The 57,671-nt window shown below is 58.0% G+C and carries 48 protein-coding genes and 4 pseudogenes (1 of these 52 running past the window's edge); 31 read left to right on the top strand and 21 right to left on the bottom strand.

Translation table 11 applies throughout. The features are described from left to right. The 3 genes from asnB (ACMZ6R_RS04090) to ACMZ6R_RS04080 all read left to right on the top strand — a co-directional run. Positions 1-1,517, top strand: partial view of an asparagine synthase (glutamine-hydrolyzing) gene (asnB, locus tag ACMZ6R_RS04090; protein ID WP_416109609.1) — the 3' portion only. Its footprint begins 190 nt before the window's first position; only the last 1,517 of its 1,707 coding nucleotides appear in the window; its start codon lies off the left edge, out of view; its stop codon occupies positions 1,515-1,517. Positions 1,518-1,521: 4 nt separating this feature from the next. Beyond that, on the top strand, positions 1,522-2,982 hold the full coding sequence (locus tag ACMZ6R_RS04085; RefSeq protein WP_416109608.1) for a glycosyltransferase family protein: 1,461 nt from the start codon (positions 1,522-1,524) through the stop codon (positions 2,980-2,982). 1,291 nt (positions 2,983-4,273) lie between these two features. Then, positions 4,274-4,549, top strand: a complete 276-nt coding sequence (locus tag ACMZ6R_RS04080) for a hypothetical protein (RefSeq protein ID WP_416109607.1) — start codon at positions 4,274-4,276, stop codon at positions 4,547-4,549. 264 nt (positions 4,550-4,813) lie between these two features. Here the strand turns inward: ACMZ6R_RS04080 and ACMZ6R_RS04075 are convergent, their stop codons facing one another. Both ACMZ6R_RS04075 and ACMZ6R_RS04070 read right to left on the bottom strand, forming a co-directional pair. Beyond that, positions 4,814-5,329, bottom strand: coding sequence for a hypothetical protein (locus tag ACMZ6R_RS04075; protein WP_416109606.1), 516 nt, complete (start codon positions 5,327-5,329; stop codon positions 4,814-4,816). Positions 5,330-5,331: 2 nt separating this feature from the next. Next, the gene (locus ACMZ6R_RS04070; protein WP_416109605.1) at positions 5,332-5,853 is read right to left on the bottom strand and encodes a DUF5710 domain-containing protein; all 522 of its coding nucleotides are present in this window, start codon (positions 5,851-5,853) and stop codon (positions 5,332-5,334) included. A gap of 277 nt (positions 5,854-6,130) precedes the next feature. Here ACMZ6R_RS04070 and ACMZ6R_RS04065 point away from each other — a divergent pair, with 277 nt between their 5' ends. Continuing rightward, the gene (locus tag ACMZ6R_RS04065) at positions 6,131-8,827 is read left to right on the top strand and encodes an AAA family ATPase (protein ID WP_416109604.1); all 2,697 of its coding nucleotides are present in this window, start codon (positions 6,131-6,133) and stop codon (positions 8,825-8,827) included. 57 nt (positions 8,828-8,884) lie between these two features. Here the strand turns inward: ACMZ6R_RS04065 and ACMZ6R_RS04060 are convergent, their stop codons facing one another. Further along, the gene (locus ACMZ6R_RS04060) at positions 8,885-9,148 is read right to left on the bottom strand and encodes an IS3 family transposase (RefSeq protein WP_416109603.1); all 264 of its coding nucleotides are present in this window, start codon (positions 9,146-9,148) and stop codon (positions 8,885-8,887) included. A gap of 68 nt (positions 9,149-9,216) precedes the next feature. Next, positions 9,217-9,531 carry a transposase gene (locus ACMZ6R_RS04055; RefSeq protein ID WP_416109644.1) on the bottom strand — a complete coding sequence of 105 codons (315 nt, stop codon included), beginning with the start codon at positions 9,529-9,531 and terminating at the stop codon, positions 9,217-9,219. 386 nt (positions 9,532-9,917) lie between these two features. On the opposite strand from ACMZ6R_RS04055, the gene ACMZ6R_RS04050 reads away from it, so the two are divergent. The 6 genes and pseudogenes from ACMZ6R_RS04050 to ACMZ6R_RS04025 all read left to right on the top strand — a co-directional run bounded on the left by ACMZ6R_RS04050 (position 9,918) and on the right by ACMZ6R_RS04025 (position 19,619). Continuing rightward, positions 9,918-14,672, top strand: a complete 4,755-nt coding sequence (locus ACMZ6R_RS04050) for a TIR domain-containing protein (protein WP_416109602.1) — start codon at positions 9,918-9,920, stop codon at positions 14,670-14,672. Beyond that, positions 14,669-14,785 (top strand): annotated as a pseudogene (locus tag ACMZ6R_RS04045) (Tn3 family transposase); the annotation flags it as partial. The gene ACMZ6R_RS04050 and the pseudogene ACMZ6R_RS04045, both read left to right, overlap by 4 nt. 112 nt (positions 14,786-14,897) lie before the next feature. Continuing rightward, positions 14,898-16,736 (top strand): hypothetical protein, encoded by a 1,839-nt coding sequence (locus ACMZ6R_RS04040; RefSeq protein WP_416109601.1) that lies wholly within the window; start codon positions 14,898-14,900, stop codon positions 16,734-16,736. Positions 16,737-17,106: 370 nt separating this feature from the next. Continuing rightward, positions 17,107-18,411 (top strand): annotated as a pseudogene (locus tag ACMZ6R_RS04035) (IS4 family transposase); the annotation flags it as partial. 618 nt (positions 18,412-19,029) lie between these two features. Beyond that, positions 19,030-19,287 carry an AbrB/MazE/SpoVT family DNA-binding domain-containing protein gene (locus ACMZ6R_RS04030; RefSeq protein ID WP_416109599.1) on the top strand — a complete coding sequence of 86 codons (258 nt, stop codon included), beginning with the start codon at positions 19,030-19,032 and terminating at the stop codon, positions 19,285-19,287. Continuing rightward, a complete protein-coding gene (locus tag ACMZ6R_RS04025; protein WP_416109598.1) occupies positions 19,287-19,619 on the top strand; it encodes a type II toxin-antitoxin system PemK/MazF family toxin in 333 nt (110 codons plus the stop codon). Before ACMZ6R_RS04030 ends, ACMZ6R_RS04025 begins: the two co-directional genes overlap by 1 nt. Positions 19,620-19,652: 33 nt before the next feature. On the opposite strand, the gene ureG is transcribed toward ACMZ6R_RS04025, so the two are convergent. The 14 genes from ureG to ACMZ6R_RS03955 all read right to left on the bottom strand — a co-directional run bounded on the left by ureG (position 19,653) and on the right by ACMZ6R_RS03955 (position 32,116). Then, positions 19,653-20,276: an urease accessory protein UreG gene (gene ureG, locus ACMZ6R_RS04020; protein WP_416109597.1), complete on the bottom strand. Its 624-nt coding sequence runs from the start codon at positions 20,274-20,276 to the stop codon at positions 19,653-19,655. Positions 20,277-20,290: 14 nt separating this feature from the next. Continuing rightward, entirely contained in the window at positions 20,291-20,977 is a 687-nt protein-coding gene (locus tag ACMZ6R_RS04015) for an urease accessory protein UreF (RefSeq protein WP_416109596.1), read from the bottom strand. Continuing rightward, positions 20,965-21,444, bottom strand: coding sequence for an urease accessory protein UreE (locus ACMZ6R_RS04010; RefSeq protein ID WP_416109595.1), 480 nt, complete (start codon positions 21,442-21,444; stop codon positions 20,965-20,967). Before ACMZ6R_RS04010 ends, ACMZ6R_RS04015 begins: the two co-directional genes overlap by 13 nt. Positions 21,445-21,553: 109 nt before the next feature. Continuing rightward, on the bottom strand, positions 21,554-23,257 hold the full coding sequence (gene ureC / locus ACMZ6R_RS04005) for an urease subunit alpha (RefSeq protein ID WP_416109594.1): 1,704 nt from the start codon (positions 23,255-23,257) through the stop codon (positions 21,554-21,556). Continuing rightward, positions 23,250-23,573 carry an urease subunit beta gene (locus tag ACMZ6R_RS04000; protein ID WP_416109593.1) on the bottom strand — a complete coding sequence of 108 codons (324 nt, stop codon included), beginning with the start codon at positions 23,571-23,573 and terminating at the stop codon, positions 23,250-23,252. The genes ureC and ACMZ6R_RS04000 overlap by 8 nt, the downstream gene beginning before the upstream one ends. Before the next feature lie 23 nt (positions 23,574-23,596). Then, positions 23,597-23,899, bottom strand: a complete 303-nt coding sequence (locus ACMZ6R_RS03995) for an urease subunit gamma (protein WP_416109592.1) — start codon at positions 23,897-23,899, stop codon at positions 23,597-23,599. A gap of 22 nt (positions 23,900-23,921) precedes the next feature. Further along, positions 23,922-24,773 (bottom strand): urease accessory protein UreD, encoded by an 852-nt coding sequence (locus tag ACMZ6R_RS03990; RefSeq protein ID WP_416109591.1) that lies wholly within the window; start codon positions 24,771-24,773, stop codon positions 23,922-23,924. Positions 24,774-24,780: 7 nt separating this feature from the next. Then, the gene (urtE, locus tag ACMZ6R_RS03985) at positions 24,781-25,476 is read right to left on the bottom strand and encodes an urea ABC transporter ATP-binding subunit UrtE (protein WP_416109590.1); all 696 of its coding nucleotides are present in this window, start codon (positions 25,474-25,476) and stop codon (positions 24,781-24,783) included. 1 nt (position 25,477) lies between these two features. Beyond that, positions 25,478-26,269: an urea ABC transporter ATP-binding protein UrtD gene (urtD, locus tag ACMZ6R_RS03980; protein WP_416109589.1), complete on the bottom strand. Its 792-nt coding sequence runs from the start codon at positions 26,267-26,269 to the stop codon at positions 25,478-25,480. Further along, positions 26,266-27,402 carry an urea ABC transporter permease subunit UrtC gene (urtC, locus tag ACMZ6R_RS03975; RefSeq protein ID WP_416109588.1) on the bottom strand — a complete coding sequence of 379 codons (1,137 nt, stop codon included), beginning with the start codon at positions 27,400-27,402 and terminating at the stop codon, positions 26,266-26,268. The genes urtD and urtC overlap by 4 nt, the downstream gene beginning before the upstream one ends. A 16-nt stretch (positions 27,403-27,418) precedes the next feature. Further along, on the bottom strand, positions 27,419-29,035 hold the full coding sequence (urtB, locus tag ACMZ6R_RS03970; RefSeq protein ID WP_416109587.1) for an urea ABC transporter permease subunit UrtB: 1,617 nt from the start codon (positions 29,033-29,035) through the stop codon (positions 27,419-27,421). A 61-nt stretch (positions 29,036-29,096) separates the two neighbouring features. Next, positions 29,097-30,398, bottom strand: coding sequence for an urea ABC transporter substrate-binding protein (gene urtA, locus ACMZ6R_RS03965; protein WP_416109586.1), 1,302 nt, complete (start codon positions 30,396-30,398; stop codon positions 29,097-29,099). 137 nt (positions 30,399-30,535) lie between these two features. Next, positions 30,536-31,273 (bottom strand): FadR/GntR family transcriptional regulator, encoded by a 738-nt coding sequence (locus tag ACMZ6R_RS03960; protein WP_416109585.1) that lies wholly within the window; start codon positions 31,271-31,273, stop codon positions 30,536-30,538. A gap of 714 nt (positions 31,274-31,987) precedes the next feature. Then, complete coding sequence (locus tag ACMZ6R_RS03955; RefSeq protein ID WP_416109584.1) at positions 31,988-32,116, bottom strand: hypothetical protein; 129 nt, start codon at positions 32,114-32,116, stop codon at positions 31,988-31,990. A 90-nt stretch (positions 32,117-32,206) separates the two neighbouring features. On the opposite strand from ACMZ6R_RS03955, the gene ACMZ6R_RS03950 reads away from it, so the two are divergent. The 4 genes from ACMZ6R_RS03950 (at position 32,207) to ACMZ6R_RS03935 (ending at position 33,963) form a co-directional block, all read left to right on the top strand. Beyond that, positions 32,207-32,500 carry a CopG family ribbon-helix-helix protein gene (locus ACMZ6R_RS03950; protein ID WP_416109583.1) on the top strand — a complete coding sequence of 98 codons (294 nt, stop codon included), beginning with the start codon at positions 32,207-32,209 and terminating at the stop codon, positions 32,498-32,500. Continuing rightward, on the top strand, positions 32,488-32,784 hold the full coding sequence (locus tag ACMZ6R_RS03945; RefSeq protein ID WP_416109582.1) for a type II toxin-antitoxin system RelE/ParE family toxin: 297 nt from the start codon (positions 32,488-32,490) through the stop codon (positions 32,782-32,784). Before ACMZ6R_RS03950 ends, ACMZ6R_RS03945 begins: the two co-directional genes overlap by 13 nt. 538 nt (positions 32,785-33,322) lie before the next feature. Beyond that, entirely contained in the window at positions 33,323-33,640 is a 318-nt protein-coding gene (locus tag ACMZ6R_RS03940; RefSeq protein WP_416109581.1) for a hypothetical protein, read from the top strand. A gap of 32 nt (positions 33,641-33,672) precedes the next feature. Continuing rightward, positions 33,673-33,963 (top strand): hypothetical protein, encoded by a 291-nt coding sequence (locus ACMZ6R_RS03935; protein WP_416109580.1) that lies wholly within the window; start codon positions 33,673-33,675, stop codon positions 33,961-33,963. A 168-nt stretch (positions 33,964-34,131) separates the two neighbouring features. Here the strand turns inward: ACMZ6R_RS03935 and ACMZ6R_RS03930 are convergent, their stop codons facing one another. From ACMZ6R_RS03930 to ACMZ6R_RS03920, 3 genes are read right to left on the bottom strand one after another with little or no spacing between them, the layout of a single operon-like run. Beyond that, positions 34,132-35,790, bottom strand: coding sequence for a hypothetical protein (locus tag ACMZ6R_RS03930; protein WP_416109579.1), 1,659 nt, complete (start codon positions 35,788-35,790; stop codon positions 34,132-34,134). Next, the gene (locus tag ACMZ6R_RS03925; RefSeq protein WP_416109578.1) at positions 35,760-36,326 is read right to left on the bottom strand and encodes a hypothetical protein; all 567 of its coding nucleotides are present in this window, start codon (positions 36,324-36,326) and stop codon (positions 35,760-35,762) included. The genes ACMZ6R_RS03930 and ACMZ6R_RS03925 overlap by 31 nt, the downstream gene beginning before the upstream one ends. A 26-nt stretch (positions 36,327-36,352) precedes the next feature. Then, positions 36,353-37,093 carry an acyltransferase gene (locus ACMZ6R_RS03920; RefSeq protein WP_416109577.1) on the bottom strand — a complete coding sequence of 247 codons (741 nt, stop codon included), beginning with the start codon at positions 37,091-37,093 and terminating at the stop codon, positions 36,353-36,355. A 272-nt stretch (positions 37,094-37,365) separates the two neighbouring features. On the opposite strand from ACMZ6R_RS03920, the gene ACMZ6R_RS03915 reads away from it, so the two are divergent. From ACMZ6R_RS03915 to ACMZ6R_RS03835, 17 genes and pseudogenes are all read left to right on the top strand, one after another. Next, complete coding sequence (locus tag ACMZ6R_RS03915) at positions 37,366-38,370, top strand: NAD-dependent epimerase/dehydratase family protein (protein WP_416109576.1); 1,005 nt, start codon at positions 37,366-37,368, stop codon at positions 38,368-38,370. Continuing rightward, the gene (locus tag ACMZ6R_RS03910; protein ID WP_416109575.1) at positions 38,367-38,951 is read left to right on the top strand and encodes an acyltransferase; all 585 of its coding nucleotides are present in this window, start codon (positions 38,367-38,369) and stop codon (positions 38,949-38,951) included. The genes ACMZ6R_RS03915 and ACMZ6R_RS03910 overlap by 4 nt, the downstream gene beginning before the upstream one ends. After that, positions 38,948-39,958: a glycosyltransferase gene (locus ACMZ6R_RS03905; RefSeq protein WP_416109574.1), complete on the top strand. Its 1,011-nt coding sequence runs from the start codon at positions 38,948-38,950 to the stop codon at positions 39,956-39,958. Before ACMZ6R_RS03910 ends, ACMZ6R_RS03905 begins: the two co-directional genes overlap by 4 nt. A gap of 348 nt (positions 39,959-40,306) precedes the next feature. After that, positions 40,307-41,002 carry a class I SAM-dependent methyltransferase gene (locus ACMZ6R_RS03900; RefSeq protein ID WP_416109573.1) on the top strand — a complete coding sequence of 232 codons (696 nt, stop codon included), beginning with the start codon at positions 40,307-40,309 and terminating at the stop codon, positions 41,000-41,002. A gap of 25 nt (positions 41,003-41,027) precedes the next feature. After that, positions 41,028-41,957, top strand: a complete 930-nt coding sequence (locus ACMZ6R_RS03895; RefSeq protein WP_416109572.1) for a glycosyltransferase family 2 protein — start codon at positions 41,028-41,030, stop codon at positions 41,955-41,957. An 81-nt stretch (positions 41,958-42,038) separates the two neighbouring features. Continuing rightward, entirely contained in the window at positions 42,039-43,919 is a 1,881-nt protein-coding gene (locus ACMZ6R_RS03890; RefSeq protein WP_416109571.1) for a hypothetical protein, read from the top strand. A 13-nt stretch (positions 43,920-43,932) separates the two neighbouring features. Then, positions 43,933-44,499, top strand: a complete 567-nt coding sequence (locus ACMZ6R_RS03885; protein WP_416109570.1) for a hypothetical protein — start codon at positions 43,933-43,935, stop codon at positions 44,497-44,499. Positions 44,500-44,526: 27 nt separating this feature from the next. Beyond that, positions 44,527-46,536, top strand: coding sequence for a hypothetical protein (locus ACMZ6R_RS03880; protein ID WP_416109569.1), 2,010 nt, complete (start codon positions 44,527-44,529; stop codon positions 46,534-46,536). Positions 46,537-46,673: 137 nt separating this feature from the next. Then, positions 46,674-48,572, top strand: a complete 1,899-nt coding sequence (gene asnB / locus ACMZ6R_RS03875; RefSeq protein WP_416109568.1) for an asparagine synthase (glutamine-hydrolyzing) — start codon at positions 46,674-46,676, stop codon at positions 48,570-48,572. A 38-nt stretch (positions 48,573-48,610) separates the two neighbouring features. Then, positions 48,611-50,065 carry a B12-binding domain-containing radical SAM protein gene (locus tag ACMZ6R_RS03870; protein WP_416109567.1) on the top strand — a complete coding sequence of 485 codons (1,455 nt, stop codon included), beginning with the start codon at positions 48,611-48,613 and terminating at the stop codon, positions 50,063-50,065. 1 nt (position 50,066) lies between these two features. After that, on the top strand, positions 50,067-50,969 hold the full coding sequence (locus tag ACMZ6R_RS03865; RefSeq protein WP_416109566.1) for a glycosyltransferase family 2 protein: 903 nt from the start codon (positions 50,067-50,069) through the stop codon (positions 50,967-50,969). Beyond that, positions 50,962-51,915 carry a hypothetical protein gene (locus tag ACMZ6R_RS03860; RefSeq protein WP_416109565.1) on the top strand — a complete coding sequence of 318 codons (954 nt, stop codon included), beginning with the start codon at positions 50,962-50,964 and terminating at the stop codon, positions 51,913-51,915. Before ACMZ6R_RS03865 ends, ACMZ6R_RS03860 begins: the two co-directional genes overlap by 8 nt. Continuing rightward, positions 51,896-52,102 (top strand): hypothetical protein, encoded by a 207-nt coding sequence (locus ACMZ6R_RS03855; protein WP_416109564.1) that lies wholly within the window; start codon positions 51,896-51,898, stop codon positions 52,100-52,102. The genes ACMZ6R_RS03860 and ACMZ6R_RS03855 overlap by 20 nt, the downstream gene beginning before the upstream one ends. Further along, a complete protein-coding gene (locus tag ACMZ6R_RS03850) occupies positions 52,102-53,871 on the top strand; it encodes a hypothetical protein (RefSeq protein WP_416109563.1) in 1,770 nt (589 codons plus the stop codon). Before ACMZ6R_RS03855 ends, ACMZ6R_RS03850 begins: the two co-directional genes overlap by 1 nt. A gap of 873 nt (positions 53,872-54,744) precedes the next feature. Beyond that, entirely contained in the window at positions 54,745-55,734 is a 990-nt protein-coding gene (locus tag ACMZ6R_RS03845; protein ID WP_416109562.1) for a lysylphosphatidylglycerol synthase transmembrane domain-containing protein, read from the top strand. An 89-nt stretch (positions 55,735-55,823) separates the two neighbouring features. Next, positions 55,824-56,230 (top strand): annotated as a pseudogene (locus tag ACMZ6R_RS03840) (integrase core domain-containing protein); the annotation flags it as partial. A gap of 190 nt (positions 56,231-56,420) precedes the next feature. Then, positions 56,421-57,629 (top strand): annotated as a pseudogene (locus ACMZ6R_RS03835) (IS3 family transposase). Positions 57,630-57,671: the final 42 nt, after the last annotated feature.

The raw sequence follows: 57,671 nt of genomic DNA, 5'->3' as shown, positions 1-57,671 counted from the left end.
ATGAAGCCCCGGATGGTCGCATCCTTTGGACCGTGTTCAATGGCGAGATTTACAATTTTCTTGAGCTGAAAAGCGAATTGGAAGCCCTGGGGCATCGGTTTCATACCAAGACGGACACGGAAATAATTCCTGCCGCCTATAGCCAATGGGGCGCGGACTGCCTGCTTCGTTTCAATGGCATGTGGGCGTTTGCCCTTTACGACCCGCGCGACCGCAGCCTTTTTCTCTCCCGGGACCGGTTCGGCATAAAGCCCCTGTATTACCTGATCCAGGACGGCATGCTGGCTTTTGCGTCGGAGATAAAGGCGTTTACCTGCCTCGAAGGGTATTCGCCCGCCCTCGATGACGCGGTCGTACCCATTGTGCTCAAAAATCCGGCAGCCTACGAAGGGCGCACCGTCGATACACTTATGCGCGGTGTGCGTCGTTTGCCACCGGGACATCTGTTGCAACTGGGTCCGGACGGACGTTGTGTCGTCCGTCGCTGGTGGGAAACCGCGGATCACATTCCCAAAATGCCAGCGACATACGCGGAACAGGTGGAAGGGTTTCGGGAGCTTTTTCTCGACGCCGTCAGGATACGACTGCGAAGCGACGTTCCTGTCGGCACCTGCTTAAGCGGCGGCGTTGATTCGAGCGCCGTGGCTTCGGCCACGGCCTGGCTCAACCGGCATGTGGATCGGGACGGACTGAACCGTTGCGCCAAGGATTGGCAACGGGCGTTCATCGCAGCCTTTCCAGGCACAGTCCTCGATGAGCGCGAGTATGCGGATGAGGTTGTCCGCCACGTGGGGGCGAAACCCCACTATTGGAATTTTGACAGTAATGAGGCGATCGAACACATCATCGACACCGTCTGGTCCATGGAAGAAATTTATAACGGTGTGGCGGTCCCTCCATGGCGTCTGTATCTGGAGATGCGGCGTCAAAATGTAGTTGTATCCCTTGACGGTCACGGAGGAGACGAATTGCTCGCTGGATATCCATGGTACCTGGATTGTACCATGGGCAACCTCAACAATGTTTTGTACAACGAGTTTCACACCCTCCTTCTTCCCGCTATTTTGCGAAACTATGACAGATGCTCCATGGCCCATGGCGTGGAAGTGCGTATGCCCATTATGGATTGGCGCTTGGTGACCTATAGTTTCGGCTTGCCAGCCTCGGCCAAAATTGGTGGCGGCTTTACCAAACGCGTGTTCCGGGACGCCATGGCCGGCATCATGCCCGAAAAGAACCGTCTGCGCCGTTCAAAAATCGGGTTCAACTCACCCATGATCGAATGGCTTAATGGCGGCTTGGTCCCATTTGTCAAAAAAATTACCGCTTCAAAACAGTTTCTCGATAGCCCGCACTGGGATGGACCCGCCCTGCGGCAACGCGCGGTGGGGCTGTCCGAAGCCAAAGCCTGGACCATGGGACATTGGGGGGAATCACTCTATCTTTGGACCGTGATAAATATTGTCCTCTGGCAAATGCTTTTTATTACAAGAGAGATTGATTTGGCCAAAGGATAGGAAGATGCGTATTTTTCAATTGATGACATTTTATGAACCGTGCCTTAAGCGGTTCCATCGTGAAAATCCGCAAGTATTGTCGGCAACATATGATGAACATATTCGCGCGTTGCTTTCTGATGGTTTTTCATGTGGGCATATTATTGGACCAGCTTTGAAGCAATATGGGTATGACACAGAGGTCGTCATTGCAAATTGTCGCGAGCTGCAAGAGCACTGGTGCAAAGAGGCCGGTATCCCATTCCCAAATTGGCCTGAAGAAGCGCCCAGCATCGTCGCGCGGCAAATGGAGACGTTTGAGCCTGATATTTTTTACTGTTGCGACCCCGTTAATTACGATAGTTCTTTTGTTCGACGACTTCATTCCCGCCCATCCCTGGTCATCGGCTGGCGCGCTGCGTATATTCCTCTGCAGACGGATTGGTCGCTATTCGATCTCATACTCAGCTCGTCCCCCCTATGCCGGAAGATCGCTCTTGAACGCGGGGCCAGAGAAACGGAATATTTTTACCCTGGATTTGATAAGCGGTTCTACAACTGCGAAGTAAACAGTGAAAAACAATATGACGTCGTTTTCTGTGGTACGTTTTCCGAACATTTTGTGCAGCGAACATCCTTGTTTACAAGTCTAGCCAAGGCTTCATTACGAGACGATGCCAGCTTCATCCCAGCATTCTTTATGCATATTTCCAGCAATGCGGACAATATGCCAGCTGGAATAAGCATGTACAATCATGGGGATCGCTTCGGCCGGGCCATGTATCAGATGTTGGCTTCCGGACGCATCGCGCTTAACGCCGCTATTGATTTTGCCGAAAATATCGCCCCCAATATGCGTCTGTTTGAGAGCTCCGGGGTGGGAACCTTCCTGCTTACGGAGCGGCAGCGCAATATCCAGGCGTTCTTCCATCCGGGGAAGGAACTCGAAACCTTCGCTGACGAAAAAGAGCTTCTGGAGAAAATAGATTATTATTTAGCCCATCCCGAGAAGCGGCAAGCCATTGCCGAAAAAGGCAGGGAGCGCTGCCATCGCGATTATTCCCTGGAGATAAGGGCTCGTGCTTTTGACCGCCTCGTCCGGCGCCGCATGAATCCCGTTCCGCCGCTGTCCCTCGGCGGCATCGAGGCCATGACCCGCGCTGTGAAGCAATTCGTGCGCATGGCGCAAAAAATGCGCGAAGTTGATGTGACCTGGACCCCTCCCGCCGACGTGGTCGCGTTTGTCGATGCCGCGCTTCAAGGCGTCGCGTCCTCTCTGGCGACAGGTAAAAAAGAAATGGTCACGGAGCTGTTCGCAGCCATTCAATCCCTCGATCTCTCCATTATCGGCGTAAACTACTGCGCCGCGTTGGATCTGCTAGCACAAAATGATCAGGCAGGCGCCGCCGCCGCCCTTTTCGCGGAACTCGCGGCGTTTCCTGAAAACGACAAGGCGAGGGAACGGCTTTCCCTGCTTTTGGCGTAAGGGTCACTTTTCGGTGCTGTTTGACACAAAGAAGTGCATACTTTGCAAAAGAATCCACTAACCCTTGAGGCCGAATAGTTTCTTCCACCAAGAAGGCCGAGAAAGCCTGTTTTCGGCGTGTTCCTGGTCCGCCATGTTCCCTCTTTCGACTCTTCCTGGACCTCCTGACGCGAATTTGAGGGAGATTCTCCTGGCAGCGCCCCCTGACCTGCCGGTCTTCTTCGGACCAGTTAATTTTTGAGGGTGGCTCCTGGGTTTGCGGCTCATGCCGGCCTTGAGGCCGGCTATTCCGGTCAGCCCTGTTTTGGTCTTCTCTCGCATCAGCTTTCTCACCTGCGCATCCTTTATCATTTCAGCTGGCTACCATCTTTCCCTGAGGGAGACAGCCGCCGGCCTCCAAGGGGAGGTGGATGCACAATTCTAATTGTCGCTGATGCTCAGGAGTAATTGTCGCCGATCAGGGAGGGGGCTTGGAGCCGGTCTTTTCAGGGTGCAGGGTCAGTCCGAACTGGTTCAGCCGGGCCTTGAGTTCGGCGAGGAACCGAATCGCTTCGTTTCTGTGCTGAAAGGGGTCTGCTCACGAAACGGAAAAAATTGTACGCTAAGCCTGTTGCAGCGGCCTGAACTTGTCCGCCCGGGAATGTATCCTACGAATCCAAACCTATACGCCTCCTTTGGGGGGCTTGGTCTAGCCGACGTACACTCATAATGACTAGATCAATTCAGTGTTGTGGGGCACTTCAAATATTTTCTTCCGATCAATTGATTGTATTTCTATTGATTTTGAATCTTTTGTCTGCAACAGCTTGCGAAGATGGGCATTAAACGTTGAGTATGCCAATGTCAACTTCCCCTGTGCTGCCAATTTATCGTAGATGTGCTTATTGGCGTACCCTTTTTTTGTGCATATCGAGAATCTCTATCTGGCAAGATATAAATTCTACACGGCCCATGCATCGGGCAATGCGATCTGATTTAGTCATGGTTCTCTCCTTGTTGTTTTTTATCATATTTTACGATCTGTTAGTAGTCAATGTCAACTGATAGCAGTTTATCCGATTAGAAGTGAGCGTAACCGCTTTCATTCAAGCCTATACTAGCCGATAGTGTCGCTGACAAAAAAGGTCGAAACAACGACAGCGTGCGCGAAGGCAGGACAGGTAAGGTACAAGTACCTTCCGTCCAGCCCTGTGGGACCCTGCTTACCGCGACCGATCGCATTGTTCAGGGACTCGACCACCTCGAGTACGAGCTCGCCAATGACCAACTTTGTGATAAGGCTGGCCAGCCCGTGTCCGATCCATGCTCATGGGTGTTCACTGCGCTGGCTCGAACCGGCTATTACCGCCGGCCGAAAGGCTACGTCAGCCCCGAGGAGCAGGCCGCCAAGGATGCCGAGGCCGAAGCCAAGGCGGTGATCGCCGCCCGGCAGGCCGCCGAGCAAGCCCAATTCGAAGCCTGGAGAGATGGGCTCTCGCCCGACGAGCTTGCCGATGCCCTGCGTGGTCACCCAGGCGGCCCGAAGGATGCGTGGCTGAAGAAAATTTGGCGTGATCTCCGGAATTAATTTCGGCTTATCTTCTCCCGAAATCTCCGCCCTGGTCATTGCGCCTTCGTCGTCTTCCTCCGGTCATCCCCTCTCCGAGAAGTCCTGGGACATCTCCAATCTGCACCAGAAAGCCGCCTAGGGGGCCTCTGTTGCATTTTTTTGGCTTTTCCTGGCCTGATGTAGCCGAGTGCGCTACGGCCCCGGAAACGGCCTCCTCGGGCGTTCTGGTGGGCACCCCCGGTCAGGGGAGCGAAAATTACCTTTTCTTCCCTCGCTCCCGTTCTAGGGCATTCTCCAGCCCTGGATTTCGTTTTTGGCATTGGAGAAGGGAAAACAAACGCCATTTTTGACCTTCCAGCCGTCGCCCTGGCAGCGCATGAGCCGTTGCAAATCGCCTTGGGTGGCGAACTGATAGACTGCCTTGCCCTCTTTGCTTGCGGCCCATTTGGCCAGTTCCGGCAACTGCGCGATTTCGGCCGTGACGCCATCCTGGGCGTAGCGCCAGCCGGCATACCCGCCGGCGGCGAAGAAGAGGAGGGCGGCGACCAGGGACAGGCCGACCCACATTTTCGCCCGGTCCCGGGTTACCCTGGGTTCCTCGGTCAACTGCTGGGTGATCCGTTGGCCGGCGGCCTCGGCTTTTCTCGACGCTTCTTCCAAGGCCCTGATGGACAGGCCCACGGTCTGAAGCTCGGATTTCATTTGCGCGACGTGCTTGCCCATGGCGGCCACGTCATCCTGGTGGACGGCCACCACGTCGCGGATATTTTCGAAGATTTCCTCGACGTCTTTGTTCACGGCTACACCCCTGCCGGCCACCACTTGGTGAATTTTTCCTTGTCGGCCGGATGGCACCACCATTTTTTGTGCTCGGCGTCCCATCTCGCGCCAAGAGCCTTGGCAGCGTCTTTTTCCTCAATCGGTACGTTGAGATAAAACCTCTCAGCCGCAGATGCGGCCGAATGGGGTGTGGCACCGCCAGCCCCATGACCAGGATTTCTTGGTTTTGTTTCCTGGGACTTCATCTTGCTTTCCGCCTTGGCCTTGGCGTCATTCTCGAATTTTTTCCGGCCAATGGCTTCAAATGCTCCACTCTCGGTTCCGAGCTTTTCAAACCCGGCAACCAGGATGCCGAGAATCACGTTATCAGGCTGATCCTGCAAGCCGGCTTTCCAGACGAGTCCGCCAAGTTTCATCTTGGCGCTGGCCTCTTTTTTCCTGGCTTCTTTTCTGATCTTAGCGGCTTCCTCCGCCAGCTTGGCGCGCTTCTGCTCGATTTTTTTAAGCCGTTCCTCGGCCGTCAGCTTCGCTTTTTCAGCCATGTCGAGAGCCTCCTCAAAAATATTGGAAATGAATCCTAGACCTTAAAGATAATGTCAAGGCAGAGATGAAAAAAACTTCCAAACGGCAAACGTATGCCTTAAAGCTGGAGCCGAAGAATGAGGCTACACGCAATATATGTTTTGGCAGAGCCAAAACATTGCGCCCCACTTCTGTGGGGATAAAGCCAAAAACAAAAAGGCGTTATAGCGGAAAATGGCTTGCTGCTTCGCTGGCTGCTCGATCGTCGGGAAGTCCACAGGGACATCCGGCGTCGCCGTGGCCGCCTATATCGATCGCGATAGGTACACGCGCGACCTGACTGGTGAAACCTTTGACTTCCGAGATTACAAAACGGACGAGCCTGTGCTTGCCCGTGGTTTCGAGCTTCCCCCTGGTTCACCATCATGGGACAGGCAGCGTCTTTGGGATGCAGTGGACAAGGCGGAAATAGCCACAAAGCACTTGGCCAGAACCGGCGAAGTTCGCCTTCGCTCGGGTGCCCAGCTGGCCAAGCACTACGTCTTCGCCCTGCCAAAAGACGAGCAGATCACCGACGCTCAACGTATTGAGATGGCACGGCAGCACATCCAAGAACAATTCACGGATAACGGCTTGGCCTGCCAGTGGGCGATCCACATGCAAGCGGGCAACCCGCACCTTCATGTCCTGGTGACAACCCGCCGCCTTGGGCGCGAAGGGTTCGACAAGCACAAGGCCACGGATTTGAATCCGGACTTTGCCCGAAAAAACGGCAAAAGGTTCGTCTCGGCCCAGGACCGGATCAGCGAAAAATGGGAGGCGTTCCAAAATCGTTATTTCGAGGAACGGGAGCTGGACCTTCGCGTTGATCCTCGCGGCGTCGTGTTTCAGCTTCACGAGGGCAAGGCCCGGCACATCGAGGCGTCGTGGAAGACGGCCGAGAACGAAGCCCGACTCGAAGACGCTCGACAGACCGCGCTCGTAGAGCCTGAAACGGTCCTTGAAAAGCTGACCGCCCGGCAATGCCTGTTCACAGAGCGGGAGCTCAACGCGGTGCTCAAAAAGGCCGGCCTGGAGGACATGGCTGAGCGCGAGGCCGCGAAGCAGCGTGTTTTATCCTGCCCGGAGTGCGTGAAGCTCTATGACGGGCAGGGCCAGGAAACGGGCCTGTACACGTCCAGGCTCGTCCGGGCCGAGGAACAGGCGATCCTGGAACTGACGGACCGAAAGATGCGGGAGGCCGGTGGGCAAGCTTCAGAACATGCCAGGAGGCAGGCACTTTCCCGCAAGACTCTGGACCCGGAGCAGCGGGAAGCCTTTGACGTGATGACGGCCGCAAACCGCCTTTGCGTCATCCAGGGGCGGGCTGGGGCTGGCAAGAGCTACACCATGGGTGCGGCCCGGGACGCTTTTGAGGTCGACGGCTGGCGGGTGGTGGGCTTGGCCCCGACCAACACGGTCAGCCGGGACATGCACACGGACGGTTTCCAGGAGGCGGCCACGGTTCATGCGGAGCTTTTGCGCCAGGAAAAGGCGCGTACCAACCCGCGCAGCCGAGTCAAGGCCTGGGACCGTAAGACGGTTGTTTTCGTCGATGAGGCGGCCATGCTGGATAATAGGACCATGCATCGCCTGCTGGAGCAGGCGAACATGTCCGGCGCGAAGGTTGTCATGATTGGCGACGACGCGCAGCTGGCCAGCATCCAGCGCGGAGGTATGTACACCGAGATTCGGCAAAAGACGGACCATGCCTTGATTTCACTGGTCAGGCGGCAGAAGCAAGATTGGATGCGGCAAGCCAGCATGGATCTTGCTGACGGTAAGATCAAGGAGGCCATGGCGGCGTATCGGGAGCACGATTGCATTAAGGCATCGAAGGAGCCGATTGAGGCATTGTTACAGGATTGGAAACGGGACGTCGGGCGAAATCCAGACGTGAACCGATTCATTTATGCTGGGATAAATACAGAAGTAAACAGAATAAACGACGCATGCAGCAAGATCATGCGGGATATGGGGAAGGTGCGTGGCGGGATAACATATGATTGTGAGAAGGGGGAAAAGAAGTTTCAGCAGACCATAGGAATTGGTGACAGGTTTCAATTTAACGCCACGGCGAAGAGTATAGATAAGAATTTGATCAATGGAAATTTTGGCACTGTGCAGGAACAGAGCCAGGAGCAGATCGAGGTGAGGCTTGATAGTGGCGCGACGGTTTCTTTCAATCCGCAGGAGTACAAAGGGTTTGCTCTTGGGTATGCCGGGACGGTCTATAAGGGGCAGGGCAAAACGCAGACGGACGTCTATGCTTTACATGGAGTGACCTGGAACAGCCGGACGACCTATGTCGGCGCAACCCGGCACAAGGGCGATTTCACGCTCTATGTGGACTTCGAGAAGGTCAAGAGCTTCGAGCAGTTGACCCGGAGCATGAGTCGGAGCCAGGAACGCGCCTCGACGCTTGGCTATCTGGACGAGCGCCAGGCCGACCAGGTCAAAGAACGGAGGATGGACAGGGATGGTCCGGCCTTGATGTCGTCGGGACGGTCACGGGCAGAGGAACCTTCCCTGGACGCCCTCAAGCCGGAGGTTGATCCGGAGCGCCTCAGTGCGGCCCGCGAGGTCAGGGAACGGCAGGAACGTCTTAGCAATCCGGAGAAGGCCCGGGAGCACATCCAGGCCGAGGCCAGGGAGTTGCGGGAAAAGATCACGGCCAGAGACAAGCACAAGGCCTCCATGGATAGGATGCAGCCAGGAAGCCTGGATCATCGGGCGGCCGTGAAGAAGCTGGGTAGGCTGGAAGGAAAGGAGCAGGAAGCGGACATGGCCTTGAGGAAGTCTTGCAAGGAGCTTGTGGCGACGCTTGGAAAGCAGGTCGTTAAGGCTGAAGTCGCCAAGGTTTTCGGTTTTGAAAAGGCTGGGAACGTCATGCAGCGGTGCGGTCTGGAAAAGGCGGTCAAGCACCATATCAAAGGCATGGACTACAGCCGCTAAGCTTCATGTGGCATCACGCTCGAAGCGTTTTGCGGACCTGGCCGAGTTCCTTGCAGCCTACGGGTAGATCTTGTGCTCGGGATGCGGGCCGCTGGTCTTGGGCTTCTGATAGATAGCCATCAGCCCCATTTTGCGCATCAGCCGCCGCACACGACCACGTCCGACCAAAATGCCCTGGTACTGCAAATGCAGGCGCATCTGACGTGATCCATAAAAAGGTGTCTCCAGAAACTGCGTGTCAATGAGCCGCATCAGCTCAAGGTTCGTGGACTTCTCGCCTTTGCGCTGTCGGTACCAAGTCGATCTGGCCAGTGCGAGCATATGGCACTGTCGACAAATACTGAGTCGGGGATGCTCGCATTCGACCATCCCACGCCTTCGCCCGCGACTCACCGTTTGGCGAGGGCTCGCTCTAAAAAATCCTTTTCCACGGTCAATTGACTGATCTTGGCGTGGAGTTCACGGATTTCGGCCGCGGCATCCTTCTGTACGTTAACGGCCTTCCCGGAAAAGGACGCCACCATGCCTTCCTTGGCCTGACGCTTCCAACCGGCAATCATCGTCGGATGCACATCGTACTTGCTGGCCAGCTCGGCCAAGGTCAACTCGCCGGTCAGGGCCTCCAGAGCCACCTTCGCCTTGAACTCCGCTGAAAACTTCCGTCGCTTGGACTTCGAAAACCGTCCTCCTCGCTTGAGGACTATAGCTTAACCGACTGTCCAGTTTTCCGCGACCACCTCAAAGTTTTTTATATTCTGTTGCCTTTATGTCTTGATCTGTTAATTGTTGCCGGGAGGCTTTTACAAAAACAATCCGTTCTGGATGCCAGAGGCCAAAAACTTTCGCCCTCGAAATTCCGTAATAGTCCTGGAGTCTTAAAAAAGAAGTCCTGACGATTTTCTCATAATTTTGCCTTTATGATTGCCCTAGATGTCCTCAGAAGTAACCTTTTTTTGCGGAGTTACTGTATTTATTGGTCAATAACTATGCATTAACGGCATAGTTTTGTTAAGCATTCTCGACGTTATGGACAAACTTCAGGGCCTACGAGTTTTTCAGGAACGAAGCACGCCCCAGTAAGGAACATAACATGGCCGAAGAAATTTTAAAAACCTCCCCATACGCAAATTTTGCATTTATCAGCTACTCCAGAGAAGACACTCGCAACGCCCGGTTCTTGCAACAAAAACTGGAGGGGTATCGTTTTCCCGCCGATCTTGTCGCACCCGACCACCGCCCTCCGGACAAAAAATACCTGCGCCCGGTCATTCGCGATAAAAGCGATCTTGAGGTTAATAGCGAGTCATTTTGGGAAGATATCAAGAGCAAGCTGGACCGGTCGCGCTATCTTGTCGTGTTATGCTCTCCGAGCGCCGCACTAAGCGAATTCGTGGCCAAGGAGATATGCCACTTCCTGGATAATCCGGAGAGGCGCGAGCCCATCCTGCAAGTCGTTCCCGTGATCATCGCGGGGAATCCCGGGGCCGGCGATGAGACCGAGTGCCTGCCTCCTCCCCTGTTTGAATGCAAGGAGCAGATTCTCAGCCGAAATCTGCCGAGCATGCTCCGGGATGGCGATGAAAAAGAGTCCCAGGCCTGGGAACGAGGTCTGATCCAGACCATCGCTTTTTTGCTCCATATGGACCTGCCCAAACTGACCAACCGCTACCAGCAGCAAAAACGCCAGCAATTTCAGCGAATCATCGGTGCGGCGGCCGTCTTGCTGCTTGTGTTCGCAGGCATCGCGATATTGGCCGTCTCGGCCGAACATAAGGCTACGCAGACCCTGGCCCAGGCGGATTTCCAGGAGGCGAGCCGACTGCTCGACGACGACCAACGCGAAGCCAGCATGGCCTTGGCCTATCTGGGCAGCAGCCTCAGCGTTTTTTCCAACGCGCCGGCCCGGGAACGACTGTACGGGCTGCTCTTGAACCGGTCCTGGCTTCTGCATCGTGAAACCAGTTCCCTGCGCGCTGCTGACGGCAAATCCATAGGGCAGGTTTCGCCGCGGCTCGATCTCGTCGCATCAGAATTGGGCAATGCGAAGGCGAATGAATCAGCATTACAACTTTGCACCATATCGTCCAACAACTGCACCGTATTGCAACAGAGTGAAACACCAAAGATCAAGAGCCGCATGTTCACCGCTAGCGGGGACGCCTACGCGGTGATCAGCGACACACCCCCTCAACGGTGCACGGTCTGGTCCGCATCGGACGGCCGGCGCATTGGCGGATTCGATCTGCCCGAGGGCTCAAGACTCCTGAAGCTCTCCAAAATGGGAACAACGGCTGCCGTCATGCTGCCGGATGCGTTGCTCAGGATCGTCGCCGTGTCGGATGGGCGGACCCTGCTGGAGCTTCGGCCAGGCGCCGGCAACACGTGGCTCCAATCGTTGGATATATTAAAAGAGCCGCAGCTCGACTTTGACGCACTCGGGACGCTGTTCGTGGTGGCGGAGTTCTCCCAAGAGCATGAGGATGAAAGCCAACCCGACGAGGATTTGCATTCGCGCAGCTCCGCCAGGAAGTCAACGTACCGCATTCGCGCCTTCAGATTGCACGACGGCAAGGAACTGTTCGCTACGGAAGCGGCCGGGAAGCTGGACGAAATCACCTGCTCCCCGGCCGGCGGACATGTGGCGTATGCAGCCTCGACGAATACGGCCAACGGGTGGGAGTTGACCGTCGAGCCGCTGCAGGATGGGCTCACGGGATGGCGCCAACATCTCGATCACGGTCTGTCTCGCCTGGAGTTCAGCCCCGACGGGATGCGAGTGGTCGCGGAAGTACATGGCCAAGACATCGGCGCTGGTCACACGCTGCAGGTCCATGACGCATTCTTCGGCGGCCCGGCGCAGACGACCATGCCCTTGCAAAGCCGATTGATGGGCTGGGCTTTCAGCCATGATGCGCGTCGCTTGGCCATCCTCACCATGGAGCCAGAACTGCGCATCCTGAATATTGAAGACGGCCGTGAGGTTGTCGAGCGGCTTCGCCCGCAGCGATCCGCCAAGAGACTTGCGTTCACACGGGACGACGGCTCTTTGCTGGTTTCGTCCGCGGATGAAGTCAACACCTACTTGCTGCAAATAAGCCCCGTCGCACCCCGCAGGATTGAGACGAACGATTGGCTGGCCTTTGTAGACGCGGCGGCCATCAATGATACGCATCTCGCCCTGCTGGAGTCGGACGCCAAAGCCGAAAGCGTCATATATACAATTCCATTCTATTTCTCCTCCGGCCAAGCCGCCCGGCCTGCGGCTGTCGACTCGCAGGCTTCGATTGAGTCAGAAGATCCAGCCAAGCCGTTGCGCCTGGATGGTGTCGCCAATTGTCTGTCCATCTCGCCCGATGGCCGCCTGGCCGTGGTTGGGACCGGAAACCCGTTAGCTCCCGAGGAATCGGGACGGGCTTATCTGTATCAACTCGATGCCGCCTCGGCTGCAACACCGGGCAAGTGGAAGCTGTTACAGGCCATCGACACCGCAACGGCGGTCATGGAGGCCCAGTTCAGCGAGGACGGCTCGCTGTTGGCGCTTATGGGCTCGTCGTTGTCGAAAAAGGCCTCAACGCTGTGGTTGTATGATACGGCAAATCAGACGTTTCTTCCCGAGTTCATCCGGCACGACGGCCCCATCAATGCCATGCGGATGAGCCGGGATGGAACGCGCATCGTCACGGGCGGATCCGACTATCGCATGCATCTGTGGAATGTGAAGCGACGTTCCCTGATCGGCAGCGCGAAATGCAACTCTCCGCCCCGGGTTGTCGATATGGCGGGTAATGGTTGGGTCGCGGCCGGCGCCCGATGGCCTGGCGCGCAAGGCGAACTCGTCGTGCTCAAGGCCGACGGCTCCGAGGCCTGGGACCAGCCCCGGCGATTCAACGCCGGCATTACGCATGTGGCCTTCGATCCGACGGGCGAACTTATCGCCGTGTCCATGGACAGGGACATCGAGATCCTGGATGCTAAAACGGGGCGACCGCATGCGAACACCATGACATACCCGCATCCGGTCGTCGCTATCGGCTTTGCTCCTTCCGCATCCAGATCGGCCCTGTGCGTCGCCTATACCAACCAGGGGCCTAACAACGTGACGTCCATCGACTTTCTGGATCCGCGCACTGGACGCAAGATGGGAGAGTCCTTGGAAAATGGCGGCGCCTTTCGTGCAATGAAATTCCTCCCCCATGGCTACGCCCTCTCCTTGACGACACACGCGGCGGTGCTCTCGCCGCCTCCGCCAGCAGCCGTCGCGGGCGAAAACGTGGACTTCCTCGGCCTGACAGCGCAATTGGGGGGATGGAAGCTCAACGAATGGCGAGCGCCGGAACCGTACCGAGCTACTGCGTCGCCGAGGCCGGACAGGGGCACGTCCTGGGGACGAGTCTGGGTCTGGCTGAATACGCCTGCCCAGGAGCGGACCATCGAGCCCGAGTCCACGGTGAAGCTCCTGGACCGACTCGACGCGCTCTCCAAGGGCTCGCGGAATGATGTCAGGAGCGCCCTCGACATCAAACCCGATTTTGCGCCTGCTTTGGCCGAGTACTGGTTGCAAGCCGCCCTGGAGGCCGCACAACAAGATTTCATGCGGCCTGTAAACAATAGATCGGAGGAGGAACAATACCAACGAGGAATGGAGTGGAAGATCTTCATGGCTGAGGCGCGAGGCAGTATTTTGGGTACAAATCCAAGAGCCCTGAGACTTGCCGACTTCCTGACGCAGGACGCCTGTGAGAAGCAGCCCAACTCGGCTGCGGTCTGGCGATCCCGGGCCACATTTCTGCGCTTGGCCGACCGCATGGAGGAGGCGGGGACAACCCTCGACCGCGCTCTAACGCTTGCCCCGGATGATATTGAGATACTCAAGCAAGCAGCCTTTTGGCATTTTGATCGCAAAGAATTCGTTGAAGCGCTCGCTTTGATGCATCGTGCCTGCGATTCCGTACACAATACCAAGGCAAGTTCGCTGGAATCAATCTGCTCGCTGGGGATGCTTCGAGTGGAGATGGCAGCCAAATATCGTGGTTTCAATGGGCTGGAAGAAAATATCCAATGGATTCTCTCGGAGTTGGATCGTCGCATTGGGCTGCACCCGGACGTAGACATTGACGACGAGGGGGCTAAGCAGCTTTCTCAGGTGTCAGGAGAAATAACTCAACTTTTGTGTCGTTTTTATGATGGCCCCTCTATTGCTTTGGCAGTCAACCTACATTTGGCAAATTCTCTTAGCAAAGACAAGCTAACCTCCCGCCAACAATTATACCTAGGATACATATTTGCCAATGCTGCTTGTAGCGCATTGCTTTCTATAGAAATCAACACCGCAATAACACTGGGAAAAAAAGCATTACAATTGGCTAGCGGTGAGCCTCCAATACGGGCTGCTCTAGCGCATGCGCTCCTTGCCGCAGGGAACGTGGCCGATGCCATGGAGATATACAACGCCATGCTTAAACTGGATGACGAGTACGCGGGAAGTATATCCTGGTCGCTCTATCAGGACCTCCTCCTCTTGCAGAAAAGAGGATTGCCTGTTGCCGGCACGGAATCCCTCCGCAGGCAATTGGAAAAGAAGCTGGCCGCCAAACTCAACAAGGGCGTAACCGTTGTCAGCGTCCAGGACGACAGCCAAGCCGCAAGGCTGGGCATCAAAGTCGGCGACCGCATCATCCTCTATGATAATGAACCAATTCTAGATATCAATGAATTTGCCTGGGCTCGAGGGATTGAGCAACTTGAGGCCGTGGATGCGCCGCGCACGATAACTGTCGTTCAGGATGGCAAGGAGAGAAAAATTCAAGTCCATGCAGGCCTGTTGGGTGTCGGGCTGGCGAGATAAGCCGAGCGCTCGTCCAAGCCTTGGGGAAATTCGGACGCATCGACAAGACCCTGCATTCGCTGACCTACCTTGATGACGAGGACAAACGCCACAACACCTTGCTCCAGTTGAGCCGCCACGAGCGGATCAGCTACCGCGACCGCAGCCTGGATATGGCATCTCCAAGGCCCCCGCCAAGGCAGTGGACCCCAAACCTGGCTAACCAGCATCCGCAAGAGGCCAGCGATGCAAGAGAAAACCCCTCCCACCACACCGTTCGTTTTGCACGTCGGCGTAACCGGACACCGCGAACTCGCCGCTGCGGCCATTCCGGCCATTACCCGGGCCGCAACCGACATCTTGGACGCCATCCGCCTCAGCGTCGCCGCCCACTACGCCCATGCGCCAAAGGGCCTTTTTAGCACCTGCCCCCCCATCCTCCGCTGTCTGTCCCCGCTGGCCGAGGGCGCGGACCGGATCATGGCCCGTCAGGCCCTGGAACTGGGGTATGAACTCCAAGCGCCGCTGCCCTTCCCGCGCCAGGAATACGAAAAAGACTTCAAGGAGGATGCGTCCAAGCAGGAATTTCGCGAACTGCTGAAAAAAACCACGGCCGTCTTGGAACTCGACGGCACACGCGCGGCCGAGGACGACGCCTACTTGGCCGCGGGTCGCATCGTACTGGAACAAAGCGACCTCATCATTGCCGTCTGGAACGGCGCCGAAGCCAAGGGACGCGGCGGCACGGGACAGATCGCGGCCGAGGCTCAATCCCGGGGCATCCCCATGTTCGTGGTCAACCCGGTCGATCCAGCCACCGTCAAACTCTTGGCCACGAACGTCTTGGACCAGTGGCACACGGACCTCGACGAGGCTCTCGGCCACATCCTGCTGCCGGCCTCATGCCAAATACGCCCCCCTGCAGCGTCCCACTGTGAACGCTTCGTGGACTTTCTCATCGGCGGGACTCCCACCGGCACGAGCCCGCAAGAGTATTTCGCCGAAACCTGGAGCCGCCCCAATCTCCTGGGTGGCTTCCCCGCTTGGTTCGAAAAAACGCTCGCCCGTCAAAAGCGGCCAGGGGCTTCCGGCGCTCCCCCACCCGCGTCGGACAGATGCCCCTGGTGCAACGGCCTCGGACAGAATCTGCCCCAGCCCGGACAGATCACCCGCACCTTGGACGAGCACTACAAATGGGCCGACCATCTGGCCATCCATTACGGTTCGCGCTTCCGCGCCCTGGGGCTCCTGCGCCACCTGCTCATGGCCATGGTCATCATCGGCCTTCTCATCGGCTTTAACGTCGAACCCCTCGAAGTCCTGGGGTTTAGCCTCCAGTTCCTGGGGTTTGCGGCCATCCTGCTTTTGGTGCGGATCAACAGACGGGGAGATTGGCACCAGCGCTTCCTGGACTACCGCTACATGGGCGAACACCTGCGCCACATGCCCTATCTCGTCCTGCTTGGCCGCGTGCCGGCGTTTGCCCACGAGGGCGCGGACGCCTCTTGCACCAAGGAGAGCTGGCCGGCTTGGCATCTGCGCAATGTGGCCCGCCAGGCCGGCTTGGTCCATGCCAGGATGGAACCATCCTCGCTACAACAGTATTGCAAGCTGCTCGACAGCAACGTGATTGCCGACCAGATAAACTTTTACGCCGAACGAAGGCAACGCTACGACACGATCTCCCGTCGCCTGGAACAATTCGGGACAGGTTGTTATATCGCGGGCCTTTTGTTCATCCTCCTGCGCGTCGCCGTGTTTGCATGGATAAAAGAAGTAACGCCGCTGTGGGACGGGGCCATGGGCAGCACCCTTCGCAGGCCGCTCAGCGAAATCGCCTTGGTCATTCCAGCCGTCGCATCCATGACCTTCGCCATCCGCTCCCAAGGGGAATATATAAGGCTGGGCATGCGTTACAAACGCATGCTGGAAATGCTCGAACAAAAACATAAAGCCTTGCAACGCCTTGCCCCCCTGACCAGCGCCAAACTCGGTGATTTCGCCGAAGATCTGGCCGGCCTCCTTTCCAGCGAAGTTTCAGGCTGGCACGTGCTGGTCAAAAGCAAGGTGCTTAGCCCCTACTGAGACGCCATGGTCGCGGTTCGGCAGCTGTTCGTTTTAAGGTACTGATAGGGGTCGCCTCAGAAAACGGAAAAAATCGTACGGTAAGACATTGGCATGGGCCGTCTGGAAAACGACCGTTTTTTTGCCCAACGTCAGACAAATTGAAATTATTACTCGACTTTCGGACATCGACTTTAAATAACGGCAAAATACAACCGGCTGAAATTGATTTAAATTTTTCTTGAAGGACACTTCCTGCCCCTGTACACTGTTGTTACCAAGCACCAGAGCGCAGAGGAGGAAGTGCCCAAATGGAAAATACGGAAATCCTGCCTGGCTTTCAAGTGACAAAAGAGAGTCTAGTCAATAAAATTGACTTTTTTTTGACACAGTCAACCTAAACAGGCTTGCGTCTGCTTGTGGCATTTCCAAAACTAAAGGCGTCTCTGCAAAGAAATTGCTCATGATGCTTTTTACATTGCCATTTTTAGGAACAAATATTTACCGAGCCATAGTACGCAACGCTGACTGTGAGTTCGGCAAGGACGCGGTTTATAACTTCCTCGGGTCGCACCGTTTTAGTTGGCGGCGGCTACTCCTCATGGTTGCCCTCAAAGTCTCATCCATGCTTGGCGCACTGACGACCAAGGACCGTGAAACCGTGCTCATCCTCGATGATACGTCTGTGCATCGCCCTCGAGCCAAGAAGGTTGAACTCCTCGCCCGACTCTATGACCACTCTGAAAATAAATTCCTCAAGGGATTTAGAATGCTGACACTCGCTTGGTCAGACGGAGCCAGCCTCGTTCCCCTTGATTTCGCGCTGCTTTCTTCTGCCAATCCGTGCAACCGTTATCAGGGCATCATCAAACAACTGGACAGGCGCACTTGCGGAGCCAAGCGTCGTCGGGAGGCTGTGACCAAGTCCACGAGCCTCCTTGCACCCATGGTCCAGCGAGCGCTTGAGACCGGGATCAAAGCTCGATACCTGCTTATGGACAGTTGGTTTGGCATGCCTGCCGTCATTGCCTCCCTGCGTCACCTGCTCCCGGTCATCTGCATGGTCAAGAGAACGCCAAAAATCCTCTACGGATGGAGTGGGAAGCGTCTCTCGCTTGATGGAATCTATCGGGAACTCAAAAAACGCCGTGGGCGCGCTAAAATTCTTTCCAGTACCGTGGTTACCATGAACGACGGCGAGGTAGCTCGAATTGTTTTCGTCCGGGATCGTCGGAAGAAAGATTGGCTGGCCATCCTTTGCACAGATATCAATCTTTCCGAAGAGGATGTTGTCCGCATCTATGGCAAACGATGGGACATTGAAGTCTTCTTTAGAACGATAAAGCAGTTTCTAGAACTGGAAAACGGGAGCCAGGCTAGAGACTTTGACACTCTTATTGCCCACTCGACCATCGTTTTCCTCCGCTATATATTCCTTGTCCTTGAGCAACGCCGAGAAGCTGACCCTCGTTCCCTGGGTCTCCTCTTTCACGCCTGCTGTGAGGAAATGCGTGATGTGACCTATATCGAATCCTTAAAACGCATTATCGAGCTTGCAGCGGCAGAAATACTACCGAAACACCCCGCCACTGCAGACATTTACAACGCCTTGGCTGAAGCTATGATCGGCCAAGCGATCCAATTTTTCGGCCTAACAGGCTCAATTTGTCAAAGATCTCAGGCGAATGCCGCCTAGCAGAAACTCCGAAAGTCGAGATTATTATTTTTTTTTGAAAATAAACTCAGTCAAGAAACCTTGCCAAATGGGAACGGTGCTCCACGTCGTAGCTTCTCTCTTATTGGGCCTTTCTGAGGCGTTCCCGAAGTGGTGCGACGAAGATCTACCTGGCCCTGCCCGTTTTCGTCGATTCTGGGGCCGCTGTGAGCTTCTGAGGAGACATGTCCGAGCCTGCTGCCGAGTGTTGCCAGTCTCCGCACAAGCTTACCGTACGATTTTTTCCGAATTCTGAGGGGACCTACTGGGCCGCGTGCTACCGGCTCCCGGCTAAGTTTCCATAACGCCCGTTTCGGGTCATCTTCTCCCCAATCATCCCAGGCCCTTAGCCTGACCAGACCGCAGCGATGCGGCCCGGGACGCCTCCCGCGTGCGCCCAGCGCATACGAATACGCCTTTTCGTATGTAGCCCGCGCACGTTTTCTGTTCTCAACCAACACGATCAGACAGGGATCGCGACCTGGCTCTTCAGACGCAAAAAGCTCTCGGGCGTCACGCGGGTGATTCAACTGATCGAGGCTTGCCATTTAGGCAAGACAAGATTATATTTTTATATAATCCTTTTTTTGGAGGTACGCCATGCACACAACCAATCTGAGAAAGGTGGGTGGATCCATCATGCTGGCCGTTCCGCCCGCCATTCTCGACCTGCTGCACCTGCAGGCGGGCTCATCCGTCGGTCTGGCCGTCGAGAACAACCATTTGGTGGTAAAACCGACACAGCGCCCACGCTACACTCTGGACGAGTTGCTCGAGCAATGCGACGCTTCGGCCGAAATCAGTAAGGAAGACCATGTCTGGCTGGATAACAGGCCGATCGGCAGCGAGCTGTTGTGATGGAGCGAGGCGATATCTACCTCGTGTCCCTGGACCCGACTTCAGGACACGAACAACAAGGAACGCGGCCTGTTCTTGTGGTGTCTCCATCGGCCTTCAACCGGCTGACGAGAACCCCGGTCGTGCTGCCAATAACCAGTGGCGGAAACTTCGCCCGAACGGCCGGCTTTGCCGTGTCGCTCATGGGAGCTGGGACGAACACGACGGGTATCGTCCGCTGCGACCAGCCGCGCGCCATTGACCTCGCCTCACGCAACGCCCACAAGCTGGAAAGCGTGCCGCGGGCAATCATGGATGAGGTGCTGGCCAAGCTCACACCGCTCTTCGAGTGATTCGATTTACCCACAAGGATAAAGAAGGAATGGTCAGGACGTCTTTTCGTCCAGTAAGCCTTCGTGGCGAATAAAGCTTATGATTTCAGCAAGGCCAACCCCTTCCTTCAGGTTGCTGAACACGAAGGGACGATCACCGCGCATCTTTTTGGCGTCGCGCTCCATGATCTCCAGCGATGCGCCGACGTGGGGGGCCAGATCGATCTTGTTGATGACGAGCAAGCTGCTTTTGGTGATTCCGGGGCCGCCTTTGCGCGGAATCTTGTCCCCGGCCGAGACGTCGATCACGTAGAGGGTCAGGTCGGCCAGATCCGGGCTGAAGGTGGCACTCAGGTTGTCGCCGCCGCTTTCAATGAACACGATGTCCAGGTCGGGAAAGCGCGCGCACAGGGTGTCCACGGCGGCCAGATTGAGGGAAGCGTCCTCGCGGATGGCCGTATGCGGGCAGCCGCCGGTTTCCACACCCATAATGCGCTCGGACGGCAGAACCGCGCAGCGGGTGAGGAATTCGGCATCCTCGCGGGTGTAGATGTCGTTGGTCACCACGGCCAGCTCGTAGTCGTCGCGCATGGCCAGGCACAACCGCTCGAGCAGCGCGGTTTTCCCGGAACCGACCGGGCCGCCCACGCCGACGCGCAGGGCATCTCTCTCGAACATGGTCTTACTCCTGATTACGATCGGAACAAGCGCACCCGCTGGCCGGCGTGCCGCAACTGAGCCAGGGCGCGCCCCGGTGCGTTAGCAAAAAAAGGCGCGTCCACGCCGGCCAGGGCGGCTTGAACGGCGGCCGCCACCCGCTCGGTCATGGCCGCCAGAATGCGCTGGCCGGCCGTCTGCCCAAGGGGCACGAGCTTGACCGCGGCCATGGTCTGCTCCTCGGTGAGCACCCAGCCAAAAGCGAGCAGCGCTTCGCGCGCCGTGGCACCCCAGCCCGCCCCGGCCAGGGCGAAGGCGCAGGCGTAGGTGGCGTCGCCGCCCTCGGCCAGCAGGCGCGCCGCCGACCGGGCCAGAGGCGTGTCGGTCTCCGCGGCCAGAATCCTGGCCAGACTGCCGCCGAGCTGTCGATCCTCGGCCCTGGCCTCGGCGTTGTCCCGCCAGGCGAGGAGTTCTCGGCTCGTCTCCAGAGCCGCGTCAGCGTCCCCGGCCGCCCAGGCGGCGTGCATCCGGGCTAACGCCGGCAGATCCAGCGAGGCCATGTTCGCCTCGAACACACCGGAGAGCCAGGAGGCAAACGTTGCCGCATCCCGTACCCAGCCGGCCTCCACGGCCCACTCCAACCCCTGGGAATAGGCAAAGCCACCAATCGGCAAGGCCGGGCTGGCCAGACGCAACAGGCGCAGCAGGGCTAGGGAATCCATGTTCCCCCTACGCCGCCCACGGCGGCGTCGAAGACGAATACATAGGCCCCGTCCTCGGGCTCGAACGGCCCGCGCACCGCCTCCGGCAAAAAACCCAGGCCACGCAGCATGTCGTCGAGCACAGCATCGGTCGGATAGCTGATGCAGCCCGGTTCGATCATGATGGTGGCATGGCGGTTGCCCAGGTGAAAGGCGGCCTGGGCCAGCAGGACCGGATCACCGCTCCGCACGACGCTTAACGCCTCGTCCGCGGCCGTGATGACCGCCGACCGGCCGTCCCCGGCGACCACGCGGTCGCCGGCGCGCAGGACCGTTCCCCGGGGCAAAAAGAGCGCCGCCTCGAGGCCGGATTCGGTCGCCACGCGTTGCCGGGTCTTGCGGCGAGCCTCGTGATCCAGCCGGATGGCCTCGCCCAAAGCCGCTCCCGCGGCCTCCCGAGGCGGCAGCACGCGCACATATGTCACCATGCGCCCCGCCTCCCCTTTACGGAAGCCCGAAGGGCAAAAACCGCCGGCCGCCCAAGCCCTTTCCCGCGCGCGCCCCTGTCCATCCCGAACACCCCCACGCCCTCCACCCTTAAAACAGGAAATAGCGCTGGGCCAGGGGCAGGACCTTGGCCGGCTCGCAGACAAGCCGTTCTCCATCAGCCCGGACCTGGTAGGTCTGGGGATCAACTTCAATGACCGGCAGGGCGTCGTTTAAGACCATATCCTTTTTGCGCAGTCCCCGGCAGCCGGACACGGCCGACACGGGCTTGCGCAACGCGTAACGCTCCCCGACGCCGGCCGCCGCCGCGGCCTTGGACACGAAGGTCACGGCCGTATGGGCCAAGGCGTTGGGGAGCGCCCCGAACATGGTGCGGTAATGCACGGGCTGGGGCGTGGGGATGGAGGCATTGGGGTCGCCCATGGGCGCGGCGATGATCATGCCGCCCTTGATGACCATATCGGGTTTTACGCCGAAAAAGGCCGGATCCCACAGCACGATGTCGGCCAACTTGCCCGGCTCCAGGGAGCCCACTTCGCCGGCGATGCCGTGAGCGATGGCGGGATTGATGGTGTACTTGGCCAGATAGCGCCTGGCGCGCAGATTGTCGTTGTCCCCGGTCTCGCCGGCCAGGGGACCACGTTGGACGCGCATCTTGTGGGCGGTCTGCCACGTGCGGATGATGACCTCCCCCACCCGGCCCATGGCCTGGGAATCCGAGGCGATCATGCTCATGGCCCCAAGGTCGTGCAGGATGTCCTCGGCGGCGATGGTTTCCCGCCGGATGCGCGATTCGGCAAAGGCCACATCTTCGGGAATGGAGGCGTCCAGGTGGTGGCAGACCATGAGCATGTCGAGATGCTCGTCAATGGTGTTGACCGTGTAGGGACGCGTCGGATTGGTGGAGGACGGCAGCACGTTGTCCACGCCGCAGGCCTTGATGATGTCCGGCGCATGGCCGCCGCCCGCGCCCTCGGTATGGTAGGCGTGGATGGTGCGGCCCTTGAAGGCGGCCAGGGTGGATTCCACGAAGCCGGATTCGTTGAGGGTGTCGGTATGGATGGCCACCTGGACGTCCTGGCGCTCGGCCACGGACAGGCAGCAGTCGATGGCGGCCGGGGTGGTGCCCCAGTCCTCGTGGAGCTTGAGCCCCATGGCTCCGGCCGCGATCTGTTCGTCCAGGGCCTGGGGTTGACTGGCGTTGCCCTTGCCCAAAAGGCCGATGTTGACGGGCAGGCTGTCGGCCCCCTGGAGCATCCGGGCCAGATGCCAGGGGCCGGGGGTGCAGGTGGTGGCGTTGGTGCCGGCGGCAGGCCCGGTTCCGCCGCCAAGCATGGTGGTCACGCCGGAATAGAGTGCCTCCCAGGCCTGCTGGGGACAGATGAAATGGATGTGGCTGTCAATGCCGCCGGGGGTGGCGATGAGGTTTTCGCCGGCGATGATCTCCGTGCCCGGGCCGATGATGATGTCCACCCCGGGCTGCACGTCGGGATTGCCGGCCTTGCCGATGCCGGATATGCGGCCGGCCTTGATGCCGATGTCAGCCTTGACCACGCCCCAGTGGTCGAGGATCAGGGCATTGGTGATGACCGTGTCGGCGCACTCGATGTCGGGCCGCTGACTTTGGCCCATGCCGTCGCGGATGACCTTGCCGCCGCCGAATTTGACCTCTTCGCCGGGGATGGCGAAATCCTTTTCCACTTCGATGACGAGGTCGGTGTCGGCCAGGCGCACCTTGTCGCCGACGGTGGGGCCATACATCTCGGCATAGGCCTGACGGGTGATCTCAGCCATGACGCGCCTCCTCCACGGGCCCCATGATCTTGCCGCCGAATCCGTAGACAAGGCGGTCGCCGACATAGGGCACCAGGGTCACGGTACGGCTCTGGCCGGGCTCGAAGCGCACGGCCGTGCCGGCGGCGATGTCCAGCCGACGGCCCAGAGCGGCCTCGCGGTCGAAGCGCAGGGCCTCGTTGACCTCGTAAAAATGAAAATGGGACCCGACCTGGACCGGCCGGTCGCCGGTGTTGGCCACTTCCACGCGCACGGTCTCCCGCCCGACATTGAGGGCTACTTTTCCCGCAGCCACAATCATTTCTCCGGGTATCAAGGTGAGCCTCCAGACATTCCTGCTTACAGAATGGGATTATGGACGGTGACCAGCTTGGTGCCGTCGGGAAAAGTCGCCTCCACCTGGATTTCGTGGAGCATTTCCGGAACGCCTTCCATGACGTCGTCACGGCCGAGAATGGTGCGGCCGTATTCCATGAGCGCGGCGACGGGCTGTCCGTCGCGGGCTCCTTCCAGGATGGCGGCGGTGATAAGGGCCACGGCCTCCGGATGGTTGAGCTTAAGCCCCCTGGCCCGGCGGCGTTCGGCCACGAGGGCGGCCGTGAATACGAGCAGCTTGTCTTTTTCGCGTGGCGTCAGGTGCATGACTCCCCCTCGCCTGTGGTTATTAGGTGTTCCAGATGCGCGGCGGACACGGGGGCAGGCCGACCACCCGCGTGCGCCAAAGCGCCCAGGCCGCGCCGAACTGGCGTTTGGCCTCCCAGGCGTCCCGTCCGATGTAGCGCCCGACGAGCAGGCCGTCGCAAACGCCGAAGGCGGCCGGACCGGGGCCGACCGCTTCGGCAAGCCAGGCCGCGTCCCCCTCGGGCAGCCCCGCGCCCATTGGTGCGGTGGCCCAGAAAAGTCCGCACACCCTGTCGCCGCCAAGTCCCCAGGCGGCATCGAGCATGTCCGCGCCGCCGTGAAAATGGCAGCGGTCGGCCAAAAGCGGCCGCCCCTCCCGGACAAGGCGCAGGCCCTGGCCGAAAAAACCCGACGCAAAGCCTTCCCCCGCCGCCGCCAGTCCCAGGCAGCAAATCTCCCAGCCGGCAAAGGACGCGTCGCCGGCAAGCTCGACCAGGGTTTCCTGCCTGGCGCGCGCGGCGTCGTGCACGATGGTTTCCTGGGGCAGCCATTCGAGCGAGGCGCCGTCGGCCACGGCAAAGCGCTGGTCAATGACGGCCTCGGCCCCGGCGGAGCGGTAGATCTTGGCCGCTGCGGGCGTGGTGACCAGGGCCCGGGCCCCTGCCTCCACAGTCAGATCGAGGCGCAATCCGTCGCCGCCGACCACCCCGCCTGGCGGATGCAGCACGTAGACATGGCAGACTCCGGGGCCTTCCGGATAAAACGGGCGCTGCACGCAAAGCGGCCCCTCGTGCCGCCGCCCGGCCAGGACCGTGCGGCCGGCACGGGCGGCAAAACACAGGTCGAGCCGGGCCCGCCAGCACGCGTCGCACGTCTCGCCAGCATCCGCGTCCATAAAATGCCTACACCTTGAGATGCTTGTTGATCAGTTCGTCGTCCAAGGCGGCCATGGCCCCCGAGGCCACGATGCGGCCCTTGTCCATGAGCTGGAAGGTCTTGCCGAGTCGTCGAGCGATGGGAAGTTTCTGCTCCACCCACAGCACGGTCAAGCCCATTTCCCGGTTGAGCCTGGAGATGACGTCGCAGATATGGCTGATGATGTTGGGCTGGATGCCTTCCGTGGGCTCGTCCAGGATCATGAGCTTGGGATCGCAGGCCAGGGCCCGGCCGATGGCCAGCTGCTGCTGCTGGCCGCCGGACAGGTCGCCGCCCTGGCGGCCGAGCATGTCCTTTAAGACCGGAAAGAGATCGAAAATGAAGGGTGGGACGGTCCGCAGGCCGTCGCGGCGGCCGACCAGCCCCACCCGGAGGTTCTCCTCCACGGTCATGCGCGGGAAGATGTCCCGGCCCTGGGGCACGTAGCCGATGCCGTTTCGGGCCCGCATGGGCGCCGAAAGCCGGGTGAGGTCCAGGCCGTCGAACAGGATCTTCCCGGAACGCAGGGGCAAAAGCCCCATCAGCGCCTTGAGCAACGTGGTCTTGCCCACGCCGTTTCGGCCCATGAGGCACACGCAGTCGCCGGGCTCCAGGGTCAGGTCGACATCCCAGAGGATCTGGCTGCCGCCGTAGGCCTGGGACAATCTCTCGATACGCAACACGTCAGGCCCCCAGGTAGACTTCGACCACGCGCGGGTCGTTTTGGACGAAATCCATGTTGCCCTCGGCCAGCACCCGGCCCTCGTGGAGCACGGTGACACGCTGGGCGATGGCCCGCACGAATTCCATATCATGTTCGATGACCACCACCGTGTGCCGGCCGGCCAGGGATTTGAGCAACGCCACGGACACGTCCAGCTCGTGCGGCGTCATGCCGGCGGCCGGCTCGTCCAGAAGCAGCACCTGGGGCGCCTGCATGAGAAGCATCCCGATTTCCAGCCACTGCTTCTGACCGTGGGACAGGAGCCCGGCCGGACGACGGCGCTCGGCGGCAAGGCCGATGGTTTCCAGGGTCTCGTCGGTGGCCTCGCGCAGCGCCTTGGTCTTTTTGGCGAAAAGCGTGGGCCGCACCCCCTTGTCGCAGGCAAAGGCCAGTTCCAGGTTCTCGTCCAACGTCAGATTTTCGAAAACCGTGGGCTTTTGGAACTTGCGTCCCACGCCCATGCGGGCGATTTCCCATTCGCTTAGATCCGTGAGCACCAAATTCTGCCCCAGCACCACACGGCCGGCGGTGGGCTTGGTCTTGCCGGTAATGATGTCGAGCAAGGTGGTCTTGCCGGCCCCGTTGGGACCAATGATGCAGTGCAGGCAGCCCTCGTCCACACACAACGACAGATCGGTCAGGGCATTGAAGCCGTCGAAGCTGACGCTGACGTTTTCCACGTACAAAATGACGCCCGAATCCGAAATCACCGCCTCGGGCTTGGCGTAATTGACCGAGCTGACGCTTTTCATGCCCTGGCCTCCGCCCTGGAAGCGGCGTCGCCGCCCCCGCCGTCGACGGACTTTTTGCGGCCGACGGTCAAAAGCCCCAGCAGGCCGCGCGGCAAAAAGAGCGTGGCCAAAATGAAGATGGCGCTCAGGACGAACAGCCACAAATCCGGGGCCAGGGCCGTGAAGACGCTCTTGGCCCCGTTGACGGCGAACGCGCCGAGGAGCGGTCCGGCAAGGGTTCCCCGGCCACCGAGGGCCACCCATATGGCGATTTCGATGGAGTTGGCCGGAGCCATCTCGCTGGGGTTGATGATGCCGACCTGGGGCACGTAGAGCGCCCCGGCCACGGAGCACATAAAGGCCGAAAGCGTCCAGACGAAGAGCTTGTAGCGCAGGGGATCGTAGCCGAGAAACATCACCCGCGACTCGGCGTCGCGCACGGCGGTCAGCACCCGGCCGAGCTTGGAGGCGGTCACCGCCCGGCACAGCAGGTAAAAAAGCAGCAACACCAGTCCCGAGCAGAGGAAAAGCCCGGTCTTGGTGGCCGGTTCGGCCAGGGAAAAGCCCAGCAGCCGCTTGAAGTCGGTCAGGCCGTTGTTGCCGCCGAAACCGGTGTTGTTGCGAAAAAAAAGCAGCATGGCCGCATACGTGAGCGCCTGGGTGATGATTGAGAAGTACACGCCCTTGATGCGCGAACGAAAGGCGAAAAAGCCGAAGATGAGCGCCAAAAGGGCCGGGACGACGAGAATGACCAACAAGGCGAACCAGAAGTGGTCAAAGCCGAGCCAGAACCAGGGCAACTCCTTCCAGTCCAAAAAGACCATGAAGTCCGGAAGCTTCGAGCGGTAGACGCCCTCCCCGGCCATGGCCCGCATGAGATACATGCCCATGGCGTAGCCGCCGAGCGCGAAAAAGAGGGCATGGCCGAGGCTTAGGATGCCGGTATAGCCCCAGACGAGATCCAGGGCCAAAGCCAGGATGGCGAAACACAGGAATTTGCCCAGAAGCTGGACCATATAATTGGGCAGGTGCAGCGCCGCGCCTTCCGGCACGGCCAGATTGAGCACCGGCGCGACCACGAAGACCAGCGCCGCCAGGACGAAGGTGACGGTCCAGGCCGTACGGGATTGCAGATTCCATACTTGGCGAAACATGAAAGGCTCCTTGGGCTCAGTCCGAAGCGCGGCCCTTGAAGGCGAAAAGGCCCTGGGGACGTTTCTGGATGAAGACGATGACAAGCGCCAGGACGATGATCTTGCCGAGCACCGCGCCCATGAAAGGTTCAAGCGCCTTGTTGATGACGCCAAGGCCCAAAGCCCCGACCACGGTGCCGATGAGCTTGCCCACGCCGCCAAGAACCACCACCATGAAGGAATCCACGATGTAGCCCTGGCCGAGCTCGGGTCCGACGTTGCCGACCTGGGTAAGCGCCAGCCCGCCCAGCCCGGCGATGCCGGAGCCCAGGGCGAAGGTCCACATGTCGATTTTCCAGGTGTAGATGCCCATGGCCTTGGCCGTGTCGCGATCCTGGGTCACGGCCCGCACCTGCAGGCCGAGCGTCGTGCGGTTGAGCAGAAACCAGCACAAAAAGACCACAAAGGCCGTGAAAACGATGATGGCCAGCCGGTTGTAGGTGAGAGTCAGGCCGGAAACGACCTCCAGACCGCCGGAAAGCCAGGAGGGATTTTGCACCTCCACGTTTTGCGCCCCGAAAAGGAGGCGCACGGCCTGGATCAGGCCCAGGCTGATGCCCCAGGTGGCGAGCAGGGTTTCCAGGGGGCGCTTGTAGAGAAACCGGATGATGCAGCGTTCCAGGGCCATGCCCACCAAAAACGGCACGGCAAAGGAAAAGGGAATGGCCGCCAGCAGATAATAATCCACCGCGACCGGAAAATAGGCCCGAAAGGACTGCTGCACCATGTAGGTGGCGTAGGCCCCGAGCATGAGCATCTCGCCGTGGGCCATGTTGATCACGCCCATCAACCCGAAGGTGATGGCGAGTCCCAGGGACGTCAGCAGCAGCACGCTGCCGAGACTCACCCCGAAAAAGAGGTCCCCCAGCCGGCTGACCACGGCGGCCTTGCGCTGTAGGGAATCCAGGGCGGCCTTGGCGGCCTGGCGCACCCGCGGGTCGGCCGCGCCCGGATCGTCCTTGGCGGCCAAAAGCTGGCGCAGGTTGGAAACGAGCGCGGTGTCGCCGGACTCGCTGATGATGCCGATCGCCCGCAGCTTGCGGGCCGGATCGGGACTGCCCAGGTTGAGTTGCGCCACGATCGTCCGCAGCACCGCCTTGACCTGGGGATCCTTTTCCTTGGCCAGGGCCGCCTCGACGGAGGACAACTGCGATTCGGACGGCGACGACTGCAACTCCTGGGCGGCGGCCAGCCGGACCGACGGATTGGGGTTGGCCAGATTAATCTGGGCGACGGCTTTCTTGACGGCAAGACGCACGCGGTTGTTGACCAGCGGCGGTTCCACGTGGTCCACGCCCGCCACGACCTTCCCGGAAGCCAGGTCGACGGCCTGTCCGCCCTCTTTCCCGGGCAGCATGACGCAACGGCCCCCGGCGTCGGCCCCGACGCGGTAATCGAGCAGCGCGCGCAACGTGGCCACGTCCCTGGGCGCGCCCGAAGCGCCCAGGCGGTCCACGGCCTCGATAAGCTCGGTCCGGCTGCCGGCGCACAGCCCGGCCAGTCCCGCAGCCTCGCCCCCCTGCCCCCGCGCGGCCGGCGCGACCGCGGCCAAAAGGACCACAACCACGGTCAATTGCGAGAAAAAACGCAACATAAGCACTTTCCGGGAGCGGCGCCCGCCTATGGACGCCGCTCCGCTTCCGGTTAATTCACGTTTAGTACTTGGGCTTTTCACAGTTGCCGCACACCCACGGATAGGTCCAATCCGCCGTCTTCTTGGCGCTGTCCGGAATATAGCGGCTCCAGGGTTCGGCCCGGATGGGGCCCTTGGTCTTCCAGACCACCTCGAACTGGCCGTCGGGACGGATCTCGCCGATGACCACGGGCTTGTGCAGGTGATGGTTCTTCGCGTCCATGACCACGGTGTAGCCGTCGGGGGCCTTGAACTGCTGGTTCATCAGGGCCTGGCGCACGGCGTTCACGTCGGTGGTGCCGGCCTGCTTGACGGCCTGGGCCCACATGTTGATGCCGATGTAGGTGGCTTCCATGGGGTCGTTGGTCACGCGCTTGTCGCCGCCGGGCAGGTTGTTCTTCTTCACGTATTCCCGCCACTTCTTGATGAAGGCCTCGTTTTGCGGGTTCTGCATGGACATGAAGTAGTTCCAGGCGGCCAGGTGCCCGACGAGGGGCTTGGTGTCGATGCCGCGCAGTTCTTCCTCGCCCACGGAGAAGGCGACGACCGGGATGTCCTCGGCCTTGACGCCCTGGTTGGCCAGCTCCTTGTAGAACGGCACGTTGGAATCGCCGTTGATGGTCGAAATGACGCAGGTTTTCTTGCCCGCCGCAGCGAACTTTTTGATGTTGGAAACGATGGTCTGGTAGTCGCTGTGGCCAAACGGCGTGTAGACTTCCAGGATGTCGGCGTCGGCCACGCCCTTGGAATGGAGGAAGGCCCGCAGGATCTTATTGGTGGTGCGGGGATAGACGTAGTCCGTGCCGAGCAGGACGAAACGCTTGGCCTCGCCGCCGTCCTTGCTCATGAGGTACTCCACGGCGGGAATAGCCTGCTGGTTGGGGGCCGCGCCGGTGTAGAAGACGTTGTAGGAGCACTCCTCGCCTTCATACTGCACGGGGTAGAAAAGCAGCCCGTTGAGCTCCTCGAAAACGGGCAGCACCGACTTGCGCGACACCGAGGTCCAGCAGCCGAACACCGCGGCCACCTTGTCCTTGGTCAAAAGCTCCCGAGCCTTTTCCGCGAAAAGCGGCCAGTTGGAAGCGGGATCGACCACCACGGGCTCGATCTTCTTGCCGAGCAGGCCGCCCTTGGCGTTGAGTTCGTCGATGGTCATCAGGGCCACGTCCTTGAGCGAAGTCTCGCTGATGGCCATGGTGCCGGACAACGAGTGGAGGATGCCCACCTTGATGGTGTCTTCCGCCCGGGCCGGACGCGACGCCAGCACACAGGCAAAAACGGCCAGGCAAGACAACAAAGCCAAAATTCGGTGCCTCAAACCCATACAATCTCTCCTTCTCGTTACGTGTTGCGGCGTTCCCCAACAGGGGCGGCCATAAACCACGGCTCCGGGCGTTTTCGGGCAACGATGCCGCCCGGCGCCAATCCCCTCTCTCTCGACGTTATCTCTGTCCGGCGCGCCTACTGCGCCAGATGCAGGGCAATATCGGCCCGGGCCGCCGCCGCCGCGATATGGCGCCGCATGGCCCGGCGGGACTTCCCCGGCGCATGAAGCGCCAGGGCCTCAACCAGGGCCTCGTGCTCGGCCACCACCTCCTCGGTCAGGGAAAGCACGGGCGGCTGGTTTTCGATCAGCTGGGAAAGGGACGGGGCCAGGGACTTGGTGAAAAACGGATTGTTGGCGGCTTCGACGATCTGATGGTGCAGCGTGCAATTGAGGCGGACGAGCAAGGCCGCATCCCCCCCGTCGAGGGCCTCGCGCATGCGCGAGGCAAGATGCTTCAGATCCTCAAGCTGGGCGTCGGTGGCGTTTTGCGCCGCCAGCCCGGCCACGGCGGGCTCCACCACATAGCGGAACTGGTACATCTGGACCAGCCGGGAGGGGCGCTGCAGCGCGTCGGCCCGCGCGCCCCGGCAATCCTCCCCAAGGGACCGGTCCGCCGTCTCGCCGGCCAAATAAATGCCCCGGCCGGGGCGGATGCGCACGCGGCCCAGGGTTTCCAGCGCGACCAGGGCCTCGCGCACGGTCGGCCGGCTCACCCTCAGGCGCGCGGCCAGCTGGCGCTGGGAGGGCAGCCTCTGGCCAGGGGCCCAGTCCCCGCTATCGATCAGGGCCAGGAGCGCGTCCATGGCGCTCTGATCGGGGACTTGCGGGCTGCCAGCCATGCCGTCGTCTTGCGGGGTATTGGAGCCTGTCATGTGCTGTCTCAAAATTGTCGTCTCTAAAAAAGGAACGTGTTTTCACCAAAACGCGACATCAAATTTTAACGAAAACGTACTTATGTCAATACCGGTCTTGCCGGTCAGACCAGATTTGGCGTTTTCCGGTTCACGCGCCGCGCGCGCGCCTTTCCCGACTGCCGCCAGGGCGCGCCATAGGGACGGCGCGACACGATCCTGGTCGGGAGCGAAGGCCGGCCGCAACAAGTCGTTCGCATAACTCGTTTATTTTAAGCTTATTATAGAAAAGACATGCTGCAATGACGGCATAAGCCGGACTGCAGGGCGGGAGAGTCCCCGGGGCGAAAATAGGCAGGAACCGAGAAAAAAGGCACGGCCTGCCGCTTGGCAGGCGTTTGGGAGGAAAGGGCTCCAGGCGGACTGATGGGTTCCGAGACGAGGCCGGGGCCATGCACAAAATTGTGCCCCCAATGCCCCTGGCATGGTTTTTTATCGCTTTCTATCCCAGCCGACTAACACAATCGTCACGCTTCACCCACCTAAAATCGACAATTTCGTATTTTATCTGTAACAAAATTGTCGGTTTTACCTCGCCCCCCTCGACGAACGCGCCGCGCCTTCGCCTGCCAGTGCCGTGCGTAATCAAGGTATAAGCCCCACTTCTGCCAGTCGTCTGCCCGGCGTTTCGTGAGCCGCGTTCGGCCTGTTTGCCGACAATTTTAATACATTCTTTTATTTCAAATAATTATCGATTATATAATCGCGATTTTTTGTTCTTGTGATCGCCTTTTTGGCCACCGTGCCGCTAAGAGCGGGCCCCGCACTTGCAACAAGCCGGGCCGCAACGAAGCGCTTAGCCATGAGTTTGTCCTGGATTAGAAGCCGTTGCCAATCTCCAGCTTGACTAGGTAGTTCTTGGTAGTTAAAAAGACTATAAAGGAGGGTGTCATCATGCAGACGCAACCTCATACAACACCTACGAGTATTAAACTTCCCGTCGAATTGCGGGATCGGCTGCAAAATCTTGCAAAAGTTCGGAAACGCACTCCTCACTCACTCATGATTCAAGCACTTGAAACGTATGTAGCCAGAGAAGAACAGCGGGAAGCCTTGCGCCAGGAAGCCAGGGCCGCGCATGATGAATTTATGCTGACGGGTCTGCATGCGACTGCGGAAGAAGCGGACGCTTGGCTTGCTGAACTGGAAGCGGGAAACGATGTGGAGCCGCCTCAATGCCACGTTTAAAACTGGTGTGGTCACCTTCTGCGCTCCTGGGAGTTCAGCGGGCCTACCGTTTCCTTGCCGAAAAGGACAGAGACGCCGCGCAGGCCGCAGTGGGAACCATCAGGAAACACGCTGCTATTCTGAAAAAATTTCCAAGCGCCGGCCGTCCGGCTGAAGATTTAGACCCGGAACACCGAGAATTGCTTATCCCGTTCGGCGTGTCCGGGTATGTGTTGGTCTACGAGGTTTACGCCGAAATTATCCTGGTGCTGGCCGTGCGCCACCAAAAAGAATCCGGGTACTAACAGCCGAGGCTCGGTCCCCTGCGTTCTCGCTATCGCTCTAATAGGTTCGTTTTAGGGATTTTTTTTCTTAGACATAATGGCTGAAAGGTCAGCTACCCCCGGCGTTGCCGGGACTTGCAATGTGTGAGCCGCTCAAAGAAGCTTAATATTGAGGCCGCCTGAAGGCAGCTATTCCGTTGCCGGCTTTAGCTGCTCAAGCCGAGTGATGACTTCTCCGCCTCTGTCCTGGAGAAGCTCGTCGCGACACTGGAGCGGTTGACATGAATGCGGTTCCTGGTTGTGCTCAGGTCTTTCTCGTGCTCGGCGACACGGATAAAGATCCTTGCGTCTGCCCCATGGTCCCGCTTATCATGGGACATGCGCGTGGTTAAGCCCTACAGCTTTCAAGCCCCTCCCTGGCGTCGGCAAGCGCTGTCTTCTCCCCGCTGGCAGCAGGTTCCACTTGTCCAGCACCCCTGGCAGCCTTGCTCGCTCGATCCATACGAATGGCAAAGGGCTTCTTGGAAATTGACCGCAACCCAGGACGACGAGGCATCCCATGAACGAAGAGATCTTGCGCTCGGTGATTCTCCGCAGCCAGACGCTCAAGGAGATCATGGAGCGGGACATCCAGGCCCTGATCAACCTGAAGCCGACCAATCTCATCGGGGAAAAGGAGATGACCTCCCTGATTCAGATGGCAAAAGACGAAAAGGCCGGAGTCGAAGTACGAACGATCAATGAGCGCTGGAAGGTCTGGGCCGACAGCTACTCCCGGGTCTTGAACAAGTTTTCCATGCTGCAGGAACGCTACGGCGACCAGGAAATCCAGGAGTTGTTCGACAAGGCGGAGGACTCGCTGCAAAAAAAGGACTGATCCGCAAGGGACGCTCCGGCCTCCGCGAGCACTTGGCGGCAACCCGCTGGCTGCTGGGGGTGGAGCCGTTGCGCGAGGTCCATATCTTCATGGACGCGGCCGCAAAGAGATATCGTGGTGCCGGTCATCGCTTGATGCACCACGATATGGCGACGGCTGATATGTTGGCGACATATTACGGTAAGTTTGATGCACAGCTTTCCATCCAGGCTTCCCGTGAGGTGATCTTGCACATTGCCTTCGACCGGGGCTTGATTCAAGCAGAGGATGTGGCCCTCATGCGCGACTATGCCCGACAGTCCAAGAAAAAATCCCCGCCATAATGCTTTGGGGCTTGAGACTCTGCAGGAAGAGAGGAACCTACTTAAACGGTACGGAGCAACGATGCCAGATCCAAACGGAGGACGGGAGAAGGGCCAGAGTTTGCGCCTACTTCTTTTCATAGGATTATCTGTCAAACTCTACTTGAATTTACACCACCTCCGTGGACTTTATTGCCGGTTCGGGCGTCCCGTGTTCCGACAGGCAGAGGCTTCATTGCGATAGAGACGGCCGATGGGGGTATCCGCCAGAAAGGTCAGCGGGATCTGTTTGCTAAGCGCCTCAATATCGCGGGGATTTTGGGTGAGGATATAATGGGAAAGGATGCCTCGCTCTTTGTGCCAAGGCGTATACCGAAATTGTTTTGGTCCATTTTGGGCATAACGTAAAATTTGGAAGGCCACGCCAGCCGGGATAGCGGTATAGGCGGGGGGAAGTCCGTTATCCAGGGTCACCACCGTGTTGCACCAAGGATCGACTCCCGGGGTATAAGCCAATAAGGGGAGCAGCGCTTGGCTAGTTTGGGTCACTGTTTGACGAGTGGTAGTAGCAACGGTATCGTAATCAGGTAGTGTCCACTTTTGAAAGGTCTGCAAGGCCATGGGGGCTAGGCCGAGGAAAAAGACCAATGCTACGGGTACAGCCGGCACAGGCATGTATCGCGCCGTGACCAAATAACTCATAGTAAATACAGGCAGCAGGATTTTCGCACCGATGCCACCCAGGCTGACGTAATAGTAGCAAAAACACAGCAGCAGTAACGGCACCATGGTTGTCAGCAAAAAAAACAGCGTAAACCGCAACTTTTTCCGGCAAGCGGTGTCGTCTCTTGGAAGGAAGACTAAGCGTAAAGAAAGGGCCAGGGCGTTTATGACCAGGAAAGCAAGGTAGACGTAAACGATGGCGTCCGTGAACGTCGGTTGGCGCGGGGCGAAAATGGTTTTGGCGTTGGTCGTGATCAACGTCCATAGCGGCCGAATATCGCCTTTTAGTGCTTCCAGGTAAACCGGCAGGCCAAAGGCCGAGCCCGGAAAGGGCTCGTAGGGATAGGGCGCCATGAAAAGATTGTAGAGCACATATGTGGCGGCGATGCTGGCCAGACAGGCCAGCCCTCGCAGGGCTGTCTCGCGACCGGGCCACCGCTGCACGTCCTTGGGCGTGAAAAAGAGCGGCAGGAAGACGAGCCCCCAGCTGTACCGCAGCAGGGCGGCCAAAAAAATGACAATATACAAGACGGCAAACCAGGTCCGCCTGGCTTGGGGCGTGGCGGCCTCGAAATGACGGATAAAAAGCGCCGCAAACAGAAATCCGCAGGCGATATGCACACCTTCGGGACTGCACCGGGCGATATAAATAAAGAACAGAATATTGGTCAGCAGCAAGGCTCCGGCCCAAATCTGGAGCCGAAAGTCCTTGCGCAAAAGGAGCACGAAGCCGGCCAGCCCCAAACTCACCGCGCTCAGACTGAAAATTGTCCCCGAAGCCAGTCCCCAACCCACGAAACGGCCGATGATCCCGAACAGCATTGGGAAAAAGGCGCTGTGTGCGCCGAATCCGCCGAGCCCAAGACGCGTGGCCGGGGCGACCAGCTCCTCGAAACCGTAATATCCGCCCCGAAATCCCACGGCGGCATAAGTAGCGATTTCATGCCAATAAAAAGTGAAATCCCCATCGCCAGGCAAGGCGTCGGTGATTCGCGCGCCGCAATAGATATGCAGCAGTCCGGCCAGAAGGAGCCAAGGCGCAGCGACCAGCGTCAGGGCAAAAAGCGTCCGGCCAAGGATCGCCGGCAGGCGGGCTAGAAAAAAACGGCTGGTCCCAGATGCCAAAGCTGGCTCCATTTTCCCGTCAGGACGATGAGGAAATGTTCGTCGAACTCTTTTGGGCTATAGCCATAAGGTGCACACCGTAAATCCAGAATAAATTGCTGCCCCATTTCTGTCCATTTGCCGTCCGTGCCGTGCAGGGCGAACAGCCGGCGGCGATACGGGCCATCCTCGGCGTAGACAGTGACAGCGCTGTCCTTTCCCGAAACCCGGGGGTAAAAAATGACTGTGTCGCGGTCTTTTTTAACCGTTACCCGCACTTCCGTCCGGCGGTCGGCCGCCGATGTAAAAAAGCTCCAGGGAGTGCCAGGCTCCGGCATATCCCGCACGGCTGCGGCGTCCGGTAGAGTGACCGTCTGCAGGACATTGCTGCAGGAAAGAAAGCGGATCTTGCCGGTGGTCTGTGACCGAAACGGCGCGATGAGCGTACACAAGACGCTGTTGCTGAAATCAGCGTAAAACCGCGTGGCTCCGAAAAAACAAGCCACGAGCAAAGCGACCAGGGCAAACAGGCGAAGCTTGCTGTCTTGTCCAAGCATGCTTGTGTATGCTCTTGCCATAGCTCTTAGGCCTGGGCGGCCATTGTGCCCAGCGGTTTGGCCGGTACGCCTCCGACGACCGTGCCGGGCGTGACATCGCGACGGACCACCGCACCGGCGGCTATAACCGCCCGGTCGCCAATGGTTACGCCGCCAAGGACTGTGGCCCCGGCTCCGATCCAGACGTTATCGCCAACGACAATGGGTCGGCCGGTATATTCCTGTTCCAGGGTGGCCAGATCATCTCGGCGGAAATCATGGCCCCCGGTGACGAGGATGGCGCCCGGACCGATCAGGACGTTTTGGCCGAGGGTCAGGCCGCCGCGTCCCGAGGCCAGGACGGCGTTGATGCCCACCCAACAGTGCGGCCCAAGGGTGATGCCCTCGCCGATCATGGCGTTGGAAACATAGGAGCATACGTAGGCTCCGCGCATGATCCGGCAGCCGGTGGCGATGGTGATGGCCGCACCCGAGGCATGCACGCGTACGCCCCTGTCGATGTAGACAGATGGACCCAGGGCAATGGCGTCCATGTGGAAAAACTCCGCTCCGGCTTCGACAACCGGCGCGCTGGAACCGCGAGTGAAAAGCGGCCGGTAGAGCACATGGCGCACGACTATGCCAGGCAGCCCTGGTAAAAAGCCCGCCAGCCACTGGGGAAGCTGCTCCAGCACATAGCGCCACGGGCTTTTGGCCCGGGTGCGGAGGTAGGTGCCAAGCGCCTTGGGACCGCTGGCGTCCATATAATCGCGCAGACGCTCGGTCACGTTTTTTTTGCCTTCTTGCCCGTTGACGTGGCCAGCAACGCATCTACCGGTGGAAACCACAACAACAATTTTTTCATGTCGCCCTTGTTTCAAAGGCATCTCGGACTGTCAATGGCCGGCACAGCAAGCGGGGAGTGTGTTGTCTGGCGTCGGCCATAGTGCTATGGACGGCCCCTATCCGAAGGGTCAGAGATTTCATTCCGCCCCTGAATGTGACGCGTCTTTTTAGGCTCCACGATGTTGTCTCGGGCCGGACGCGAGTTTGAGGTTTCATGAAAAGCGATATCCTTTTTCGCGAGGCCTTTCGCGACCGTCGTGTGCTCATTCTTGGCGGCCTGGGATTTCTCGGCTCCTCGCTGGCCTTGCGGCTCGTTGACTGTGGCGCCACGGTCACCTTGGCCGACGCCATGATCGAGGAATACGGCGGCAATCTGCGCAATATCGCCCCCGTGCGCGATGCTGTGGTCATCAACTTCTGCGACATCCGCGACGCCGCCGCCATGGACTGGCTCGTGCGCGAAAAGGACTACGTCTTTCACAGCGCGGCCCAGGTCTGCCATTTAAAAAGCCTGTCCGATCCCTTTCCGGACATCGACATCAACATCAAAGGCACGGCCGTGGTCATGGAGGCCTTGCGGCGGTTCAACCCCACAGCCAAAGTGATCAAGCTCGGTTCGCGCGGCCAATACGGCTCCGTGCTGCAACTCCCGGCCGGCGAGGAGACCAAGCCCGAACCCAAGGGCATTTACGAAATTTCGCTTTTGGCCGCCGAACACATCATGCGCAGCTATCACCGCAACCACGGCATCCGCTGTGTGCTTTCGCGCCTGACCAACATTTACGGCCCCCGGGCCCAGATGCGCCACAACCGCTTCGGCGTGGCCAATTGGTTCATGCGGCTGGCCATTGATGGCGATCCCATCCCCATTTTCGGCGATGGCCGCATCAAACGCGACTTTCTCTACATCGATGACTGCGTGGACGCCCTGCTCCTTTTGGCTGTCACGCCCGAGGCCGAAGGCGAGGTTTTCAACATCGGCCATGACGCCCCCTCGGATTTCTTGACCCTGGCCGAAACCATCGTGGCCCAGGCCGGAAGTGGCGAGCTTACGTTCACGCCTTTCTCTCCGGAGCGTAAGGCTCAGGAGCCAGGCGATTTTTATACCGATATCGGCAAGATCAGCCGGGTGACCGGCTGGCGACCGAGCACGGCCCTGGCGGACGGCGTGGCCGAGACGATCGCTTATTATCGCGAGAACCGGGAGTATTACTGGTGAGCGCTCCGCAAGACGTTTTCGTGCATCCCCAGGGCATCTGCGAAACCGACGCCGTCGGCCCGGGCTCACGTATATGGGCCTTTGCCCATGTGCTGCCCGGGGTGGTCATCGGCCGTGACGCCAACATTTGCGACTTCGTCTTTCTCGAGGGCGGTGTGGTCCTTGGCGACCGGGTTACGGTCAAATGCCATGTGGCGCTTTGGGAAGGCGTGCGCGTGGGCAACGATGTCTTTATCGGCCCGTCGGCCGTATTCGCCAACGACCGCTATCCGCGCAGCAAGCGCTACCTCCCGGCATTGGCCACGATTCTCGAGGACGGCTGTTCCATCGGAGCCGGCGCGGTTCTTACGCCGGGTGTCACCATCGGAAGCTATGCCATGATCGGGGCTGGTGCGGTGGTTACCCGCGATGTGCCGCCTTTTACCTTGGTGGTCGGCAATCCGGCCCGCCCGGCCGGACTGGTGTGCCGCTGCGGCGGCAAACTTGTTTCCTGCAAGGAAGGACTGCGATGCAGCGTTGGCGATTGGACCGGCGACGCCCCCCACGCGGGCATGGTCTGCCGCGCGGCAAGGCCGTTATGAGAAAGGCTACCCGGCATCCGGCCGACAAACGCCCCCGACTGGCCGTGGTCGTGCCGGTCTACGGCAACGAGGGGAGCCTGCCGGAGCTTTATCGCCGCATCACCGCCGCGGTGATCGGCTGCGGGGTGGAGCTCGTGCTCCAGTTCGTCAACGACCGATCCCCGGACGGATCGCAAGCCGTGCTGGAGCGTCTCGCCGCGTCGGACGCGCGGGTGCGAGTGCTGCTGCTCTCGCGCAACCACGGATCCTTTACCGCCATCGCCGCCGGCCTGGCCCAGGTCGCCGACTGCGACGCGGCAGTGATTTTGTCGGCGGATCTCCAGGACCCGCCGGAGATGCTCCCGGAGATGCTGGCCTGCTGGCGGAGCGGCAAGAAAGTTGTGCTCTGCGCCAGACGGCGGCGCGAGGACCCGGGCGTTTCCAAATTCCTGGCTCAAACGTTCCATACGCTCTACCGGAAATTTGTCATGCCGGAAATGCCGCCGGGCAGCTTCGACTTTTGTCTCATTGACCGCTGCGTGGCCCGGGTGATCCTGCAATCTTCGGAGAAAAAGGCCAGCCTTATCGGGCTGATTGTCTGGGCTGGTTTTGACCGGGCCATACTCGAATACGACCGGGCCGAGCGTGTCCACGGCCATTCCATGTGGACGTTTGGCAAAAAACTTTCGTATGCCTTCCATTCGGTGGTGGCGTTCTCCTCGTTTCCGCTACGCGCCTTTGTTTTGCTGGGGCTGGCCATGTCGGCCTTCAGTTTCGTTGGAATCGTCTACGTGTTCACAGCCTCCATGCTCGGCTGGATCACCACTTCGGGGTGGGCCTCGGTGATCGTCCTCGAACTGGTGATCATCGCCGTGTTGTTTCTGGGATTTGGCATTCTGGGCGGCTATCTTTGGAACAACCTGGAGCAAACCCGCAAACGGCCGCTTTTCATTGTCGACAAATCCATCGGCGGTTCCCGGGGCACTGCCCCAAATCACGGCAACCGGAAGCGGCATCCGAGGAAGTAGGTCAACAACGCTGCCGCTGCATCTCGTTGAAGGGGATGGCCAAAATCCTGGCCGCCTCCTAACTGTACCGCTAACAGCCCGGCCAAACGGGACCACCTCATTGGCTGCTGTTTCCCTTGCGATATAAATAAAAGCTTGGTAAAATTAATTCAATATTTCTATAAGATTTTCCATTAATCCGACGGGCTGATACCACTGCCAGGACTTGGGATTGTCCCGTGAAGGGCTTTCAGGATAATTCTTCAAATTATCAAACGGGGTATCTAGAGGTGCTGGAGGCGACGACTGAAATCAGGATGCCGCGCTCGGCATATTTGGACCAACGGACCAAATGGATAGTTACGTGCGATGAATCCTCCCTATTTTGATTCTTTTTCCAAGGGCTATGTAGCGATCCATAAGGCTAGCCTAGGGATCGCCGGCAGTCGCCGGGAATATTTCGGCGCACACAAGGTCACAACTACAGCTGCGGCCTTGGCGATGCAGCCGGACCGTATCCTGGAGTTCGGCTGCGGTGTGGGCTCTAACCTGCCACATCTGCGGGCCTGCTTTCCAAAAGCTGCGCTTTTTGGATGTGACGTTTCTACGGCTTCCTTAGAGGAGGCGAAGGCCGTTGCTCCGGAGGTTTCTTTTTTCGACATCGCGAAACCGAATGACTTGCTTCAATGGAGGGGTTCCTTTGATCTAGTCTTTATCGCCAATGTCTTTCACCATATCCTCCCACAAGAACGGGATGCTTGGCTGGGCCAGATCGTTCCGGTTTTGCGGCCGCAGGGGCGGCTAGCGTTTTTTGAGCACAATCCCCTCAATTTGCTCACGCGTTATATGGTTTCGCGTTGCCCCTTCGATGCCGAGGCTCACTTGCTTTCCCAGGTAGAGGCCACCTGCCTGCTACGCCGGGGTGGACTGGTCGTCGACGAAACCAAGTTCCTCTATCCATTTCCATTCCTGGCTCGTGCATCCAGACTAGCTGACCGGCTGCTGTATCGGCTTCCCCTCGGTTTCCAATATTTCATCATCGCCTCTAAAAATGGCGAAGTATAGGACGCAAAGTTTAAGCACAATGGATATGATCACGCCAAAACTCTCTGTCGTCGTCCCCTGTTTCAATGAAGAAGCGAACCTTGATGAACTTTACAACCGCATGACGGCCATTTGCAGTGCGGCGATGGAAGGAGATTACGAACTGTTGCTCGTCGATGACGGTTCGAGTGATGCAACTTGGGAAGGTATCGAACTCCTTGCCTGTGGCGATCCCCATATCCATGGCATTTCTCTTTCGCGTAATTATGGCCATCAGTTGGCGCTAAGCGCCGGCCTGCAATGCTGCCGGGGAGATCTCATCCTCATCATTGACGCTGACCTGCAAGATCCGCCGGAACTTTTACCCATCATGCTCGAGAAAATCGACCAAGGGTACGATGTCGCGTATGGCAAACGGCGTAGCCGGTCGGGGGAAACCTTTTTCAAGAAGGCCACGGCTACGGCCTTTTATAAAATTATCAACCGGTTAGTTTCCATCGATATCCCAGTGAATACAGGCGATTTTCGCCTCATCACACGCCGGGTCCTCAACGCGCTCCAGGCCATGCCGGAGCAACATCGTTTCATTCGCGGAATGATCGCCTGGATCGGTTACCGACAGATTGCCATTGAATACGACCGCCAGCCACGTTTTGCCGGGTCGACGAAATACCCCCTGCGTAAAATGATTAACTTCGCCTTCGATGCCATTACATCTTTTTCCATCGTGCCGTTGCGGCTAGCCTCCTTGCTTGGCTTCGCCGTCGGATGTGTCAGCCTTGTCGGCATCGGCTATTCCTTACTCGGCTGGCTGTGTGGCGAAGCCCTTCAGGGTTGGACGAGCACCATTTTGGCGGTGCTGCTTCTCGGCAGCGTTCAACTTATCACCCTCGGAATTTTTGGTGAATATCTCGGCAGGCTGTATATGGAGTCCAAACGGCGTCCCCTATTTTTGATCAGCAAGCGCACATCATAACCGATAAGCGTGTTGAGTGACTCTGACAGCCGCGATCCCGACATGGTCGGGATCGCCTCCCCCCCCGTATCGGAGGTCTCTGTGACAGCATCTATTTCCAAGTCCTTGATCAGCCTTGTGCTTGCCTGTGGCATGCTGCTGATGTTTTTTTTCGTTTTGCCTCATCAGCAAGCAGAGTCCGGCAGCAGCCGCTTCCAGCATATGGAGCGGGTCATTGTGGAAATGGACGCCGGCAACTTTATGCAAATCGGCAAGGGCATTTCCATCAACGGGCACTTGTACGAAGACCCCGGGATTGGCGCGCTGGCGGTGGTGTACATCTGGACGGTCAAGACATTGTTACATCCTGGCTACGTCGCCAACTGGCACATCGTCTTCGGTATCCAGTTCGCGATCTACGCCGCCGTCTTGGCGCTTTGTTGTCTTGTTTCTGACGCGCTCATTTTTATTGGCTTCGCGCTTGTTTCCATTGGGGCATCTTTTCTGTTAGGCCAAGCTACTTGGTCCTACAATTGTTATTGGGCTCCGTCGCTGGCGGTTATCGTCGCCTATATGACCGTAGCTGCCATGCTTTTAGAACACAGGCTACGCAAAGGCACTCTGTTTTTTTTCGCTTCCGGCTGCGGCCTCATAGTCGGGGTACTGGGCTTGCTTCGCCAGGACGCCACCCTCATTGCCCAGGGCAGTATGATGCTTTTCGTCCTTGTTCACGGCCTAATTCTATTGATCCGCGCGGCGAAAAAGACCCCTCCCCCCCGCCAAAGCAAAAAGATTTTCTTGGTTTCCTTGATTTTTATCCTTACGACCATGCTGCCGGCCTTCGCCTACCGTGAAATGCTGCACGTCCATCAGGTGCTTACCGGCACGCGCCACGACATCGGGGCGGGCGTCCACGGCGTCTGGCACAATCTTTACATCGGGCTAGGATACTATCCTAATAAATATGGCATCAAGTGGGACGACTCCGTTGGTGCGGCTCATGCTGTAAGAGAAGATCCCACAGCCACGTTCGGCAGTAAAAAATATATGCCGACGCTACGTCGGCTCTATTTTAGAATCCTCGTCAACGATTCAGTCTTTTTCATGGCCACGACTGCCAAAAAATGTCTTGAGATGCTGCAACGTCTGGGAGGTATCACTTGTGTGGCTTTTTTGGGCACAGTGACACTGTTGTTGTTCGCGTCGTCTTGTCGCGGTAGATTTTTTCTGTACAGCACGTTTATCCTGTTTCCTGCCTGGACTATAATTGTTGCCTCTGTGCCTCCAGTACTGACTATCCCAGTCGTGCCATATGCTGTTGGTGCTCAGACAGCTATGTTGTGTGGCTTGGCTTTTGTTATTGCTTTTCTCTTTATGTTCATCAAACAGTTTGAAGGAAGAAGTGTCGAGAATCTTAAATACTACAGTTTAAAATATTTAGTTATAGTTTTTTCAGGTCTCTTGCATGTAGTGGTTGTCAAAAAAATGATCCTTGATGCATGCAGTTATATAGACCGGAATTGGAAGCGATCCCTTGTTGTTTTGGCATGTATTGTTTGCATTAGCTTCGCCGGCTATTACTATAAAGACAAGAAACGACAACAACTTGCCTCTAAAAATATACATTTTATTGGGGAAATTATGCAAATCGCCCAAATAAAAACTAATGCGCCATTGCAGGAGATCACAAAGAATAGCTGTTCGGAATGTCCTTGCCGGGGTATTGGCAACTTGCAGGATTTAGTCGAGGGGGATTTTTGTCGTGTCAACTGGCATAATGCGTTAGCTCGTCTATGGCAAGCCGCGTCTGGTCAATCCCCTTTCGACGCCAAGGGGCGGTTTATTTTAGAAAAACGCATGCAGCACGATCCTTGGGGGGCGCCATACTGCCTAGATGAAAATACCCAGACCATTCGTTCCTCCGGACCAGACGGCCGACCGTACACGGATGACGACATAGTAGTGTCTGTTCGTCCCCAATAAACAACATAATTCTATGCGAAAACATAATTTCACTTTGTTGTTCATAGGTAGTATTCTTGGTGCAGCTCTTTTTTTTATTGGTGCCTATCCTTTAAAACCGTATATTATATATACAATAGGGACCTTCGTGCCGCTTGGAAAATGTCTTAACAAAAGTTTTTTTTTGTCGTGCAGTAATGTCAGACAACAAATTGACGAGACAAGATTTTATAATATAAAAAATGAGAGAACACCCATTCCAGGGTGGCAATTATATACAACTGTAGATCCAAATAAAAATTCTTATATTATTGTAAAGCTTCATAGAGACAGGGATAAAGTAATATTTTATCCACGAGTTAACGCAAAAAATGGTCGAGTTGTTGTCTATCTTCAGGATGGTTACTACAAACGAAAATTATTTGATTCTGGTCCATACGTGAGTGAAAATAGGTGGAGCGACATTTCAATGCAGTATGATTTAGACTTGTCCTCTGTGTCTGGCGAAAGTCAGGATAAAGAAACAGATATTAATTTGGTCGTGGTGCTAACTGGATCATGGGCACAACTGTGGCACAAAGGAAACGCCATTTTTTTCTAATTCACATAGCCAGTAGGAAACCACGACATGAACCTGATTCGACAAGCGTCTCCCGCAGTACCATCCTGTCAACTTAATCTAGCATGGCATTGGCAACGTAGTAATTTTCTTCAGTTGACCGTAATATTTGCCTGTTTAGCCGACTTTATTGTGATATTGCATGTTTTGCCGGCTGCGACACTTACTTGGGACACCGCGCATTACATGCTCAGTTATGAGGAAAGTCGATTTAACGAGCTTATGACTGCCGCAGTGCCGCTTTTCCCTCGCCTTTTTTGGTGGATCAAGCCGGATATTCTGGCCTACCGACTGTTGCGCTATGGCATTTCCGCGCTGTTGGTAGTGCCACTGGCGATAGCCACGTGGCGCTTTTCTCTGCGACGGGGCGGTCACTGCCCGCAAAATGGCCTTGAAGCTCTGGCCTGGACCATGGTCCTTGTCGTGGCGAGCTTTCTCGGTAATGCCATGCTGGTACAGTTCTGGCCGCTCGGCCACCATGATCTGACATCCTGGGTATATATGGCGACGGCGGGCTTGTTGCTGTACTCGCTGGGTCTCGATCGCCCGGCGAGTTGGGCGACCTGTCTTTTGTTAGGCTCTTTGGCCGGCTTGCAATTGCTGGCCAAGCTTCCCTGTGTCGGCGGGCTCCTGGTTATTTTTGGCTGTTATATTGTCTTGTTCGCCAAGACGCACCGTTGGTTTTGCCTCGGCTTTTACGGCCTAGGCGTCTTAGTGGCTTTGGGATTGCTGTTACTTTTTATTTGCCCTCCCCACGACATCCTGGCCGCCGTCACACCGGCCCGTATACGTTTTGCCGGAGCCTATGGAGCGGGCCATCCTGGCCCGCTCAAAGTCATTTTCGGCCAGCTTTGGCAGCTGGTTGCGTTTATTGGGGAAGCAGTCATTCTCTATTGGCCAGTACTCATCGCCAGCGGCCTGCTGTTGGCTTGTGCCGGCCGTTGGAGGGAACACCTAGGGGAACGGTGGGGCAATCTAGCCGCCAGTCTTTTGCCTGTCGCCCTCAGTATGCCGCTGCTGTGTACGATCGGGAGCACTCTCCTAACTCTGCCCATGGACCCGACGTTGGCCACACCTTTTGCGCTGCAAGCCGTTGCGCAACGATACGGCGTTTCCAGCAATTATGGCTTACCCTTGGCGGAATGTGTTCTGTTTTTTCTCTTCGCCGGTATAGCCAGCCGTTGCATCAATGGCTCCAACAGCCTGCGTATGACGCGGCAAGGTCTTTTTGCCATCTTTATGCTGGCCGCTATCCCCTTTTTTATGGCCGTGGGAAGCTCTCAGTCCCTGATGCACTATATTCAGGAAGGTGGATGGAGCTTTGCCACCCTGCTGTTCCTCGGCCTGCTCCTCGTCAAAAAACCAGTATTTTCAGGGCGTACTTTCGTACTTGTGGTGCTTTGCCTCTTTCTATTTATTCAACAATATAAGTATGCTGCTTGGTTGTCTTACAATTCATGTATGGATGATGATCTAAATAATGATAATCTTGTTAAACTAAATATACCATTGCCACATTATAGCATGTTACCTCTAGGTGAATATACTACACCTGTAAAAAGCCTTGCTCGAGGCCACGGTCTTCTTTTTACAAAACAACAGGCAATATTTTACTCCAGGCTTGAAGAACTATTATATCAAGGAGGCTTTCGACCAGGAGATAGTATTTTGGCTTTCTACGGTCTGGGCGCGCCGGTATACTTGCTTGGAGGCCGTTCACCAGGAACACCTGTATATTATCCAGACAAAATTTTTGGTCAACACTTTAATGCTAATATGTTGGCTAGAGCTCTTCCAAAAGAAATTCGTTCTTCTTTCCTTCTGATAAATGAACCATTATCTACGGATATTATAGATGTTTTTGAGCAGGATGGTATCAGCATTGATCATGACTATATACTGTTAGGTCAACTGCAACAACCAAACTGCCTTGATCCAGAATGCTATAAAAGTAGAAGCGGCCGCCCTTACACTGTGTCCATCTACGCCCCGAAACGCGTCGTCGAACCGGGCAATTGACAAAGGGGTTGCCTCCGGCCGCTCCATCGGCGACAACCAGCCCCTGGCTTATTTTTTGTGCGTGGGGCACGCGCCGTCACTCGCGGGTGCAAAAGGCTTGTTTCCTTTCGGACACGGGTAGCAGGCAAGGAAAAACTATGTGCGGTATATGCGGTTTTCGCGCCCACCGGGGCTTTTCTCTGGAAAACATGCTGCAGGCCATCGCCCACCGGGGGCCTGATGGAAAAGGCCTGTTTCGCCAAGGCGACATCGGCCTCGGTCATGCCCGCCTCGCTATTATCGATTTGGCCGGCGGCACCCAGCCCATGCGCAGCCCTGATGGCGCCGTCACGCTGGTCTTTAATGGCGAAATTTATAATTTTCAGGCTCTGCGCGCCGAACTGGAAAAACAGGGACATTCATTTCGCACGACCTCGGATACCGAGGTATTGTTGGCCATGTATTTGGCCTATGGTACGAGCATGCTCTCCCGGCTCCAAGGAATGTTCGCTTTTGTGCTTCACGACGCACGCTCGAATCTGTTGTTTGGTGCCCGGGACCGTTTTGGCATAAAACCGCTCTATTATACTTGGGACCAGGGCACCTTCGCTTTCGCTTCAGAAATCAAAGCATTGCTTGCGGTCGGGGCCTGCCGGCCGGTGGGCAATCCCACGGCGGCGGCTCTTTTTTTCACCCTGCGCTATATTCCCGGCCCCCAAACCGCCTTTGCCGATGCCCTCAGCCTGCCTCCCGCCACGTTCTTCACCCAACAAGGCGGCCATGCCCCACGGCTGGAATCGTACTGGGCCTTACCCGAACCAGCCTCCATACCGGAGGAACAAAACTCACAGACCACTTTCGATAGCCTGCTGCGACAGGCGGTGGACAGCCATCTTATCAGCGACGTGCCGCTTGGAGCCTTTCTTTCAGGCGGCATCGACTCCACCACCATCACCGCCACGATGGCTTCTCTCGGCCATACCCCCCTGGAAACATTCACGGTGGACTTCCAGGGCAGTCAGTCCGAGGCTGTGGAAGCCGTCCGCACAGCCCGACATCTCGGTTGCGGCCAGCATACGGTCCTGGTGCCGCCTGAAAGCCTGGAACAATTCCCCGAGCTCCTCTACCACCTCGATGCGCCCTTCGGTGACGCCATCCTGTTGCCCCTGTATCTCGTTTGCAAGGAAGCCTCCCGCCACGTAAAGGTGGTACTCTCAGGTGACGGGGCCGACGAAACCATGCTTGGTTACATCCACCACGAAACTCTGGCTGGGCTGACATCACCGTTGGTTCGAAGTTTCTCACCGCTCCTGGCGATGCTTTCCCGAATCGTTCCTTTTATTCCGTTGCAGTTGCTCGACAAAGCCTTCCACTATCCCGACTCCATGGGAACCCTCGGGCGAGCACGCCTGGCCAGCCTGCTGGGGAGCGTCGGTTCCCCCGGGCGCGGCTACTTGTTGTTCGCATCAGTGCTCCAGGCCGCCGAACGGCGCGATCTTTTTGGCCCCGTCCTCGCTGCGGGGGAGGCTCAGGCCCAAGAAAGCGTTCTCGAACCGCTACGCCGCACTATAGACAGCGCGTCTGATCCACTCGACGCCGCCTACCGGCACGATCTGCTCCACTGGCTCCCGGACAACATTTTGATGAAGCTCGACAAGATGACCATGGCGGTCGGGCTGGAAGGCCGTGTTCCGTTTTTGGACGATCGGCTGGCCAGTTTCTTGGTGGGGCTGCCCCGTAGCCTCAAACTGCGGGCGGGGCAGGGAAAATATCCTCTACGCCGGCATTTCGAAAAAAACATCCACATTCCCGGCCGGCCACATGGTCGTAAAAAGGCTTTTTATTTCCCGCCATGCGGCGCCTACGCCGAGGCGTTGCGCAAGCTCGTCAACCGGTATCTTGCGCCGGATGTCCTGGACCCCGCCATTCTTGAGCCTCGAGCTGTGGCTCGCATTGTCGCCCGCGCCGAGTCCTCCCCGCTTTTGGGCTTCAAGCAACTTTTTACGCTGCTAGGCTTTCAGATGTGGCAGGAACGCTTCGGCATTCGTTGGAACTAACCCCATGCCGGATTCGACGACATAAGGACTTGGAAGACATGAAAACATTGCTTCTTAATCCCATGACCAGCCAGGCCGGCAACGTGGTTCGGGATGTGCTTTATGGCTGCTGGTGTAAAGGCAACCGCATCGGCGGCGGCACTGTACCGCCTTTCAACCTACTCGTATTGACAACACTGTTGCGCCGGGAGGGTTTGTCCGTCGATTTTCTCGACGCCCAAGCCCTGCAACTCGACGCAGACGCGGTTATCGGTCGCCTCAATGGAGTGGGCTTGGTGGTCATGTCCACATCGACCATGAGCTTCACCGAGGACGCCAACTATCTTAAGCAACTCAAGCAGGCTTGTCCCGGCCTGCGTACGGCTGTATTCGGCTCCCACCCGACCTTCATGCCCCGCTTTTGCATGGCCCATGACGGCATCGACTTCGCTGTGCTTCACGAACCCGAGGAAACCGTGCTCGAACTGGCCAAGGCATTGGAGGCCGATGCGCCAACCGACGCCATCCCCGGACTCGGTTCCCGGGACACCGCCGGCCAACCCCGCCTGCATTCCCCCCGGCCCTTTCTCAAGGATCTTGACTGGCTACCCCATCCCGATGTGGACTTGTTGCCGTCTGGCATCCACTATTTTAACCCTCTCGTGCACCGCATGCCCTACATCACCACGACCACGAGCAAAGGTTGCCCGGGAAAATGCATTTTTTGCACCGCTCCTGCTTTTGACGGCAATATCTTTCGCCGCCAAAGCTTCGAACATGTCATGGAGCAGCTGCGCTATTTCGCCTCCAAAGAAATCAAGGAAGTCTATTTTCGCGATGATACCTTCTTTGTAGATCGTAAGCGCGACAAGGCCATGTGTCAGGCCATCATCGACGAAAAGCTCGACCTCACCTGGATCGCCAACGCCCGCGTGAATATGATCGACGAGGACACCATAGCCCTGGCGCGTCGGGCCGGCTGTCATACGCTTAAATTCGGGGTGGAATCCGGCTCGCAGGAGATCCTGGACGGCATCAAAAAAGGTTACCGTCTGGAACAGGGGCTGGCCGTGTTCGCCGCTGCACGCCGCCATGGCATGTCCACCCATGCCCATGTCATGATTGGCAATCCTGGTGATACCCCGGAGACCATAGGGAAAACCATCGACTACGTCCTGGCCCTTAGCCCCACCACAGCCACATTCGGCATCTGCACCCCCTACCCGGGCACGCCGCTTTTCGAGGAAGTCCGCAAAATCGCCCCGGAAATCGGGGATGGCAGCAATACCGACTTGGCCAAGCTCCATGTCGAGGGGCTGTTCAACGAATACTACTGCAAAGTGGACAAAAATCAGCTACCCAAACTCGTGCGCCATGCCTATCGCCGTTTTTACATGCGGCCGCAATACTGGGCGCGATTTGCCAGGGAAAACCTGCGCACACGCCAGGACATCAAACGGATAGCTCTAGCTTCAACACGACTTTTTGAATTTATGATCCGAGGGAAAGACTAGCATGGTATCATTCAAGGACGTTTCTGTGGTGATTCCCGCCTACAATGAAGAGGAATCCATTGCGACCATCATCGAACGGATCTGGGCCGTGTCGCCGGATTTCGAAATTGTCGTTTGCTCCGACGGCTCGAGCGACGCAACGGCTGCCAGAGCTCGCGAAGCCGGCGCCATCGTGGTAGAACACCGCTACAACATCGGCAACGGCGCTTCCGTCAAGACCGGGGCCATGGCCAGCAGTCGGCCCTATCTGCTGTTCATGGACAGCGACGGTCAGCACCCTCCTGAGGATATCCCCAAACTGTTGGATGGACTTCCAGACTACGACATGATCATCGGTTCACGCACCAAACGTTGCAAGACCGATGCGGTACGCGACATCGGCAATATCATGCTGCGCAAGGTGGCGGAGATCATCGGTGGTCAACCTATTATGGACCTGACCTCCGGCTTCCGGGCCGTGCGGCGTGATTTGTTTTTCTTGTTTTCACCGTTGTATCCTCTGCGTTATTCCTATCCGTCCACCATTACGCTAGCCCTGATCAATACCGGCCATTTCGTCAAATTTCTGCCTCTGGACAGCATTGTGCGGCGTGAAGTGGGGAAGAGCAACATCCATCCTTTTAAGGATGGTCTGCGCTTTCTCAAAATTATTTTCCGATTGTTCATGCTTTTTCGCCCCTTTAAAATATTTTTCCCCATCGCTTTGGCTCTGTTTGTCTTCGGTGCGATTCTGGGACTGTACCAACTCGTTAACTTTCAAGCTGTCCACAGTGTTTCCGTAATTTTGCTTTTGGGCAGCCTGTTCTTTTTCGTCAATGGCCTGTTGGCGGAGCAGATCTCACAGATACGCCTAAGCATTCTCAACCAGCCCGATCCGAAAGCATCGAGAGACACCCGTGTCTGAGGCATTATTTGCAACAACGGCCCTGGCCACGGTTCCCCGCGTCCTGGGCTTTTGCGACCGGGATCCGGATTCGCCCACCTTTGGCTGCTGCGATCGGGCATACTGGCATTACCGGCTCACTGACGTGGCCAACAGCCGGGCCCAGGAAGCCGGCCTGCTGTTTTCCCTCGCCTGGCGGTATCAGGATGAGGGGAACCTGTTCGCCGGCCAGGACAGCGTACTGGAATGGGTCCGGGGCATCTGGCGTTTCTGGCTTGCTGCCCGCAACCGTGACGGTTCGACCCGAGAAATATACCCCAACGAGCGCTCCTTTTGCGCCACCTCCTTTTCAGCGGCAGCCTTTGTTGAATCTGTCCGCCTCCTCGACGCGGCAGACCGCTACCAGGAGGAGCTCAAACTCGCCGAATCCACCTTTTTATGGCTCGGCGACCATGAAAACCCAGATGTGGCCAACCAGATGGCCGCTTCACTGCACGCCCTCGCCGGTTACGCCACCCTCACTGGCGATGCTCGTATCGCCCGGCTGGCTGCCAAGCGCGGCGAAGCAGTCGCCGCCTTGCAGAACGCGCAAGGAACCTTCGGTGAATATGGCGGGTTGGACGTCGGCTACCAGAGCATCACGTTAAGCAGCTTAACCGCCATCTCTCGACTGATCCCGGAAATGCCTTGGGTTGGAGAGGCCCTCCGACATGGCTTGGAGGCCATCGAACCGCGTATCGGTGAGGACGGACATGTCGACTGGCGCGGCAATAGCCGGCGGACCCAATACGTCTATCCTCGGGCCCTCGCCGCTAATGCCAGCCCCGCCCTTGAGCGACTGTCCCAGGGGCTCGCCAAGGGAACGCTTCTTAATCCTTGCTGGCTTGACGACCGCTACACCACGGCGTTCGCAGCGGATTACCTGTTTACCGCTATGGAGATCGGCCATGCTCATGACCACCCCTAAACTGATTGGCCTGCGCCTTTTTAATATTACCTTTGGTCGATTCGAGATATGTACGCACCTGTTGCGCAAGGCGCTGGTGTGGCGCTACGTCATGACCCAGCCCGCCGGCTGCCGGTATTCACCAACCTCAAAGTTTTTCGACATTTCCGAATGTCTCGCTCCTGGCGCCAAGCGACGGGAAGATTAATGATCATAGCCCCAAGCGGCAGCCAATCCGCTTTTTTAAGAAAGGACCGGCTCATAAAAGCCGGCCTTTTCATCCTGGTGCTATGGCTAGCCAGCGTGTTGCGCTGGTACCGGCTCAGCGAGACCGTGCTTGCCGGTTTCGACGTATGGACCTATTTGCGTCTGGTCTTTGAGTGGACCACACACGGCATGCGCCCGGAAGGGGCTTTCGCCAAGCCCGGTTTCATCATGCTTGGCGTTGGCGCCGGGAAGCTACTGGGGGTTTCCGATGCCACCCTCCCCTTTCTCAACGCCAGCCTGGACGTGATCAATGTTGCCCTGGTTTTCGGTCTGGCCCGGCTGGCCGGGTTGGCATTTGCACCGGCCGTTACGGCCATGTGTCTGTATGCCTGTCTGCCGGCTGCGGTCCTGGAGGCCCGAAGTGCACTCACGCACATTGCCAGCCTGACCTTTGTGCTCGCCGCCGTTTCGTTGCTTTTGTTGCGCCACCGCCTACCGCTCTCCCGCATTGCCTGCCGTTACACCCTGGTATTCGCAGCCAGTCTAATGGCCGGCTATGCTGGGCTCACGCACCCTACGGCCCTACTCTGGCCACTGCTTTTGCCGGTACTTCTCGTCATCCTTCACCGGAAAACTCTACGGCAGCCCTGGCCGCTGGTCGAAGAATTACTGCTCTATGCCGCAGGCGTGACAACGCCTTTTTTCGCTTTTGCCCTTGGGGTAAAAAGCGAAACACTCTACGGATACAAGCTCCTCGCCTTGTGGCGCAGCATTTTCCAACATGGCCAGGACGCGGCCTACATGAAGGCCGGGTTCGAAATTTCTCTTGGGAAAATAGACCATTATCTTGGACAAATGTTTTTTGCCCATATCATAACCCCACCGCTGGTTTGGTTGTTTGCGCTGGCATCGGCATGGGCCGTCATGACGGCAACCCGACTGTACCGTTGCGGCCTACATCAACGAGCCATCATCTTCGCCCTGTATTCCGATCCGCCAGCCCTAGTAGGCCTGACCACACTTGGAGTGCTTGTCCTTGGGCTGCTTATCGCCCGGCTCAACGGTTTTGAACAATGGTTCATGGGCGATCGTTTTTTTTTGACCCTGGCTCCCGTTGCCATCATGCTGGGCGTGGCCATGCTGGAGGCGCCGGCACGACTGCTGTCCAACTCCTGGCACAATTCCATCATGATCGGGGTTTGCCTTGTAGGACTGGCGGGATTTTGGCACTATTTCCCGCAGTATCTCTATACCAATCCGCCATTTTATAAGCAGCTACGGAAAATTTCCCGGCAACAGGACATTGTTGTCGATGCAAAGGACAAGGTCCTAGTCTTCCCTGATGCCGGACGCCATCCACTTACAAGCGACTACTATTTTTCGCGCCAAGACTTCCTCACTGATGCCCATCCCCAGAACTCCGCCGATCTGACGCGATTTCTCGCCACAAACCATATCCGATATATTCTCTTTTCCCCTGTCGTCTATCTCGGCCTGACATCGCAGGAAGGGCACCCCGCAGTTCTGGCCGCAAATGATCCGAAGGTGAGAGAGGATCTCAGACATCAAATAGCCTTTTTCCAAAATTATCTGGAGGAACGGCAGGCTTCGCCGCGCCTGTGCTTCAAGCAGAGCTGGCCGCCACAGGATACGGATTTGCGCCCGGTTCGGCTCTATGCCATTGGCAATCACGACTATACGGCCCATCTAGGTAACAGTCGTGGCCGTGACAATGCCTTTTGCCTCTTCGATCTGGAGGCCAAACCATGACTAGCCGGATAGCTCCCCTGGCACGACTGCTCTTGCGGGCGCACAGGCTATCCCAGACCGGCCAAGTCGAAAACTCCCGAGCGGTTTATTCCCGACTGGCGGAATCCGTTCGCGTCCAAGCCGGATCGGAGCATCCCCAGCAGCGGGCCCTGGCAGACGAGCTGCTGCAGACCGCCGCGAACGCTCCACTTGCCTCTTTGGCGAGGCTGGCCGCACGCCTGCTTGACGTCTGCGCTCAGGACATTGTCCCTTCGGATGCCGCAAAGGCCGACAAGCCACAATCAGCCTTGCGCCTGAGCCGGTGCCTCTGCCTGCTGGGGCTAGCCGGATTTTGCATCGGAGCGGCATTATGGCTGTGGCAGGACAGCACGCCCCGAAAGAGGGATCGAACACAAGTAGCCTTAACCGCCCTGCGAGGATTTCTGACTGATGCCAAGCAGATCCAGTACAGGCCGCTTTTGCAGGTGACGGGGAACAGTTGCACCGAATGTCCGTGTAAAAACCGTGGGCCGCTGTGGGAGTTGCCTTCCGGGGATGCCTGTCCGAGCAACTGGCGAAAGGCTCTCCACCGTGCGTACGTCGCCGCCAAGGGGCAGGAGCCGGTCGGTCCTCATGGGGAGGACCTCCTCCCCAGCGACTGGAAACGCGATGCCTGGGGGGCTCCCTACCTGCTCAATGAAAACGAGGGAGAAGGGACGCCCGACACCTGCGTCAGCGACATATTGCGTTCAGCCGGTCCTGATGGCATCCCCGACACCCGCGACGATATCGTCGTAAAATTGCCCACGGTCACCTGTAACAAACGAAAGCCCTGACGCTCTCCGGGCCACCGTCCAAAGAGCGCACCGCGGCCGAGCACAGACATACAGTTCCATGAAGATACCTTGGAAAACGTACCTGGGCACGCTGCTCAGCATCGGCTTGCTGGTCCTGGTCGGCAGCCAACTAAGCCTTAAGGACTGCATCGCCGGCTTCAGCCGCATCACCCCGGCCTGGATCGCGCCCATGGTTGGCCTGTTTGCCATCGGCCTGTACCTGCGCGCTAAACGTTGGCAATGCCTGCTCGCCCCGGCAAAGGTCATATCGCTTGCGGATTCAGGTAACGTCATTCTGGTCGGCAACTTCGCCAACAACGTTCTGCCTGCCAAGGCAGGCGACATGGCCCGAGCCGTCATCCTCCAGCGGCGCAACGGCGTCCGGCTGCTTTTTGGCCTGACCGCCGTGGCCGTGGAACGCATCTTTGACGGGTTGGCGTTGCTGCTGCTGCTTGTCACCTCCGACCTGTTCATCACCCTCGCCCCAACCTATCTCGCCACGATGCGCCATATCGCCTACGGTGCCGGAGCGCTTTTTCTGGGGGCGCTGGCTGTACTGCTCGGTGCCAAGGCTTTTCCGGCCCTGCTACGGCTTGGCGGCATCCTGGCCGGCCGTTTGCCAGGTGGACTCGGCACCAAAGCGTCCGAATTGGTGGAAAGCCTCCAGGAATCCCTGTTTTTCATCCGCCCGGACAGTGCATTCGCCGCTTTTGCACTGCTCAGCCTCGGGGTCTGGGTTGTGGAAGGACTGACCATATGGGTCGGCTTCCAGGCCTTTTCCATCCCTGGTTCTATAATGGACGCCTATTTCACCTTTGCCGTCACCAACTTCGGTGGCCTACTCCCCTCGGCTCCGGGTAATCTCGGCATCTATCAAGCCAGCGTCGTGTTTGCGTTCTCCATGCTCGACCTTCCCCTGGATACCGCTGTGCCATTATCGATCGTGGTGCAATCCGTCCAAATCCTGTTCAATTCCGCCTTGGGCCTGTATGCTATGCGACGATTGCAACTTGGTTTTTCCTTTTTTCGCAGCACCGCAGCAAGGTGAAGCACGCCGGGCAAGACTTGGATATTCGGCCCCAACTCAACATTCGTGCCACCAAAAGTATCAAGTAGCCTGGGAGCAAACCCGCGGCAGTGGCCAGCCCGGGTGACATCTCCGGCTCCATGGTGCGAGACCTGATATTGGAATGCGGGAAAAGCGTTTTGGGCTCAACCGTACGTCGCACCGCGTGGAATGGCTGAAGGACAATGGCTCCTGCTTTACGGCGAAGGAAGCTGTGGGGTTCGCTTCCTGGCTTGCCCTTGTCAGCCGGTTTACGCCGGTGCGCAGCCCCCCAGGGCAACGGTATGGCCGAAGCGTTCGTCAAAACGTTCAAGCGGGATTACATCTATGCGCACGATCGGCCTGACGCCCAACTGTACTGGCGCACCTGCCGGCTTGGTTCGAGGATTACAACGAAGAGCTCTCACACAAGGACCTGCGGATACGTTCGCCACGCGAGTTTATCCGTTCAATCGACAACGCGGCCTGTCCGGTTTAGCGGAGGCAACTCCAGCAACGGTCTCAAACTTTTGAGACATTTCTGGTCTTCCGTTTCGCTCTTTGTTGGGGTATAGCCGTCCAGCACGGTGCTTCGGATACGCAAGTGTCGGTATGGCACAGCTGGATCGGCATAGGGTTTTCTTGGACACCAACTTAGGCGACTATCGAGGTCGTCGAGGAGGTGCCGGATGGGGATTGAAGGAGGAACGCCCAAGCGTTTTTGGGCGAAGCACAAGGTCCAAGCCGTTCTGCGGCTCCTTCGTGGAGAGGACATTGACCTGGTGAGCCGAGAAATCGGGGTGACGGCGGCGATGCTGACGCAGTGGCGCGACACCTTCCTGGAGGCAGGGGAGGTCGGCCTGAAGCCGCATCCGGTCAAGGAATCCATCGAAGTTGGCCGTCTGCGGGAAAAGATCGGTGAACAGGCCATGGAAAACGAACTGCTTTGGGAGAAGATCGCCCGTATGGAAGCAGAATCGCCCTTTGGCACTCCGGAGGTCGAGGAAGTGAGCCGGGTCACCTCGATCTCCACCGGAAAAGCCTACGGCCTGGCTCGTGTCTGCCATGTCTGGGGACTGCCGCGTTCCACCGTGTATTGGCAACGGCAGCAGCCGAAGGGGGCAGGCCGGCGTCGTGGGCCTCAAGGATTTCACAGTGATGCCTCACTGGCCGGACAGATCAAGGCCGAGATAGCATCCCGTCCGTTTCCCGGAGAAGGCTACCGGAAGATCTGGGCCGGCCTGCGTGGCAAGGGCATCCGGACGTCCCCGACCCGGACGTTGCGCCTGATGCGCGAAAACAACTGGCTCGCCCCCACACGCATCGGCCATCCGCACGGTCCAAAGGCCCATGACGGGACGATCAAGACCTCCCGAGTGGACGAGATGTGGGGCACGGACATGACTACGACGCTGACGACCAAGGAAGGCAATGCAGCGATATTTTTCGCTATCGATCACTGCTCCCTGGAGGTGGTCGGCATCCACGCCGCCAAGCGGGGCACGCGTTTCGAGGCATTGGAACCGATCCGCCAGGGCGTCCGCCACAGTTTCGGAGCGTTCGGCAAGGACGTCGCCAAGGGACTGACCTTGCGGCATGATCACGGTAGCCAGTTCATCGCGGACGATTTTCAGAATGAAATCAAGTTTCTGGGGATAAAGGATTCGGCGTCGTACGTGAGGGAGCCGCAAGGCAACGGCATTGCCGAACGCTTTGTCCGCATCCTCAAGGAAAATCTTCTCTGAATCCGCAGCGTCCAAACCGTCGAGGAATTACGTCTGGCGCTCCTGGCCTTCAAGGAGACCTACAACCGGCAGTGGCGGATAGGTCGACACGGCTACAGGTCGCCGGAGCAGGTCAGGGAAAACCAGAAGGCCAAGCCCGCTAAGGTGGCATAACTTTGCCGCTCGAACTGTCCAAGAAAACCTAGACCGCTACAC

Origin of the sequence: Solidesulfovibrio sp. C21, from assembly GCF_047785625.1 — a bacterium.
In the GTDB taxonomy this organism is placed as follows: domain Bacteria; phylum Desulfobacterota; class Desulfovibrionia; order Desulfovibrionales; family Desulfovibrionaceae; genus Solidesulfovibrio.
The sequence above is the reverse complement of the archived record's forward strand: the minus strand, read 5'-3'. Positions and strand labels throughout refer to the sequence as shown.

Coding starts and splice junctions, on each gene's coding strand:
- ACMZ6R_RS04085 (WP_416109608.1), top strand. CDS start 1,522: ATGCGTATTTTTCAATTGATGACATTTTATGAACCGTGCCTTAAGCGG.
- ACMZ6R_RS04070 (WP_416109605.1), bottom strand. CDS start 5,853: ATGGCTGAAAAAGCGAAGCTGACGGCCGAGGAACGGCTTAAAAAAATC.
- ACMZ6R_RS04060 (WP_416109603.1), bottom strand. CDS start 9,148: ATGCTCGCACTGGCCAGATCGACTTGGTACCGACAGCGCAAAGGCGAG.
- ACMZ6R_RS04050 (WP_416109602.1), top strand. CDS start 9,918: ATGGCCGAAGAAATTTTAAAAACCTCCCCATACGCAAATTTTGCATTT.
- ACMZ6R_RS04040 (WP_416109601.1), top strand. CDS start 14,898: ATGCAAGAGAAAACCCCTCCCACCACACCGTTCGTTTTGCACGTCGGC.
- ACMZ6R_RS04030 (WP_416109599.1), top strand. CDS start 19,030: ATGCACACAACCAATCTGAGAAAGGTGGGTGGATCCATCATGCTGGCC.
- ACMZ6R_RS04025 (WP_416109598.1), top strand. CDS start 19,287: ATGGAGCGAGGCGATATCTACCTCGTGTCCCTGGACCCGACTTCAGGA.
- ureG (WP_416109597.1), bottom strand. CDS start 20,276: ATGTTCGAGAGAGATGCCCTGCGCGTCGGCGTGGGCGGCCCGGTCGGT.
- ACMZ6R_RS04015 (WP_416109596.1), bottom strand. CDS start 20,977: ATGGATTCCCTAGCCCTGCTGCGCCTGTTGCGTCTGGCCAGCCCGGCC.
- ACMZ6R_RS04010 (WP_416109595.1), bottom strand. CDS start 21,444: ATGGTGACATATGTGCGCGTGCTGCCGCCTCGGGAGGCCGCGGGAGCG.
- ureC (WP_416109594.1), bottom strand. CDS start 23,257: ATGGCTGAGATCACCCGTCAGGCCTATGCCGAGATGTATGGCCCCACC.
- ACMZ6R_RS03995 (WP_416109592.1), bottom strand. CDS start 23,899: ATGCACCTGACGCCACGCGAAAAAGACAAGCTGCTCGTATTCACGGCC.
- ACMZ6R_RS03990 (WP_416109591.1), bottom strand. CDS start 24,773: ATGGACGCGGATGCTGGCGAGACGTGCGACGCGTGCTGGCGGGCCCGG.
- urtD (WP_416109589.1), bottom strand. CDS start 26,269: ATGAAAAGCGTCAGCTCGGTCAATTACGCCAAGCCCGAGGCGGTGATT.
- urtC (WP_416109588.1), bottom strand. CDS start 27,402: ATGTTTCGCCAAGTATGGAATCTGCAATCCCGTACGGCCTGGACCGTC.
- urtB (WP_416109587.1), bottom strand. CDS start 29,035: ATGTTGCGTTTTTTCTCGCAATTGACCGTGGTTGTGGTCCTTTTGGCC.
- urtA (WP_416109586.1), bottom strand. CDS start 30,398: ATGGGTTTGAGGCACCGAATTTTGGCTTTGTTGTCTTGCCTGGCCGTT.
- ACMZ6R_RS03960 (WP_416109585.1), bottom strand. CDS start 31,273: ATGACAGGCTCCAATACCCCGCAAGACGACGGCATGGCTGGCAGCCCG.
- ACMZ6R_RS03955 (WP_416109584.1), bottom strand. CDS start 32,116: ATGGCTAAGCGCTTCGTTGCGGCCCGGCTTGTTGCAAGTGCGGGGCCC.
- ACMZ6R_RS03950 (WP_416109583.1), top strand. CDS start 32,207: ATGCAGACGCAACCTCATACAACACCTACGAGTATTAAACTTCCCGTC.
- ACMZ6R_RS03945 (WP_416109582.1), top strand. CDS start 32,488: ATGCCACGTTTAAAACTGGTGTGGTCACCTTCTGCGCTCCTGGGAGTT.
- ACMZ6R_RS03940 (WP_416109581.1), top strand. CDS start 33,323: ATGAACGAAGAGATCTTGCGCTCGGTGATTCTCCGCAGCCAGACGCTC.
- ACMZ6R_RS03925 (WP_416109578.1), bottom strand. CDS start 36,326: ATGCTTGGACAAGACAGCAAGCTTCGCCTGTTTGCCCTGGTCGCTTTG.
- ACMZ6R_RS03915 (WP_416109576.1), top strand. CDS start 37,366: ATGAAAAGCGATATCCTTTTTCGCGAGGCCTTTCGCGACCGTCGTGTG.
- ACMZ6R_RS03905 (WP_416109574.1), top strand. CDS start 38,948: ATGAGAAAGGCTACCCGGCATCCGGCCGACAAACGCCCCCGACTGGCC.
- ACMZ6R_RS03900 (WP_416109573.1), top strand. CDS start 40,307: ATGAATCCTCCCTATTTTGATTCTTTTTCCAAGGGCTATGTAGCGATC.
- ACMZ6R_RS03895 (WP_416109572.1), top strand. CDS start 41,028: ATGATCACGCCAAAACTCTCTGTCGTCGTCCCCTGTTTCAATGAAGAA.
- ACMZ6R_RS03885 (WP_416109570.1), top strand. CDS start 43,933: ATGCGAAAACATAATTTCACTTTGTTGTTCATAGGTAGTATTCTTGGT.
- ACMZ6R_RS03880 (WP_416109569.1), top strand. CDS start 44,527: ATGAACCTGATTCGACAAGCGTCTCCCGCAGTACCATCCTGTCAACTT.
- asnB (WP_416109568.1), top strand. CDS start 46,674: ATGTGCGGTATATGCGGTTTTCGCGCCCACCGGGGCTTTTCTCTGGAA.
- ACMZ6R_RS03870 (WP_416109567.1), top strand. CDS start 48,611: ATGAAAACATTGCTTCTTAATCCCATGACCAGCCAGGCCGGCAACGTG.
- ACMZ6R_RS03865 (WP_416109566.1), top strand. CDS start 50,067: ATGGTATCATTCAAGGACGTTTCTGTGGTGATTCCCGCCTACAATGAA.
- ACMZ6R_RS03855 (WP_416109564.1), top strand. CDS start 51,896: ATGCTCATGACCACCCCTAAACTGATTGGCCTGCGCCTTTTTAATATT.
- ACMZ6R_RS03850 (WP_416109563.1), top strand. CDS start 52,102: ATGATCATAGCCCCAAGCGGCAGCCAATCCGCTTTTTTAAGAAAGGAC.
- ACMZ6R_RS03845 (WP_416109562.1), top strand. CDS start 54,745: ATGAAGATACCTTGGAAAACGTACCTGGGCACGCTGCTCAGCATCGGC.